The organism is Acinetobacter sp. LipI_23 (assembly GCF_058243045.1).
This window is the reverse complement of record NZ_JBZAYJ010000001.1, coordinates 2,765,238-2,822,908: the sequence shown is the minus strand read 5'-3', so window position 1 is coordinate 2,822,908 and position 57,671 is coordinate 2,765,238. Positions and strand designations below refer to the sequence as shown.

At 41.3% G+C, this 57,671-nt stretch carries 52 protein-coding genes and 3 pseudogenes (2 of these 55 cut by a window edge); 25 read left to right on the top strand and 30 right to left on the bottom strand.

Annotated elements, in window-relative coordinates; genetic code table 11:
• Nucleotides 1-303 carry the 5' portion of a ClpXP protease specificity-enhancing factor gene (locus AC4CVD_RS13885; RefSeq protein WP_125281751.1) on the bottom strand. The gene continues 129 nt to the left of window position 1, outside the view, so only the first 303 of its 432 coding nucleotides appear in the window; it begins with the start codon at nt 301-303; its stop codon lies beyond the left edge, outside the window.
• Nucleotides 304-311: 8 nt separating this feature from the next.
• Nucleotides 312-965 (bottom strand): glutathione S-transferase N-terminal domain-containing protein, encoded by a 654-nt coding sequence (locus AC4CVD_RS13880; protein WP_004695093.1) that lies wholly within the window; start codon nt 963-965, stop codon nt 312-314.
• A 171-nt stretch (nt 966-1,136) separates the two neighbouring features.
• On the opposite strand from AC4CVD_RS13880, the gene AC4CVD_RS13875 reads away from it, so the two are divergent.
• Nucleotides 1,137-1,418 (top strand): hypothetical protein, encoded by a 282-nt coding sequence (locus tag AC4CVD_RS13875; protein ID WP_155115823.1) that lies wholly within the window; start codon nt 1,137-1,139, stop codon nt 1,416-1,418.
• 126 nt (nt 1,419-1,544) lie between these two features.
• On the opposite strand, the gene rpsI is transcribed toward AC4CVD_RS13875, so the two are convergent.
• Together rpsI and rplM are read right to left on the bottom strand one after the other, a co-directional pair.
• Nucleotides 1,545-1,931 carry a 30S ribosomal protein S9 gene (gene rpsI / locus AC4CVD_RS13870; protein WP_004695095.1) on the bottom strand — a complete coding sequence of 129 codons (387 nt, stop codon included), beginning with the start codon at nt 1,929-1,931 and terminating at the stop codon, nt 1,545-1,547.
• 12 nt (nt 1,932-1,943) lie between these two features.
• On the bottom strand, nt 1,944-2,372 hold the full coding sequence (gene rplM / locus AC4CVD_RS13865; RefSeq protein ID WP_004695096.1) for a 50S ribosomal protein L13: 429 nt from the start codon (nt 2,370-2,372) through the stop codon (nt 1,944-1,946).
• A 490-nt stretch (nt 2,373-2,862) separates the two neighbouring features.
• On the opposite strand from rplM, the gene pdxA reads away from it, so the two are divergent.
• From pdxA to AC4CVD_RS13850, 3 genes are read left to right on the top strand one after another with little or no spacing between them, the layout of a single operon-like run.
• Nucleotides 2,863-3,831 (top strand): 4-hydroxythreonine-4-phosphate dehydrogenase PdxA, encoded by a 969-nt coding sequence (pdxA, locus tag AC4CVD_RS13860; protein ID WP_201706740.1) that lies wholly within the window; start codon nt 2,863-2,865, stop codon nt 3,829-3,831.
• Between the two features lie 32 nt (nt 3,832-3,863).
• On the top strand, nt 3,864-4,676 hold the full coding sequence (gene rsmA / locus AC4CVD_RS13855; protein ID WP_490753323.1) for a 16S rRNA (adenine(1518)-N(6)/adenine(1519)-N(6))-dimethyltransferase RsmA: 813 nt from the start codon (nt 3,864-3,866) through the stop codon (nt 4,674-4,676).
• A gap of 1 nt (nt 4,677) precedes the next feature.
• Nucleotides 4,678-5,526 carry a symmetrical bis(5'-nucleosyl)-tetraphosphatase gene (locus AC4CVD_RS13850; RefSeq protein WP_078389017.1) on the top strand — a complete coding sequence of 283 codons (849 nt, stop codon included), beginning with the start codon at nt 4,678-4,680 and terminating at the stop codon, nt 5,524-5,526.
• A 43-nt stretch (nt 5,527-5,569) separates the two neighbouring features.
• Here the strand turns inward: AC4CVD_RS13850 and AC4CVD_RS13845 are convergent.
• From AC4CVD_RS13845 to hflX, 5 genes and pseudogenes are all read right to left on the bottom strand, one after another.
• A pseudogene (locus AC4CVD_RS13845) lies at nt 5,570-6,019 on the bottom strand (DUF2147 domain-containing protein).
• A 271-nt stretch (nt 6,020-6,290) separates the two neighbouring features.
• Nucleotides 6,291-6,734: a DUF2147 domain-containing protein gene (locus AC4CVD_RS13840; RefSeq protein ID WP_058870235.1), complete on the bottom strand. Its 444-nt coding sequence runs from the start codon at nt 6,732-6,734 to the stop codon at nt 6,291-6,293.
• Between the two features lie 87 nt (nt 6,735-6,821).
• Entirely contained in the window at nt 6,822-7,496 is a 675-nt protein-coding gene (locus AC4CVD_RS13835; protein ID WP_201702537.1) for an LrgB family protein, read from the bottom strand.
• A 10-nt stretch (nt 7,497-7,506) separates the two neighbouring features.
• Nucleotides 7,507-7,878 carry a hypothetical protein gene (locus AC4CVD_RS13830; protein WP_004695106.1) on the bottom strand — a complete coding sequence of 124 codons (372 nt, stop codon included), beginning with the start codon at nt 7,876-7,878 and terminating at the stop codon, nt 7,507-7,509.
• Between the two features lie 43 nt (nt 7,879-7,921).
• Entirely contained in the window at nt 7,922-9,253 is a 1,332-nt protein-coding gene (gene hflX / locus AC4CVD_RS13825; RefSeq protein WP_490753528.1) for a ribosome rescue GTPase HflX, read from the bottom strand.
• Between the two features lie 387 nt (nt 9,254-9,640).
• Here hflX and AC4CVD_RS13820 point away from each other — a divergent pair, with 387 nt between their 5' ends.
• A complete protein-coding gene (locus AC4CVD_RS13820; protein ID WP_195729063.1) occupies nt 9,641-10,465 on the top strand; it encodes a lysophospholipid acyltransferase family protein in 825 nt (274 codons plus the stop codon).
• Nucleotides 10,466-10,469: 4 nt separating this feature from the next.
• Here AC4CVD_RS13820 and AC4CVD_RS13815 read toward each other — a convergent pair whose 3' ends face one another.
• Nucleotides 10,470-12,011, bottom strand: coding sequence for a phospholipase D family protein (locus AC4CVD_RS13815; RefSeq protein ID WP_490753527.1), 1,542 nt, complete (start codon nt 12,009-12,011; stop codon nt 10,470-10,472).
• 188 nt (nt 12,012-12,199) lie between these two features.
• Between AC4CVD_RS13815 and AC4CVD_RS13810 the strand changes: the two genes are divergently transcribed.
• On the top strand, nt 12,200-13,210 hold the full coding sequence (locus AC4CVD_RS13810; RefSeq protein WP_490753322.1) for a metallophosphoesterase: 1,011 nt from the start codon (nt 12,200-12,202) through the stop codon (nt 13,208-13,210).
• A 7-nt stretch (nt 13,211-13,217) separates the two neighbouring features.
• Here the strand turns inward: AC4CVD_RS13810 and AC4CVD_RS13805 are convergent, their stop codons facing one another.
• From AC4CVD_RS13805 to trhA, 3 genes are all read right to left on the bottom strand, one after another.
• Nucleotides 13,218-13,640 (bottom strand): hypothetical protein, encoded by a 423-nt coding sequence (locus tag AC4CVD_RS13805; protein WP_348959734.1) that lies wholly within the window; start codon nt 13,638-13,640, stop codon nt 13,218-13,220.
• 144 nt (nt 13,641-13,784) lie between these two features.
• Complete coding sequence (locus tag AC4CVD_RS13800; protein WP_078426767.1) at nt 13,785-15,098, bottom strand: MFS transporter; 1,314 nt, start codon at nt 15,096-15,098, stop codon at nt 13,785-13,787.
• A 143-nt stretch (nt 15,099-15,241) separates the two neighbouring features.
• Complete coding sequence (gene trhA, locus AC4CVD_RS13795; protein ID WP_004695126.1) at nt 15,242-15,883, bottom strand: PAQR family membrane homeostasis protein TrhA; 642 nt, start codon at nt 15,881-15,883, stop codon at nt 15,242-15,244.
• Nucleotides 15,884-15,989: 106 nt separating this feature from the next.
• Here trhA and AC4CVD_RS13790 point away from each other — a divergent pair, with 106 nt between their 5' ends.
• Both AC4CVD_RS13790 and AC4CVD_RS13785 read left to right on the top strand, forming a co-directional pair.
• Nucleotides 15,990-17,204 (top strand): class I SAM-dependent methyltransferase, encoded by a 1,215-nt coding sequence (locus AC4CVD_RS13790; protein WP_490753321.1) that lies wholly within the window; start codon nt 15,990-15,992, stop codon nt 17,202-17,204.
• Between the two features lie 57 nt (nt 17,205-17,261).
• The gene (locus AC4CVD_RS13785) at nt 17,262-17,690 is read left to right on the top strand and encodes a GNAT family N-acetyltransferase (RefSeq protein ID WP_490753320.1); all 429 of its coding nucleotides are present in this window, start codon (nt 17,262-17,264) and stop codon (nt 17,688-17,690) included.
• Between the two features lie 69 nt (nt 17,691-17,759).
• Here AC4CVD_RS13785 and AC4CVD_RS13780 read toward each other — a convergent pair whose 3' ends face one another.
• From AC4CVD_RS13780 to AC4CVD_RS13765, 4 genes are all read right to left on the bottom strand, one after another.
• Nucleotides 17,760-18,086, bottom strand: coding sequence for a hypothetical protein (locus tag AC4CVD_RS13780; protein WP_490753319.1), 327 nt, complete (start codon nt 18,084-18,086; stop codon nt 17,760-17,762).
• 292 nt (nt 18,087-18,378) lie between these two features.
• Nucleotides 18,379-20,514: a 3-hydroxyacyl-CoA dehydrogenase NAD-binding domain-containing protein gene (locus tag AC4CVD_RS13775; protein ID WP_490753318.1), complete on the bottom strand. Its 2,136-nt coding sequence runs from the start codon at nt 20,512-20,514 to the stop codon at nt 18,379-18,381.
• 11 nt (nt 20,515-20,525) lie between these two features.
• Nucleotides 20,526-21,731 (bottom strand): acetyl-CoA C-acetyltransferase, encoded by a 1,206-nt coding sequence (locus tag AC4CVD_RS13770; RefSeq protein ID WP_490753317.1) that lies wholly within the window; start codon nt 21,729-21,731, stop codon nt 20,526-20,528.
• A 190-nt stretch (nt 21,732-21,921) separates the two neighbouring features.
• A complete protein-coding gene (locus AC4CVD_RS13765; RefSeq protein ID WP_004695134.1) occupies nt 21,922-22,932 on the bottom strand; it encodes an AraC family transcriptional regulator in 1,011 nt (336 codons plus the stop codon).
• Nucleotides 22,933-23,141: 209 nt separating this feature from the next.
• Here AC4CVD_RS13765 and AC4CVD_RS13760 point away from each other — a divergent pair, with 209 nt between their 5' ends.
• From AC4CVD_RS13760 to AC4CVD_RS13735, 6 genes are all read left to right on the top strand, one after another.
• Nucleotides 23,142-24,260 carry a CaiB/BaiF CoA transferase family protein gene (locus AC4CVD_RS13760; protein ID WP_490753316.1) on the top strand — a complete coding sequence of 373 codons (1,119 nt, stop codon included), beginning with the start codon at nt 23,142-23,144 and terminating at the stop codon, nt 24,258-24,260.
• 119 nt (nt 24,261-24,379) lie between these two features.
• Nucleotides 24,380-25,657, top strand: coding sequence for a carbohydrate porin (locus AC4CVD_RS13755; protein ID WP_490753315.1), 1,278 nt, complete (start codon nt 24,380-24,382; stop codon nt 25,655-25,657).
• Between the two features lie 184 nt (nt 25,658-25,841).
• Nucleotides 25,842-28,244, top strand: a complete 2,403-nt coding sequence (locus tag AC4CVD_RS13750) for a glucose/quinate/shikimate family membrane-bound PQQ-dependent dehydrogenase (RefSeq protein ID WP_490753314.1) — start codon at nt 25,842-25,844, stop codon at nt 28,242-28,244.
• A gap of 380 nt (nt 28,245-28,624) precedes the next feature.
• Nucleotides 28,625-30,268 carry a nitrite/sulfite reductase gene (locus AC4CVD_RS13745; RefSeq protein WP_004695142.1) on the top strand — a complete coding sequence of 548 codons (1,644 nt, stop codon included), beginning with the start codon at nt 28,625-28,627 and terminating at the stop codon, nt 30,266-30,268.
• A complete protein-coding gene (locus AC4CVD_RS13740; RefSeq protein ID WP_078389032.1) occupies nt 30,261-30,746 on the top strand; it encodes a DUF934 domain-containing protein in 486 nt (161 codons plus the stop codon). Before AC4CVD_RS13745 ends, AC4CVD_RS13740 begins: the two co-directional genes overlap by 8 nt.
• 103 nt (nt 30,747-30,849) lie before the next feature.
• Nucleotides 30,850-31,203 (top strand): DMT family transporter, encoded by a 354-nt coding sequence (locus AC4CVD_RS13735; RefSeq protein WP_087528269.1) that lies wholly within the window; start codon nt 30,850-30,852, stop codon nt 31,201-31,203.
• A 13-nt stretch (nt 31,204-31,216) separates the two neighbouring features.
• On the opposite strand, the gene AC4CVD_RS13730 is transcribed toward AC4CVD_RS13735, so the two are convergent.
• From AC4CVD_RS13730 to AC4CVD_RS13720, 3 genes are all read right to left on the bottom strand, one after another.
• Complete coding sequence (locus AC4CVD_RS13730) at nt 31,217-31,669, bottom strand: VOC family protein (protein WP_490753313.1); 453 nt, start codon at nt 31,667-31,669, stop codon at nt 31,217-31,219.
• A gap of 183 nt (nt 31,670-31,852) precedes the next feature.
• Nucleotides 31,853-33,028 carry a thiolase family protein gene (locus AC4CVD_RS13725; protein ID WP_004983123.1) on the bottom strand — a complete coding sequence of 392 codons (1,176 nt, stop codon included), beginning with the start codon at nt 33,026-33,028 and terminating at the stop codon, nt 31,853-31,855.
• Nucleotides 33,029-33,128: 100 nt separating this feature from the next.
• Nucleotides 33,129-33,653, bottom strand: a complete 525-nt coding sequence (locus tag AC4CVD_RS13720) for a GspH/FimT family protein (RefSeq protein WP_490753312.1) — start codon at nt 33,651-33,653, stop codon at nt 33,129-33,131.
• Between the two features lie 374 nt (nt 33,654-34,027).
• Here AC4CVD_RS13720 and omp38 point away from each other — a divergent pair, with 374 nt between their 5' ends.
• Entirely contained in the window at nt 34,028-35,035 is a 1,008-nt protein-coding gene (gene omp38, locus AC4CVD_RS13715; RefSeq protein WP_126037838.1) for an outer membrane protein Omp38, read from the top strand.
• 647 nt (nt 35,036-35,682) lie between these two features.
• Here the strand turns inward: omp38 and AC4CVD_RS13710 are convergent.
• From AC4CVD_RS13710 to AC4CVD_RS13700, 3 genes are all read right to left on the bottom strand, one after another.
• Nucleotides 35,683-37,146 (bottom strand): amino acid permease, encoded by a 1,464-nt coding sequence (locus tag AC4CVD_RS13710; RefSeq protein WP_490753311.1) that lies wholly within the window; start codon nt 37,144-37,146, stop codon nt 35,683-35,685.
• A 9-nt stretch (nt 37,147-37,155) separates the two neighbouring features.
• Nucleotides 37,156-38,181 (bottom strand): methyltransferase, encoded by a 1,026-nt coding sequence (locus AC4CVD_RS13705; protein WP_490753310.1) that lies wholly within the window; start codon nt 38,179-38,181, stop codon nt 37,156-37,158.
• A 67-nt stretch (nt 38,182-38,248) separates the two neighbouring features.
• Nucleotides 38,249-39,619, bottom strand: a complete 1,371-nt coding sequence (locus tag AC4CVD_RS13700; RefSeq protein ID WP_490753309.1) for a uracil-xanthine permease family protein — start codon at nt 39,617-39,619, stop codon at nt 38,249-38,251.
• A gap of 171 nt (nt 39,620-39,790) precedes the next feature.
• Here AC4CVD_RS13700 and typA point away from each other — a divergent pair, with 171 nt between their 5' ends.
• The 3 genes from typA to AC4CVD_RS13685 all read left to right on the top strand — a co-directional run bounded on the left by typA (nt 39,791) and on the right by AC4CVD_RS13685 (nt 42,722).
• Nucleotides 39,791-41,629, top strand: coding sequence for a translational GTPase TypA (typA, locus tag AC4CVD_RS13695; RefSeq protein WP_004695169.1), 1,839 nt, complete (start codon nt 39,791-39,793; stop codon nt 41,627-41,629).
• A gap of 201 nt (nt 41,630-41,830) precedes the next feature.
• On the top strand, nt 41,831-42,265 hold the full coding sequence (gene mscL / locus AC4CVD_RS13690; RefSeq protein ID WP_058870213.1) for a large conductance mechanosensitive channel protein MscL: 435 nt from the start codon (nt 41,831-41,833) through the stop codon (nt 42,263-42,265).
• A 127-nt stretch (nt 42,266-42,392) separates the two neighbouring features.
• On the top strand, nt 42,393-42,722 hold the full coding sequence (locus tag AC4CVD_RS13685) for a gamma-glutamylcyclotransferase family protein (RefSeq protein WP_335998813.1): 330 nt from the start codon (nt 42,393-42,395) through the stop codon (nt 42,720-42,722).
• A 58-nt stretch (nt 42,723-42,780) separates the two neighbouring features.
• Here AC4CVD_RS13685 and AC4CVD_RS13680 read toward each other — a convergent pair whose 3' ends face one another.
• On the bottom strand, nt 42,781-43,065 hold the full coding sequence (locus AC4CVD_RS13680) for a peptidylprolyl isomerase (RefSeq protein ID WP_004695176.1): 285 nt from the start codon (nt 43,063-43,065) through the stop codon (nt 42,781-42,783).
• Entirely contained in the window at nt 43,062-43,916 is an 855-nt protein-coding gene (gene mutM / locus AC4CVD_RS13675) for a bifunctional DNA-formamidopyrimidine glycosylase/DNA-(apurinic or apyrimidinic site) lyase (RefSeq protein ID WP_490753308.1), read from the bottom strand. The genes AC4CVD_RS13680 and mutM overlap by 4 nt, the downstream gene beginning before the upstream one ends.
• Nucleotides 43,917-44,260: 344 nt before the next feature.
• On the opposite strand from mutM, the gene AC4CVD_RS13670 reads away from it, so the two are divergent.
• The 3 genes from AC4CVD_RS13670 to AC4CVD_RS13660 all read left to right on the top strand — a co-directional run bounded on the left by AC4CVD_RS13670 (nt 44,261) and on the right by AC4CVD_RS13660 (nt 47,789).
• A complete protein-coding gene (locus tag AC4CVD_RS13670) occupies nt 44,261-45,541 on the top strand; it encodes a carbohydrate porin (RefSeq protein WP_490753307.1) in 1,281 nt (426 codons plus the stop codon).
• Between the two features lie 108 nt (nt 45,542-45,649).
• Entirely contained in the window at nt 45,650-46,765 is a 1,116-nt protein-coding gene (locus tag AC4CVD_RS13665) for an NADH:flavin oxidoreductase/NADH oxidase (RefSeq protein ID WP_490753306.1), read from the top strand.
• 100 nt (nt 46,766-46,865) lie between these two features.
• A complete protein-coding gene (locus AC4CVD_RS13660) occupies nt 46,866-47,789 on the top strand; it encodes an AEC family transporter (RefSeq protein WP_490753305.1) in 924 nt (307 codons plus the stop codon).
• A gap of 41 nt (nt 47,790-47,830) precedes the next feature.
• Here the strand turns inward: AC4CVD_RS13660 and AC4CVD_RS13655 are convergent, their stop codons facing one another.
• Nucleotides 47,831-48,637, bottom strand: coding sequence for a tetratricopeptide repeat protein (locus tag AC4CVD_RS13655; protein WP_114837222.1), 807 nt, complete (start codon nt 48,635-48,637; stop codon nt 47,831-47,833).
• A 292-nt stretch (nt 48,638-48,929) separates the two neighbouring features.
• Here AC4CVD_RS13655 and AC4CVD_RS13650 point away from each other — a divergent pair, with 292 nt between their 5' ends.
• Both AC4CVD_RS13650 and AC4CVD_RS13645 read left to right on the top strand, forming a co-directional pair.
• The gene (locus AC4CVD_RS13650) at nt 48,930-49,175 is read left to right on the top strand and encodes a hypothetical protein (protein WP_004695190.1); all 246 of its coding nucleotides are present in this window, start codon (nt 48,930-48,932) and stop codon (nt 49,173-49,175) included.
• A gap of 340 nt (nt 49,176-49,515) precedes the next feature.
• Nucleotides 49,516-50,693, top strand: a pseudogene (locus tag AC4CVD_RS13645) (PQQ-dependent sugar dehydrogenase).
• Nucleotides 50,694-50,738: 45 nt separating this feature from the next.
• Here the strand turns inward: AC4CVD_RS13645 and AC4CVD_RS13640 are convergent.
• From AC4CVD_RS13640 to ygfZ, 4 genes and pseudogenes are all read right to left on the bottom strand, one after another.
• On the bottom strand, nt 50,739-52,553 hold the full coding sequence (locus tag AC4CVD_RS13640; protein ID WP_490753526.1) for an AAA family ATPase: 1,815 nt from the start codon (nt 52,551-52,553) through the stop codon (nt 50,739-50,741).
• Between the two features lies 1 nt (nt 52,554).
• Nucleotides 52,555-53,645 (bottom strand): IS4-like element ISAba1 family transposase gene (locus AC4CVD_RS13635; RefSeq protein WP_100607965.1). Its coding sequence is split into 2 segments (ribosomal slippage): nt 52,555-53,105 and nt 53,105-53,645, totalling 1,092 coding nucleotides; the frame shifts between segments, so codons are not numbered across the junction.
• Between the two features lie 70 nt (nt 53,646-53,715).
• Nucleotides 53,716-53,865, bottom strand: a pseudogene (locus AC4CVD_RS13630) (hypothetical protein); the annotation flags it as partial.
• 56 nt (nt 53,866-53,921) lie between these two features.
• Nucleotides 53,922-54,644: a CAF17-like 4Fe-4S cluster assembly/insertion protein YgfZ gene (ygfZ, locus tag AC4CVD_RS13625; protein WP_490753304.1), complete on the bottom strand. Its 723-nt coding sequence runs from the start codon at nt 54,642-54,644 to the stop codon at nt 53,922-53,924.
• Nucleotides 54,645-54,905: 261 nt separating this feature from the next.
• Between ygfZ and acnD the strand changes: the two genes are divergently transcribed.
• Nucleotides 54,906-57,509, top strand: a complete 2,604-nt coding sequence (gene acnD, locus AC4CVD_RS13620) for a Fe/S-dependent 2-methylisocitrate dehydratase AcnD (RefSeq protein WP_490753303.1) — start codon at nt 54,906-54,908, stop codon at nt 57,507-57,509.
• A gap of 107 nt (nt 57,510-57,616) precedes the next feature.
• Nucleotides 57,617-57,671 carry the beginning of an IS630 transposase-related protein gene (locus AC4CVD_RS13615; protein WP_000122230.1) on the top strand. Its footprint extends 251 nt past the window's final position, so the window shows 55 of its 306 coding nt (coding positions 1-55); the start codon lies at nt 57,617-57,619; the stop codon falls past the right edge of the window.

Here is a 57,671-nt window from a genome sequence, read left to right as displayed (position 1 = left end):
CCCATTTTCACGGGCATAAATGCCAATCACGGCATTAAGTGGGACATAAATATCACGAGATACGCCACCAAAACGTGCTGAGAAGGTAATCGCATCGTTGCTCATATGTAGCGCATGTACGGCATGAGGGACGATGTTTAAGACAATCTGCCCATCTTGAATAAACTGTTCAGGAACGAGGGTATTTGGTTGGGTTGCATCGACTAATAAATGCGGTGTTAGTTGGTTATCACAAATCCATTCATAAATGGCGCGAGCTAAATATGGACGAGTCGGCGTAAGGTTTAATTCTTGATCAGACATAATGTTCTCTACGGCTGTTTAAATTCAGATTGATAATGGTTTTTCTCCTGCAAAGTTAAAGACTTTAAAAATGCAGGACGACTAAAAATACGTTGGCAATATAAGTAGATTGGACGGCATTGTTGTTTGGGTAAATGCACGCCCATGCTGTTTAAGCGTAAAAAGATAGGCGCAAGCATGCAATCTAAAATACTAAAGCTTTCCGACATGAAATAGGGGAAATGCTGGAACAATGGTGTTAAGGAAATGAGTGTGTCTTTCAGTTTTTTTTGTGCTTTGAGTTTTGCTTGTTCATCAAGTGTATCTGGATGGCGCAGCATCATATCAGCAAGCTTTAACCAATCTTGTTCAAAGCGCCAAATATACTGACGCTGTTCCGCACGAGGCATAGGCGCGTCGGCATAGAGCTTGTTTTGACGATAACGATCGTCTAAATACTCGGAGATGATATTGGCATTAAATAGTTTTAAATCATTTTCAATCAACATCGGCAGCTGATTATAAGGGTTTAAGCTGGCGAGATCTTCATCATCGGCATCACTTAAAACCAAATGGTATTTGATTTGCTTCTCTGCAAGTACATAACGAATCCAATGGGAGCGAAAATCATCTGCATGGCTATACAGCGTAATTCCTTGAAGCGGAGTAGTTTCGACAGACATATTTCAAGAAACTAGGTGAAGTGAATCGGTTAGAATACTAAAAATAGCCAATAAAATCATCTTAACTTTAATATGCTTATACAATCGAACAACTTGGAAGAAATCAAAAATAAGGATAGAACCATGCTGCTTAGGCTCAGAATCACCCAATCGATCGCAGTTATTATATTAATGACTTCTATCTCAAGTAGTTATGCTCAAATTCAAGATGCAGCCGAACACGTAGATGTAGCGCAGCAGACTGCTGAATATGCAGCTTGTATTGCCGATGAAGCCTGTGATGTCGCTACTTCTGTATCTGAGGATGAGATGTATGGCGGCATTCAGCAAGAATATAGAGTAAAAGGCTGTAAGGTCACTGTTTATAATGATGGGCCTGTGAAAATGGTCGATGAGAAAACCGACGAGCCGTGTAATGCACCACTTCCCAAAGATCATCAATTTTCAAAATAAGCTGGAATATGTAACTAGAGGCATGTAGTACGAATAATGAAGAAAGCATAGGCTTAAAACTTGAAAATGACGCATAAAAAAAGCCTTGGATAAACCAAGGCTTTTTTGTCCGATTCGGTAAACGAATTAACGTTTAGAGAATTGAGGACGTTTACGAGCTTTACGTAAACCAAGTTTCTTACGTTCAACTTCACGAGCATCACGAGTAACGAAACCAGCTTGACGAAGAGCAGGTTTAAGTGTTTCGTCAGAAGCGATCAACGCACGAGTAATACCGTGACGGATAGCGCCAGCTTGACCACCGATACCACCACCAGCAACAGTGATGTAAAGGTCATACTTTTCAGTAACTTCAAGAAGCTCTAAAGGTTGACGAACAACCATACGAGCAGTTTCACGACCGAAGTATTGCTCAAGAGTACGGTTGTTAATTACGAGCTTGCCTGTACCAGCTGACAAGAAAACACGTGCAGTTGCGGTCTTACGGCGACCTGTACCATAATTAGTAGCCATGTGCTGTATCCCTTAGATGTCCAAAACTTGTGGCTGTTGAGCAGCATGTGGATGCTCTGTACCTGCATACACTTTCATTTTCTTGATCATTGCATAACCAAGAGGACCTTTTGGTAACATACCTTTAACAGCTTTTTCTAAAACTGCTTCAGGTTTGTGAGCGATTAACTTTTCAAAGTTAGTCTCACGGATACCACCAGGGAAGCCAGTGTGGCGATAGTATTTTTTATCAAGTGCTTTTTTACCAGTCACTTGAATTTCTTCAGCATTGATTACAACGATATAATCGCCAGTGTCAACGTGAGGAGTATAAGAAGTCTTGTGCTTACCACGTAGACGACGAGCGATTTCAGTCGCAAGGCGACCTAAAGTTTTGCCAGAAGCATCAACAACGTACCAGTCGTGTTGAACTTCAGCAGGCTTAGCGCTGAGAGTTTTCATTAAACCACTACCTATTATAGTTGGTTTGGACTATGGAATCTGTCCAAACAAAAGGAGACGCGATTCTAAACGAAGTTGCTCAGAATCACAAATGAAAATATAAAATTTCAAGAGCCGTATTTTAAGGTATTTCCCTACATAAAGGAAGAGATCAAAGTTTATTCTTTTTAAAAAACGACAAAAGAGTTCAAACTTTAAAAAATGAGGAAACAGCGATATTGAACTTTATGACTTCACTGAATGAAATGCGGGATCATCACCATACAACCATTTTAAAATAACGGATAATACAGGAGTTACGACTCGCAATTTCTTTGTCATGTTTTATATGTTTGAGGCTTTATTTTTTCTTTGAAAGTCGGTGGAATGTGAAAACAGGATAAGTGAGGATTTAAATATAAAAGAATAGGTTCAAGTTGAGTACGGTGAATGCGGAGATACTGGGTGAGACGTTGTATAATAGTCCAAACGCATTTTACTTGAGTTGATCATGCTGCCTTTATATGTCACCAGTGGTGAACCTGCTGGGATTGGTCCAGATATTTGTTTAAGCCTTGCTGCTCGTATAGATGAGCGTCCGATCGTGGTCCTTGGTGATATGAACTTGCTACGTACAAGTGCAGCATGTTTGGGGTTGGACATTGAACTGATTGAATATTCAGGACAAGAAGCATCATCAACTCAGGGACAACTTTATGTTGAGCATGTACCGTTAAGCGAAGCTGTTGTAATGGGTGAACTCAATCCTGAAAATGCGCCTTATGTCTTAGAGCAGCTACGACGTTCGGCCGATTATGCTATGTCCGGTAAAAGTGTAGGTGTTGCAACTGCACCTGTACAAAAGTCAGTTATCAATGATGCTGGGATTCACTTTAGTGGACATACCGAATACTACCAAGAGTTTGCTGGGGTTGAACGTGTGGTGATGATGCTCGCAACCAAGACCTTGCGTGTCGCGCTGGCTACTACACATTTGCCATTAAGAGCTGTACCCGATGCGATTACCAAAGAACGACTGCATCAAGTGATTGGTATTTTAATTCAGGACTTAAAAAGCAAATTTAAAAAAGAGCATCCCCACATTTTAGTGTGTGGCTTAAACCCACATGCAGGGGAGGATGGTTATTTGGGTATGGAAGAAATTGAGGTGATTAACCCTGTGCTGGAAAGCTACCGTGCTCAAGGCATAAATATGAGTCTGAGCCTACCTGCCGATACCTTATTCACCCCAGAAAACTTAAAAGATGCCGATGCTGTTTTGGCGATGTATCACGATCAGGGCTTACCTGTGTTAAAATCGCAAGGGTTTGGTGAAGCCATTAATATTACTTTGGGCTTACCGTTTATTCGTACCTCAGTCGATCATGGCACAGCTCTCTCCCTCGCAGGCACAGGTCTTGCGAAAAGCTCAAGCTTACAGGTCGCTGTTGATTTAGCGTTAGAATTAGCTCGTCACTAATGTTCAGTGATTAACTCACGTTGGAAAATTTTATGTATCAAATTAATGCCTTAAACCCTAAAGATGAAGGGCACCATACGCGGAAGCGTTTTGGGCAAAACTTCTTACATGACCAACGTGTGATTGCCAAGATTGTACGTTCAGTTGCACCACGTTCAGGTGATAACATTGTGGAAATCGGCCCGGGTTTGGCAGCATTAACATCACCGTTGATTGGAGAGTGTGACGCACTCACGGTGGTCGAATTAGACCGTGATTTGGCGACCGGTTTGCCGGGGCGTGTGCCACATCCTGAACGTTTAACCATTATTGAAACCGATGCACTCAAATACGACTTCACTAATTTATTTGAAGATGGTCGTCCTTTACGTGTTGTGGGGAATTTGCCGTATAACATTTCGACGCCACTTTTGTTTCATCTCTTGGAGTTTGGTGACAAAGTTAAAGACATGCATTTTATGCTACAAAAAGAAGTGGTTGACCGTATTACGGCTTCTCCAAATAGCAAAGAATATGGTCGTTTGTCGGTGATGATTCAGTATTTCTGCAAACCTACGTTCTTGTTTGAAGTACCACCGGGTTCATTTAACCCGCCACCAAAAGTGACTTCTGCGGTGTTTCGTCTAGAGCCGTATGCGGTTAAGCCGATTGTGGCAAAAAATGAAAAAGCCTTAGCACGTTTGGTCTCGCATGTCTTTACTCAGCGCCGTAAAACTTTGCGTAATAGCTTAAAAGGCATGTTGGCTGAAGATGGTTTTGAGCAAGCGGGTGTTGATCCGATGGCGCGTCCAGAGACTTTAACACTGGCTCAATTTGTGGCATTAGCAGATCAAATGGTGGCTTAAGGTGGCAGGCGCAGAGATTCGATACAATTATGTCATTGGTGATGTGCAGGGTTGTTTTGAAGCACTAAAAGCCTTGCTAAAGACCATTCAGTTTGATCCTGACCAAGATTTTATTTGGTTTGCAGGGGATTTGGTTGCCCGTGGTGAAAACTCATTGGGTGCTTTACGCTTTATTAAAAAATTAGTAGAGCGTAATGCGGCTGCAACAGTTTTAGGCAATCATGATTTAACTTTGCTGGCGGCTGCACGTGGCATTAAAGCAATTAAAGACAAAGATAACATTCGTGATGTGATTGATGCGATTGATAGTGATGATTTGATTGATTGGCTACGTAAACAACCCTTGTGTGTGTTTCCAAACGCAACCACGGTTCTGACGCATGCGGGCATTCCAACCAATTGGACAGCAGAACAAACTGCTGCTTTAGCCGCAGAAGTTGAGGCGGTCATTGCAGCGGATGATTTTGATGTTGTCGACGCCTTTTTAAAAGAAATGTATGGCAAAGAGCCCACCTTATGGTCTGATGAACTGACGGGGCATGCGCGTTTACGTTGTATCGTAAATTATTTGACTCGTATGCGTTTAACCGATAGTGCTGGGCGTTTGGAGTTTAGTTTTAAAGACTCACTCAGTGACCCAATGCCAGAAGGGTTCAAACCATGGTTTGAATTCGCTTCACAAGCGGCACAAACCCATAAAGTTGTGTTTGGTCACTGGGCCGCTTTACAAGGTAAAACCATTTCAGACTCGATTCAAAATGTAGATGGCGGTTGTGTTTGGGGGCATCAATTAATGGCTTACCGTCTAGAAGATGAGACTTTATTTGCCGTTGATAATCCAGTTCAATAGCACATGCATTAAAAAAGCCACGAAGTTCGTGGCTTTTTTATTCTTAGTCGATTCTTAACCAAGTTTGGTTACGACCTAAAGCAGAAACACCGATGTATGCACGTAGAGAAAGACGCTTTCCTGTGGCATTCAGTTTCATTTTTGCATCATAAAGTTTGCCAGACAAAGGATCAATCACACGACCTTTTTCATAGTTATTGGTGCCGTCGACATGCTTTAAGCCTTTAATAATGTCCATACCTAAAATTGGTTTGTTGGTATATGGCGTAGGGCAATTCACACAAGTTTCTTTTGGGGTATAACCTGGGCGCGGTGTAATTTTTACAATTTTTCCAGTGTAAGTATTATTCGATTCTTTACGAATTTCGATAATGGCTTTTGGCGAGCCTGACTTATCATCAATTTGTTGTCATGTCCCTGTTAAGTCCTGTGCAAATGCTCCCCCGCAAAGCATGGACAATGTTAATCCCGCGATAAAAAACTTACTTTTCATATAAGGTTCTCTATAGTTTCACAAAAAGATATCCAAGACACAGAAAAATAAACAGTTTGCACAAGGCAAACTGTTTTGTGTTTAGATATGAGTTAGGCAGTTGCCTTTAAAAATTGAAAAATCATACATGCTTAGCTGAAACTCTTTTATTCATTGAATTTGAAACAATCAGACTAAGTTTGATGCAATGTATGAGTGACTCAGTGGTGGTCTACAAAATCTTGATCAAGTGATTGCGTAGACCAAGCCTGTTCAGTAATAAGAACCTAGATTATTCTCGAATCCACGTTTGACTACGACCTAGAGCAGATATGCCCACGTATCCTCGCAAGGTTAAGCGTTTACCATTCGAACTGAGTTTTGCTTTACAGCTATAAATATTACCAGACAGTGGATCAATGATTTTTCCACCCGTGTAATTGGTATCACCGCTGTGTTTCAAACCTTTCATCACATCCATGCCTAAAATAGGCTTATTGGTATACGGCGCAGGGCAATTAATACACGTTTCTTTTGGTGTATAACCCGGACGAGGCGTCACTTTAACGATCTTAGCGGTATATGTCCCATTTGATTCTTGGCGAATCTCAAGGATGGCTTTTGACGACCCAGTTTTGTCATCAATATTTTTCCAAGTGCCGCTAATATCTTCAGCGAAAGCTGTACTACCTATAACGGTTGTAGCGAATGCGATTGCAAGTGTCAATTTGCTCATGAACAAAATCCTTTTATCATTTAATCAACGACAAACTCATCTTAAGTCGATTTTTTAAACAATACAATTGTTTATGTGAGGAACATATCACATTTTTTGCAAGTATAGAATAAACAACGGTAACCAGATTGCTGTAAATACCGCATTGACAGCCATTCCAAAGGCTGCGTAACGTCCAGCAATACTTCCCCGTTGCCATGCTTGAGCTGTACCGATGGCATGAGCTGCAAGACCTAGCGCTAAGCCCGATGCTCGTTCGTCATTAATGTGTTTGAGGATCAGTGGTGAAAATGCAGCACCAATCACACCGGACAAAATAACGATTAAAATTGCCAGACTCACAGGGGCTTGCAGCAGTGTTGCAATGTTAATCGCAATTGGTGTTGTGACTGCGCGCGTGGCAAATGCCATAATGGTAGGGTCAGACAAATGTAATAGATAAGCCAGTCCCATCGGCAGTCCGACCGCACTGATACTGGCAAAGACTAAGATGCCCACCACTGCTTTGAGGGGGAGGTCATCATAGCGCATAGCAGCCAATGGAATAGCTAATGCGACCGTCACATAACCGAGCAGATGGTTAAACACTGGATTTACCTGTGCCATATATTGCTCATACGGAATGTTTAAAAACAACAGCAGGGCAATCACAAAGCACATGCCAAAAACAATCACGGGAATTTGTGGCAGTTTTTTGTTGAGTGGCTTTGCCAGTAAGTAGGCAACGAGGGTTAGGAAAAAACCGAAAATAATGGGAATCATGTGCACACTCCTAAAGCCATTTCTTAGACATTTTTGCGTAAACCCACAGTGGAATTAGTGTGCTGACAAATAGCACCACCAAAAACATTGGGATTTCACTGCCTAAATGGGTCATCATCAGCAGGGAGCCTGCACTGATAGGTAGAAAAGCAAAGGCACTTTCTTTCATGATTTTATTGTTGGTATCCACCAAACGTGCTGGAATTTTATGAAATTTTCTCCAACCCAAAAGGACGATTAATAAACTAATCAGTCCAATTAAATTGCCCAGTTCAGGATGTCCAAAACGTCCAGTGATCCACACAGCCGCTTCACGAAAGATGATGATCAGGGCAACCGTGCCGATCCATGCTTTCCAATCAACAGTTTTTATCCATTCCATTTTGTTCTGTCATTAACATTTTACTTATCACGTTTTAACCGATTTAGCTTTTGATTTCAAATTCTTCGAGTTCACGATGAAATTGTTTTGCTTTCAAACCTAAAATTTCATTAATCGGTAAATGTGCTTGTTTAATCAATTGTTCAAGTTTATGTGGTGCAATATACACTTGTAGGTGTAGGTTGCCCTCATCATCATAATTTTCAGATTGAATCACATTTAGGGCGTACAGTTGATTACGTAATTTGCCATAGGCAGGTTTGAGTAAGACGTCAAAGTTTTGAATTTGACCCATCAAACACTCTTGTACCGCTTGGCGTAGTAGATCAAATCCTTCGCCTGTATGTGCTGAGACATAGACACGCTCAGGTACATTTGGTTCAGCGTAAATGATTTTGGCTTGTTCGCCACTTTGATCGATCTTGTTATACACCCGTAGAATTGGAATATCTGCGCCAATTTCTTTGAGCACTTTTTCAACAGCTTCAATTTGTTCCATATGGTCAGGACTGCTCGAGTCAATCACATGCAACAGCAAACTGGCTTCTAATGTTTCCTCTAGCGTCGCTTTAAACGATTCCACTAAAGCATGCGCAAGATTACGCACAAAACCAACCGTGTCGGCTAGAACCAGCGGACCAATACCATCCCATTCCAAACGTCTTAAGGTTGGATCTAAGGTTGCAAATAGCTGATCTGCGGCATAAACATCAGATTTGGCAAGGGTGTTAAACAGGGTTGATTTACCCGCATTGGTATAACCAACCAAAGAAACGGTTGGAATGGCAGCTTTTTGACGTGCGGCACGCCCTTGGATACGGGTCTGACGGACTTTTTCTAATTTATCTTTAAGTTGTCCAACCCGGACACGGAGTAAACGGCGGTCAGTTTCGAGTTGCGTTTCACCTGGACCACGGAGTCCAATCCCGCCTTTTTGGCTATCGAGGCTAATGCCTGTACCGACCAGTCGAGAAGACAAGTGATCCAATTGAGCCAATTCGACTTGAAGTTTCCCTTCATGGGTACGGGCACGTTGTGCAAAGATATCTAGAATAAGGCGTGTACGGTCAATAACGCGGCACTTGATAATGCGACTCAGATTACGTTCCTGACTGGGTGTCAGGGCATGGTCAATAATCACCAGCGTGGCTTCAAGTTCCTCAACACGAGCAGCAATTTCTTCTGCTTTGCCTGAACCAATGAAATATTTAGCATCGGGTTTGAATCTTTGAGCGTGAATATGCTCCAGAATTTCTGCACCTGCCGACTTAGCAAGCAAACGAAATTCTTCTGCATCAAGGTCTTCCAGAATATGGATGGCAACACTGACTAAAATGGTTTTTTCGCCACCTTGCTTCTGCTCAAAATATTCCACTAAATTCGATCTCACATTGAAAACTCTAGTGTAGATGAATTTGCTGAGATTGAGCGAAATAGTTATGCTGTTGCCTTACATTGAGCGAAATAAGTGAACCAAAAGCAGCAAGGTGCCAAAGTATAAAATACTGAGCCCTATAATAAATTTCAGTGCCTGAACAGGATTTAACGGCGGAGCTGGAGGATTCATTTGATCGCTCATGTGCGCACCATGTTTTGTTATTTCGATTGATTTATTTTAATTAATTTGTTTAAACGATTAAAATTGAAAATAATCATCTGGTCCTTCGGTTTTTATGATCAATGCAAGTTAGTTAAGATCAGTATAGAATGAGCCGAAATCAATGATTAAATGTTGAATGAAGCTGTGCCAAGTGAACCGTCTATGCAATCGAATACTGAAATAAAAACAACATCAATAAAAGGTGTCTCTAAGCTTTTTCTGTATGGTAAAAAGCTGGCTTCAGGGCTTGGCGCCGTGTCCGAAGGGTTTTATTTGGTCTATCGACATGGCTTGTATAAAGACATTAACAATCCACAAAATACCCGTTACGTGCAGTATTTCTGTCGTCGACTGTGCAAGGTTTTTAACATTGATGTGCATGTCCACGGGGATATTCCACGTAAGCCTGCACTTTGGGTCAGCAATCATATTTCATGGTTAGATGTCGCGGTTTTAGGCTCAGGCGCACGAGTTTTCTTTTTGGCCAAGGCTGAAATTGAAAAATGGCCTGTGTTTGGCAAATTGGCAAAAAGTGGTGGAACCTTGTTTATTCAACGTGGTTCAGGCGATTCCATCAAAATTCGAGAGCAAATTACAGCGTTTTTAAAACAAGATATTCCTGTGTTGTTTTTCCCAGAAGCGACCACGACCGATGGTTCTAAAGTGAAAAAGGTTCATGGACGTATATTAGGCGCAGCAATTGAGGCCCAGCGTGATGTGCAAATTTGTTTGATTTGCTATGTGAATCAACAGGGCGGACTTGACCAAGTCTCTCCGTTTATCGGTAACATTAGTTTTGCCGAGCATGTTAAAAAAGTACTAGAGATGCCACAAGTGACGGCACATTTAGTTGCGCTCCCAGCCATTTGTACCGCAGGACATACGGTTGAGAGTTTAACGGCACTGGTCCAACAAAAAATGGTGCAAGGTTTGGCTGATTTACATCATAAAGTTTTGAAGTCCCAACTAAACATAGAACAAGCTTGAAGGCTTACATAAAGCCTTCAATCGGTAGCCAAGAAACGACTTTGAGACCAGCACGTTTGAACCAATTCATTTTTGGTTCAGTGGTATAGGTTTTAGTAGAGCCATCAGCTTGTTTGATTTGCCAGTTAATGTTTTTGTTTGCATCTAGGACCAGCTTATAGGCATATTTACTGAGGTTTTGGTCCATGGTGTAGTGTACCGCTTTGGCCAGCGGTGGACTGTTCAGTAAAACCCCAATTTCTGTATTTAAGTTGGCAGAGCGGGGATCAAAATTAAATGAACCAATAAAAACCTGTTTCTCATCAATGGCCATGAGTTTGGCATGCAGACTCGAGCGGCTTAATCCTTTGATGCTGACTTTGGCTTTTTTCGAAATTTCTTCATTGTTTTCGTTTAGGGCTTCGGCCGCAGGCGTGGCTAAAAACTCATAGAGCTGAACACCACTTTCCAGCAAGTCTTCACGATATTTTCCATAGAAAGCATGTACCAATGGTACATCATTGGCTTTAAATGAGTTGGTCAGTACGCGAACTTGAATGTCACTTTGAGCTAGATTTGCCAACTGTTTTTTGCCTTTACGTTCAGGCACAAAATAGGCCGAAATAATGTCGATGCTTTCCATTGGCTTTTCTAAATGGGTTTGCAACTGGAAGTTTAAATGTTCTTCTTTTTTCGCACGAGACTTGGTTTTGCTTGGCGAGTCTTTCACCACTTCGGCTTTGACCCAATCGAACTGGATACTATCATTTAGCCAGTGTTCAAAGGCCTGAGAACGATTGGCTAGATCCAAATAATTTTGTACGGTCACTTCCTGATAGTACTGCTCTAACTGGGTTTTTAAACCTTCATAACGCAAGCTGTAATGGTTGGCGTTGACAATTTGACGCACTGGAAAGGCATAATCGTCATTCCAGTATTCATCGAAGGAATGCACAATTTCATCTGAGGCAGAGCCGACCAACATCACATCAACATCGGAAAACTGATAACTGTCGCTGACGTTATAATATTGATTGCTCATGTTGCGCCCACCAATCAACGAAATTTGATTATCGGCAATGAAGCTTTTGTTGTGCATACGACGGTTGATGCGTTTTAGATTTAAGACCATATCCATCGCACGATAGTGACGGAAGCGGTAGGGGTTATACAGTTTGATGTCGATATTAGTGTGTTGATCGAGCGCCAAATAAATGCCTTCCATTTTCTTGGCATTGTTATCATCGATTAGTAATCGAACCTTCACCCCGCGATCAGCGGCTTTCAAAATAGAATAAAGCGCTAAAGAACCAATACGATCGTTGTCCCAAATATAGTATTGTAGATCTAAGGTCTTTTCTGCCTTATCAATAAGATGGATACGCGCGGCCAATGCTTCGAGTGGATTATAGAGAACATGGAAACCTGTAAGGCCCGGATTTTGTTCACGTAAAGGCAGTACGATTTTGCCTAAACTGGTTTTATCTGTTGGCAAATCAAAGGCATAGACGGGCGTCTGTGGGATCTGTTTGGGTAAGGTGTTACACGCTGGGACAGTCAAAACCATACAGCTCAGCAACAACAGTTTGGCACCTTGCTGAGTCGAAGATGAGCGGAATAAAGTTTGTTTCGCTAAGCCGTGAGGTTTTTCCATCGTCATAAAGTCTATAAATTTGGTTTGAGTATAATTCTGAGCTGTGAAAAGATAAACAGAAGATTATGTGTTCTTGATGAACAATTTGTGAGTAAAAGTCTATGATGAATATACACTCCGTCGTGTTCTATTTTTATATTGCGATGGCCTTGCTTGCGGGGTGGGCGGTGTATCAGGCATGGATCAGTCAAACCAATACGGAGACTATTCATCCGTTTAAGGCCTTTGTGCATTTGTTGGCTTTTTATCTCTCTTATTTACTCATTCCTTTGTTTTTCTTTAGCTTATATGCAGGTTTTCAGGGTTATTATTCATGGCATGAAGCTATTTTTGTGTTTTTGGTCAGTGGTGTGCTGTGTTATGCACGTTTCATTGAACCGCATTTTGTACATGTCAAAACCACTCAATATCAAATCCAAGAAGATTATAAATTACTTAAACCCGTTCGGATTGCGTTAATTGCCGATCTACACATTGGTCTATTTTCAGGGCATGAGCGACAACTGAAAACCATCGTCAAACGACTGAATGAACAAAAACCTGATTTGGTGGTGGTTGCAGGGGACTGGACTTATGAACCTGAAAATACATTGGCAGAAGAATTAGAGGTGTTGCAAGAAATTAATGCCCCAGTCTATTCGGTCAATGGTAATCATGATGAGCAATATCCTGGTCCGCCGATTCAAAATTTGTTAAGACATGCTTTGAAGGTGAATAATGTGATTGATATTGAAGGTCAGATTGTGGAATTTGAAGAGTTTCGTCTGATTGGAGTCGGGGATTTGTGGGCAGGCAAGGCAGATATGCGTTTTATGCCGCATTTACCGCAGGACAAACCGTGGGTCATCCTATCGCACAACCCAGATACGGTCGATATGGTACCCGCTTTACCCAGCCGTCCTTTAATGCTTTCAGGTCATACGCATGGTGGTCAGGTTGAGCTGCCATGGCTTACAGATTATGTGATGAAGAAGGTGTCTATATTAGGACACAAAAAAGGCTTGTACCGACATGAATATGCCGATGTGTTTGTCACGGTTGGAACAGGCATGGTGGGTGTGCCGTTTCGTTTTCGTGTACCACCGACCATCGATATTATTGAACTAATTTAAGTTGGGTTTAGAACCAATAAAAAATAAAGCTTAAAACCAAAATGACCACAGCCAAGACGATCCAAAGGTTGTGGTTTTTTGTATGAAGCGCTTGTAGGTCTTGTATTGCATCGAGGTTATTCACTGCTGGGCTATGCGGGCTTTGTGGCTGTTGTTGTGTAAAGCTCCGTCCTTCAGACACAAGGGAGCTGTGGTGTCTTAATTCAGCAGTTGATATGCGTTGTTGTTGGTGTCGTTTATGGCGATACATGCTTTTTAGTGCAGCATCATGCCGCTTCGTGAGTTCAGTCACGATCTCTTGAGCATCATCGTATTGAAAAGCGGTATGTGTGGCGATGTATTGAATGGCTTGAATAATTTTATTTTCTTCAACTAATACGATGACATCAAGGAGTTGTTCATTGGTGAGTTGTTGTATTTTTTCATCCATTTTTCGATTCTATTCATCTGTATCTCTCTCTCTATTTATGAAGTAAAACGACAGATTTTAAATATGGTTTTTGTAGCGTTTGTTAAAGCATTGGTATAAAAAAACCAGCATCACTGTGCTGGTTTTTAGACATCAAATTCAGGTTTAAATTTGATTATTTACATCATCATTTTTGGTTTCACGGATCATTAAGAACGCACATAAAGACAGAAGCGATGCCGCCGTGAGGTAATAACCCACTGCATGTAAACCATAGGTGGTTGCAAGCTTGGTGGCAATGAGAGGTGCAAATGATGCCCCAAAGATCCCCGCAAGGTTAAAAGTCAGCGCTGAACCTGTATAACGAACGGATATTGGAAAAATCTCAGAGAGCACGGTACCAATCGGTCCATAGGTTAAACCCATGATGGATAAACCAATACACAGGAACAAGAACACAATAAGGGTACTGCCTGATTCCAACATGCTTGAGAATACTAAACCAAATAACGCCGCAGCAATACAGACTGCAATAGACGTGGTTTTACGACCAAATTTTTCCGCAAAAACTGCAGACAAGGGGATGAATGCAGCAAAGCACAGGGTTGCGACCAGTTGAAGTTGTAAGAACTGTTCGCGGGTGTAACCCAGCTGTTTGGTACCCCATTGTAAAGCAAATACCGTCGTGAGGTAGAACACTACAAAGGTGCAGATGGCTGCAATGGTACCTAAAATCAACATGCCCCAGTGCTTGGTCATCACTTCTTTAAACGGAATGTTAACTTCTTTTTGCTTGTCTAAAACTTTCTGGAACGCGGGGGTTTCATGGAGTTGTAAACGAATCCACAGACCTACAATCACCAGTAAAGCACTTGAGATAAAGGGAATACGCCAGCCCCAAGTCATGAACGCTTCTTCAGTCATAAAATGACCCAGCGTTAAGAATGAACCAGTTGCTAAGATAAAGCCAATCGGCGCGCCCAGTTGGGGAAACATACCATACCAAGCACGCTTACCTTCAGGTGCATTTTCTGTGGCAAGCAATACCGCACCCGACCATTCACCACCTAAGCCGAGTCCTTGACCTAAACGACACAGTGCAAGTAGTAATGGCGCGGCAATTCCAATTTGTGCATAGGTGGGTAATAAGCCGATACACACGGTTGAAAGTCCCATGGTCAGCAAAGCTGCAACCAAGGTCGCCTTTCGGCCGATACGATCACCTAAATGTCCAAAGAGTGCGGCGCCAATCGGGCGTGCAATAAAGGCAATCGCGAAGGTCGCCAAAGACTGAATGGTTGCAGTCATTGGATCGGTACTTGCTGGAAAGAACAGGTACGGAAAAATAATGACAGCTGCAGTGGCATAAATATAAAAATCGAAGAATTCGATAGTTGTACCTACCAGACTGGCTGTAAGTACGCGGAATTTTGAGTTTACAGGCTGCTGTTCAGCAACAGCAGTATTTAATGACGCCATGGTAGACCTTACACTTAAAAAATAGTCGAACTGAGTTTTAAAAGCGTCATCTTTTTAAAAAAGGCGTAATTTTTTAAAAAAATACGAATGTTCCTCGGGCAGACTGCGGAATTAGGGTTACTAAAAAATGTAGTGTGCGCGGGTTATATCACGTAAAGATAGATGGACAGGAAATGTGATCCTGCACCAATCAATACAAAAATATGCCAGATAGCGTGCGTATATCTTACCTTTTTTAGCGCATAAAACAATGCACCGATGGTATAGGAAAGTCCACCAATGATTAAAAAAGTCAAAGCAGGTTTAGATAAAAAGCGTTGCATATCATCCATTACCAGCACAGCCAGCCATCCCATGAGCAGATAAGCAATCAGTGAAATTTTTTCAAAGCGATGAATGAAAACTAACTTGAATAGTGTACCAATGATTGCAATCACCCAAAGTGCAATGAGTAGGTAATGGGCTTTTTGTGTGGGCAGTGCAATAGACAAAAATGGAGTGTAGGTGCCCGCAATCAGATAATAAATGGCAGTGTGATCTAATTTTTTATACCAGCCGCGACGCTCTGGAGATTCGGCAAAATGATACAAGCTTGATGCGGCAAATAATAAAAATAGGCTCAAAGCATAGACCCACAGCCCGATCCACTGCGCTGTTTCTAAGTAAGATCCTTTGATAATCAATAAAATACCCGCTATGAGTGCAAGACCTGCACCAATAGCATGGCTAATAAAGTTGATTTTTTCTTCAACTGGATCGTAGTTTACAACAGGGCGAGCGCTCATAAGTCATGTGCATTTTTATAAAATATACAACTGTATCGTAATTCAAATTTGCATTTAGCGTAAGACGCTTTAAAATTTAATCGCAATTCTTTTTTTGGTTTCTATTATGACCGTTTCGGTATCGTCCTCTGCACAAGAGCAGCAATTCCTTCAAGCCTTTCAGCAAGCGCTTGAATCTCAAAGTTTTGATCGGATGATTCTGAGTCAATATCAGGGTGAACTTGAGCAACTCGAGAAGATGACTTTTCGAGTCGTCATGTTACAAGGACAGCCTGTATTGAGCTGTTTATATCGCCATAAAACCCAAGATGTCACCAAAAATTATTCATTAGACACAGCACTTGATACGGTAACTGCACTTTTGGCGCAGTGTAAACAAGCCAATCTGCTGACAACTGAACAAGAGTTGCAACTGAAGAAGAACAAGAAGAAAGCTATGCTGACGCAAAGTAAAAATAAAACGGTAACCAAAGCTGTTGAGCAGCAAGGTCATGACCGTGTCAAACAGCGTTTTGTAGATCAAGACAGTTATTTCTTACAGCCGCTTGGTATTACCGATGCAAAAGCGCACATCATTCCCAGTATGGCGCGTAAGTGGAAGCAGATTAATAAGTTTGTCGAAATTTTCTCAGGGGCATTAAGTCATATTCAACTGCCTGAACAACTGCGCGTGGTCGATTTTGGCTCAGGAAAGGGCTACTTAACCTTCGCTTTGTATGATTATTTGCTGAAGCAAGATATCAATCCTTTTGTGACTGGGGTTGAGCTAAACAGCAAGATGGTACAATTCTGTCAGGAGGTTGCGAACAAGTCAGATTTTCAGCAACTTGATTTTTTTCAGGGTGATGTTCGGACGTACCAACCTGAACGTCTCGATGTGATGATTGCGCTGCATGCATGTGATGTCGCGACTGACTTTGCGATTCATACCGGCATTCGTTTAAATGCCGAAATGATCATGTGCGCGCCGTGTTGTCATAAAGAATTACGCCCGCAACTGAAAGCTCCACTCGTGTTGCAACCGATGTTGCAGTTTGGTATTCATGCGGGACAGCAAGCTGAAATGCTGACCGATACTATTCGTGCCTTGTTACTCAAAGCCTATGGCTATGAAACCAAAGTGTTTGAGTTTGTAGCACTTGAGCATACCAGCAAGAATAAAATGATTTTGGCAACCAAGCGTAAGGATTATCAAGCGCCCGATGTTGCTGTCTTGGCACAAATTCAAGCCTTGAAAGAGATGTATGGTATTCAAAAGCATTCACTGGAATTGCTGTTGAATAATCAATGGGATCAGCAGGATATTGGCTGTAAATGCTAATTTGAAATTGATCAAGCAGTCGAGAGGCTGCTTTTGTTTTTAGGAAGATGATTTTTAATGACACAACTGACCCTACGTTCAAGCAGCTGGGATGTGCTGCAACATGATGCCAAACTGATTCGTGAGCAGGTGTTTATTCAGGAACAGCAGATTGCGGCTGAAGATGAATGGGATGCGGAAGATGCGGTTTCATTGCATTTTGTGGTTTATGATCAAGATCAGCCAATTGCGACAGCACGGTTATTGCAAAATAACAGCGTTGGGCGTGTGGCTGTTTTGAAATCGCATCGTGGTTTAGGGATTGGCAAAGTGCTGATGCTACAGATCATTCAACAAGCCAAACTTGAACAGCGAAAATTCCTGAAACTGTCTTCACAGGTGCATGCTATTCAGTTTTATGCGAGTTTGGGTTTTAACGTTGAAGGTGAGGAATATCTGGACTGTGCTATTCCACATATTGATATGCGACTGGCATTTAGCGATTAAAGAATTTTAAGTTTTGATAACATAAAAAAGCCACTCAAAGTGGCTTTTTTGTTTTCATAAATCTAGGTATCAATGACCAGACTGATGTTCAGCTGATGTTTCAGCTTCTGTCATGGCTGCATGTTCTTCTGCAGACATGTGATGATCTTCAGCAGTAGCTGGGGCTGTACCCATTTCTTTCTGTTTTTTAGCTTCTGCCAATGCTTCTTCAGACATTGCAGGGGCATTTTTAAATGCATGCTGCTGGGTATTCTTTTGCTGTTGGCTTGGCATGTAATCTGGTTCATTGGTTACTGCAAGATAGAAAAAGCCAAGGAAAAAAGCACTTAAAATAAAGGCAATAATCAGCGCTTTCCAGCCCCAAGGGGATTTTTCAGGAGAAGAATTATCAGTCATGAGAAAATACCAAAATGGATAAAAATAAATCAGAATCTGTGTAACTTTATAACACAGAATCGAAGCAAAGCCGACTGATAAGTGACTAAACTATTCATTTAAATAAGGGATTGAAATAAGTTCTAAGGCGTTAATCTTTATTTCAGTTAGGTCAAGCTTTATATCGATAGGCATGACTCCAGTTTAATAGCTGAGTATTTATTTTCTAAAGATAAAAAAGAATACTTAAAGACATTAACGCCCTTATCTTCGATAAAAGAAAGGGCATTAATGCTTTATAGCTTAAGTCGTGTTATGAAATTTTCTCGCCAGTGTGCACTTTATCTTTCAGCAATTGTGGCGCTTTAAAACGCTCGCCGTATTTCGCTTCAAGTGTATTGGCACGGATCAAGGCTTTTTCCAGACCATACTGGTTCAGATACTGGATGGCTCCACCTGTCCACGGCGCAAAACCAATCCCAAAGATCGAACCGATATTGGCGTCAATTACAGATTCAAGAACATTTTCTTCATAACAACGTAAAGTATCTAGTGATTGTACAAACAGGAAGCGGTCTATCATTTCTTGTTCAGAAATATCTACATCTTTCTTCCAATGGCTCAAACCTTCCCAAAGATGCTTTTTGCCACCTTCTGGATAATCATAGAAACCTGCACCAGCAGCTTTGCCTTTACGGTCAAAAGTATGAATCATGGTTTGAATCACATCATCTGCACCTGAACGAGGTAAATCTTTACCTTCAGCCTGAAGCGCCTTACGGGTTTCATTGGCAACATGCTCAGAAAGTGTTAATGCAACTTCATCTTGAATGGCTAATGGGCCAACTGGCATGCCTGCTTTGAGTGCTGCCATTTCAATACGAGCTGGATGAACACCTTCATGCAGTAAACGCAGACCTTCCTGAACAAAAGTACCAAATACACGACTGGTGAAAAAGCCACGGCTGTCATTGACAACAATCGGGGTTTTACCAATTTGCTGTACATAGTCATACGCCTTCGCCAAAGTTTCAGCAGAAGTGTTTTTACCTTTAATGATTTCAACCAATTGCATTTTATCGACTGGACTAAAGAAATGCAGACCAATAAAGTTCGCTTGATCTTTCGATGCATTTGCCAAACCAGTAATTGGTAATGTCGAAGTATTTGAAGCCATCACACCACTTTCTACAAGGAATGCTTCGGCTTCTTGAGTGACTTTCGCTTTGAGTTCTTGATTTTCAAATACAGCTTCGATAATTAAATCACAGCCTTTTAAATCTTCCGCAGATGCTGTAGCTGTAATTAAACTTAAAACCTGATCACGTTTTTCAGCCGTCATACGACCTTGGGAGACCTTTTTATCCAGTAATTTTTGGCTATAGGCTTTACCTTTTTCTGCATTTTCTGCAGAAACATCTTTCAGTACAACGGGAACCCCTTTGATTGCTGTAGAGTAAGCAATACCTGCCCCCATCATACCTGCACCAAGTACACCAACTTTGCTTGCTTGCCATTTTGCAACGTCTTTAGGACGACTCGCACCTGCCTTAATTGCATTCATTCCATGCCAAAAAGTACCGATCATGTTTTTTGAAACTTGACCTGTGGCAAGATAAGTAAAGTAACGTGATTCAATAGTCAGCGCTGTATCTACATCGACTTGCGCACCTTCAACCGCAGCCGCCATGATTGCTTCAGGTGCAGGATAGCAACCTTTGGTTTTATCACGTAGCATCGCTGGAGCAATCGCCAGCATTTGCGCAACCGCAGGTGTTTTTGGATCACCACCCGGAATTTTATAACCTTTTACATCAAACGGTTGTTGTGATTTTGGATGTTCTTTTACCCAAGCGATGGCTTTATCCATCAACTCTTCAGGTGTTTCTGCAATGTCTTGAATTAAACCGAGAGATTTTGCTTTATCCACACCAAACTGCTTACCTTCCATTAAGAATGGAAAAGCATTTTGTAGACCTAAAAGGCGTACCATACGCACGATACCACCACCACCCGGCAGTAGACCTAAAGTCACTTCAGGCAAACCAAACTTCGTTTTAGGATCATTCAATGCAATACGTGCATGACAACCTAAAGCGATTTCCCAACCACCACCTAAAGCTGTACCATTCAATGCTGCAACGACAGGAACACCTAGAGTTTCGATATAGCGAAACTCTGCTTTCATTTTCTGAATCATTTCAAAAAAAGGTGTGGCATCTTCCAAGCGCGCTTGGATTAGCTCATCCAAATCACCGCCTGCAAAAAAGGTTTTTTTCGCTGAACGGAAAATAATTCCAGTAATTGACGTTTCAGATTTTAGTTTAGAAACAATATTTTCCAAAGCCATACGGAAATCTGCATTCATAGTATTTGCAGATTGGTTTGGAGAATCTAAAGTTAGAATAATAATGCCATCGTCATTTTTTAAATATTGAATTGCGCTCATTATTATTCTCCTTATACCAACTCAATAATGGTCGCAATACCCATGCCACCACCCACACATAATGTTGCCAAGCCACGCTTTTTGCCTTGACGTTCTAATTCATCCAATAAAGTTCCGAGAATCATTGCACCCGTCGCACCCAGTGGATGTCCCATCGCAATTGCACCACCATTCACATTGACTTTCTCAGCAGGCACTTTTAATTCCGTCATAAAGCGCATGACTACAGATGCAAAGGCTTCATTCACTTCAAATAGATCAATATCGTCAATCGTTAAACCAGCTTTTGTCAACGCTTTACGCGCAGCAGGCGCAGGCCCAGTCAGCATAATGGTTGGATCTGAACCCACCAATGCGGTCGCCAATACTTTGGCACGTGGTTTTAAACCTTGTTCTTTGACTGCTTTTTCAGAAGCAAGTAATACAAGCGCTGCACCATCCACAATACCCGATGAATTGCCTGCATGATGCACATGATTAATTTTTTGCGCTTCTGGATATTGTTGTAATGCAATCGCATCAAAACCCATGGCACCCATCATTTCAAAACTTGGATTGAGTTTTGCTAAACCTTCTGCTGTTGTTGACGGTTTAATAAATTCATCTTGATCTAAAATGGTCACGCCTGCTTTGTCTTTAATAGCAACCACTGATCGATTGAAATAACCCGCAGCTTGTGCTGCTGCCGCTTTGCGCTGCGAATTTGCTGCAAAGGCATCGACATCTGAACGTGTATATCCATCCAATGTTGCAATTAAATCTGCGCCAATGCCTTGCGGAACAAAGTGTGATTTTAAATTGGTTTCAGGGTCTAATGCCCACGGCCCACCGTCTGAACCCATTGCAATACGTGACATCGACTCAACACCACCTGCGACAACCACATCTTCCCAACCTGAACGTACTTTTTGCGCAGCCATATTGACCGCTTCTAAGCCTGATGCACAGAAACGGTTGATTTGCACACCAGCAACATCATTGTCCCAACCTGCCGCAATTGCCGCAGTTTTAGCAATATCACCACCTTGGTCTGCAATAGGCGTGACACACCCTAAGACAATATCGTCTACTTTAGAAGTATCTAAGTGATGGCGGTCTTTGAGTTCATTCAGTAATGTTGTCAGTAAAGTAATCGGCTTCACTTCATGCAATGAACCATCTTTCTTTCCTTTTCCGCGTGGTGTGCGAATGGCGTCAATGATATAAGCCTCGCTCATAGCTGTTCCTTTTTATGACTTTTAAGTTGTTATGCATTTGAGTGTACAAATTAATGGCCGTGATGCAATGACTAGAACGGGTCAGGTCAGATGAATCTTTTTGCCAATAAACTGAAGATTTGGGCATAAAAAAACCCAAGATCGAAATCTTGGGTTTAGCAATGTGCCGAACCGTCGTCAAACTAAAAATTTAGTGATAACCGTGTAGTTGGCGATATAAACCGGGCGTAACTCCAGTCCATTTTTTAAAGGCACGGTGGAAGGTACTGGTTTCACTAAAGCCCACTTGCTGTGCCACATCTTCTAAAGTCAAACCTGGGTTCAATAGTAGGTGGATCGCGGCATCACGACGTAATGCATCTTTCACACCTTGGTAACTTTTACCTTCAGCAGCTAAGCGGCGACGCAACGTTTGTGGAGATAAATACAGCATAGAAGCCACATCATTCAGAGTTGGCATTTCCTCACCAATTTGACTCTTCAATACATCACGAATACGTGAAGTGAGTGAGTTTGTATTTTTAAATTTCACCAACAACTGTGCAGGAGCGGCTTTTAAAAACTCTTCTAATGTTTCTTCATTTTGACGAATTGGTAAGTCCAAATAATCTGCCGCAAAAGTGATTTCAGTACGCGGCATGTCGAACTGCATCACAGGTGCGAAGAACAGGGCATCGTACTCATCTGCATGAGTCGGACGTTCATAACCAAAGTGTACACGTTCTAGTGGTAAACGACGTTCAATCAACCAAGACGCGAGACCGTGCCAAATCATCAGCATACTTTCGGTAATGAAGTGATCTGGATCCATCGATTTTGGAATCTGAGGAACAAGACGAGCTTCGTGCTTGTCGCGTTCTAAGGTCACCGACCACTCATCACCAAACAATTTATAAAACTGTGAAGACAGTTCTAAAGCATCACCTAAGGTTTTGGCATGAATAATCAACTGACACATGATGGCAAACGTACCTAAACGACGTGGTTGCTTATCGAAGCCAACATGTTCGTCTTGGGTCACCATCCATAACATTTTAACGAAGCGAGTATATTGTTCTGGAGAAATACGGGCTTTAGGTTGACGCAGCAGTTCTGCCTCAATCCCTACGTGAGAAAGTAATGTTTCGACATCCATGCCGAGACGTTTTACGCCAGTTAAAGCCGCATTGACGAAATGGATACTAATGGTATCGCGGCTCATATTTAATCCTTCAGTCTCTTTTATATTCACTTGCGTTTGACCTAAATGACGCTAAAAAAAGTATTTTAGGCAATTTACACTAAAGTTTTTTGCCTTTTTACATGTTAAATTGCCGAAATGATCAAGGTAAATGGCTGAACATGACATTGTTTTGTTGCTTTTATATTTCTAAAATAGCTAAAAAATCAACATAAAAAGAGAAAATAAACATGGATATGGCATTGAAAGGATTGAAAGTTCTCGATTTTTCTACACTTTTACCTGGACCTTTTGCAACAATGTACTTAGCAGACCTAGGTGCAGAAGTGATCCATATCGAGTCTCCAACCCGCCCAGATCTGATCCGTTTAATGCCACCTTATGCCAATGGACAGGCCACTGCACATAGTTATCTCAACAGAAATAAACATGCTGTCGCTCTTGATTTGAAAGATCCTGCCAATATTGAACTGATCAAATCGAAAATTTCAGACTATGACATTGTAATTGAACAATTCCGTCCAGGCGTGATGCAAAGATTGGGACTCGACTATCAGACCTTATCTGAAATTAATCCGCGCTTGATCTATTGTTCCATTACGGGTTATGGGCAAACAGGAGGGTATCAAAATAAAGCAGGACACGATATCAACTATGTGGCTTTGTCAGGTATCGCGGGACATAGTGGCCGACAGCACAGTGGACCACCACCAATGGGGATTCAAATTGCGGATATTGCAGGCGGCTCTTTGCATAGTGTGATTGGAATTTTAGCGGCAGTAGTTGAAAGGCAGCGTAGTGGTTTGGGGCAGTATATTGATATTTCTATGACCGACTGTGTGGTAGGGCTCAGTAGCATGGCCGCAGCTGCGAGCTTAGCAGGACAGGAAAAACAAGAGCCTGAACAAAGCTACCTCAATGGTGCGACTTTTTATGACTATTATGAAACGCAAGATGGACGTTATTTATCGATTGGGAGTTTAGAGCCGCAGTTTTTACATGGGCTGGCCCAGATTTTAGAGTTGCCGATTGTGGCTGAAAAAGGGGCCTCTCTGGCAACTGATGACCGTCAGGTGGTGAAACAAGCAATAAAAGACAAAATTAAAACTCAAGATTTTGCCACGTGGAACGCAATTTTTCAGCAGCAAGATGTCTGCGTTGAGCCTGTATTAAAGTTGGATGAAGCACTCAATTCGCAGTTAGCCAAAGATCGTGCATGGGTGGTTTCTGTACCTTTACAAGAGGGGAGTACAAAAAGCGAACAACAATTAGCTTGTCCAATTAAGTTTTCACGTTCAAAAATAAGATATGAATTTATAGGCAAACCGCTCGGTTTTGATTCTTTATAAATATCATATAACGATAATTTGGATAGATTTAAAACAAAAAAACGTCATAAAATGGGTTTTTATACAAATAAAGCGTATCATATCGATTAGTTGTAATTTTGTAAGAAAGGTCACCAATTATGAATAAATGTAAAAGAAGTTGGTGTTTTAACCTCAGTCTCTTAGCGCTCAGTTGCTGCTTTCAAAGTGTGTATGCTGCAAATGCCTTTGAGGCAGAAAGCCCTTGGATGCTGGGTGACTGGAATGGTCAGCGCAGCGTATTGCAGCAAAAAGGCTACGACTTTAGCTTTGGCTATACGGGTGAAATGGCAACGTTGCTCGATGCCTCACATTCTTCAAGTCATGGTACCGAATATGCAGACCAGTTTGCATTCGGTACGCACTTCGATTTAGACAAGATTTTGGGCTGGCAGGATACTGAGGCTCAAATCACCATTACCGAACGCAATGGGCGTTCACTTTCTCAAACATCCGATGCTTTAGATGGGCATTTAAGTTCCACTCAAGAAGTGTGGGGACGTGGACAGACGTGGCGTTTAACCGATTTGTGGATTAAGAAAAAGTTCATGAATCAAAAGTTAGACATCAAAGTCGGTCGTTTTGGTGAGGGTGAAGACTTCAACAGTTTCGACTGTGATTTCCAAAACCTTGCGCTCTGTGGCTCTCAAGTTGGTAACTGGGTCGATGACCAGTGGTACAACTGGCCTGTCAGCCAATGGGCTGCGCGAGTCAAATATAACCTTCGGCCAGACCTGTATGCACAAGTTGGGGTGTATGAATATAACCCTGAAAACTTAGAACGTGGCAAAGGCTGGAACTTAAGTACCGACGGTTCGCAGGGTGCCATTATTCCTGCTGAAGTGGTGTGGCAACCTGCTGTAGGTATAAATAAGTTACCCGGCGAATATCGTGCGGGTTATTACTACAGTTCTGCAGATGCCACAGACATTCAAAACCCACAGCAAACCTCACATAAGCAAGGGGGGTGGGTGGTTGCTAAGCAGCAACTCACAGCACATCACGGTGATGCTGCACGTGGTTTAACAGGTTTTGTGAATCTCACACTACATGATTCAGATACCAATACGGTTCGCGACATGCAGAATATTGGTTTGGTCTATAAAGGCGCTTTTGATGCTCGCCCTCAAGACGAAATCGCGATTGGCTTAGCCCGTATTAATATCAATGATGATGTCAATGACGTGAATATTACCAATAACAGCGTCGATGCTCGTGGCTTACAAAGTGAAGAATATGATGCCGAGATTTACTACGGTATACATGCAGCTAACTGGTTAACCATTCGTCCCAATATCCAATATATCCGCCATGTAGGCGCGTATAAAAATGGTGAAAATGCATGGGTCGGCGGAATTAAATTCCAGACCGCATTTTAGTTTCTAGATCGATAAGTATTTGTCCAACAAGGTTGATAAATACTTTTTACGGTTGTTCAAAGCATAAAACTGTTCGAAATAAGTCGTTTGGACAGATACTTAAAATCTAAAAACTGTCTAGGTGCTCATATCGATATTGAAACGATATGAGCTTTTAACAGAATCTAAGAAAAAGGTGGTCAATATGAGTACTCCGTCTTCAGGTTCAGGACTTAAAACTTTTACAGCTGTGATTGCTGTGATCTTTGGTTTAGTCCTGCTGATAGGAGGGATTTATCTTGCAGTGCTTGGTGGGTCTTGGTACTACATCATTGCAGGTTTACTCTTCATCGCGACTGCAGTTCTACTGCAAAAATTAAAAAGTACGGCATTAATCGTTTATGCGCTGTTGGTCTTGGGTACAGTGGTTTGGGGCTTATGGGAAGTGGGTTCAGACTTCTTTGCCTTGGCGCCACGCTTAGATATCCTTGGTTTATTTGGTTTATGGCTACTCATTCCAGCGGTCACACGCGGTTTTGACAACGCTAAAAGTGCAAAACTGGTTTTAACAGGTTCATTGGCAATTACCATTGCAGTGATGATCTATGCTGTGTTTAATGACCCTCAAGAAATTCGAGGTGAACTGAGCAGCAAGCAACCTGCAACCGCACAGTCCATTCCGGGTGTTGCTGATGGCGACTGGCCTGCTTATGGTCGTACTCAGTCTGGTTTGCGTTATTCTCCTTTAACGCAAATTAATTCTGAGAATGTTAAAGATTTAAAAGTGGCTTGGACCTATAACACAGGTGACTTTAAAACAGAAAATGACTCTGGTGAAACCACCAATCAGGTCACCCCAATTAAAGTTGGGGACAATATGTATATCTGTACCACGCACCAAAAACTTGTTGCACTTGACCCTGCTACAGGTAAGGCGAAATGGACTTTTGATCCGAAACTCAAAGCGGACAATACTTTTCAGCATTTAACCTGTCGTGGCGTGTCTTATTATGATGCGAACAATACGGCTGGTTTTGAAGCCAGCTTGCAGAATAAAAAGTCATCGTCTGCGCTATGTCCACGTAAAGTAATTTTACCTGTGAATGATGGCCGCTTGGTTGCCATCAACGCTGATACTGGTGAGCGTTGTACTGACTTTGGTAAAAATGGTGAAGTCGATTTACAAAAAGATATGCCATTCCCTTATCCGGGCGGTTATATCCCAACTTCGCCACCGGTGGTCACAGGCACGACGATTATTATTGCGGGTTCAACCACAGATAACTATTCAACTGAAGAACCTTCAGGTGTGATCCGTGGTTATGATGTGAATACAGGCGCATTGTTGTGGGTGTTTGACACAGGTGCAGAAGATCCAAATGCGATTCCAGCTCCAGGTCAAAAGTATGTTCAAAACTCACCGAATGCATGGGCACCATTAGCCTATGATGCAGCCTTGGATATGGTTTACATTCCAACGGGTGTGGGTACGCCAGATATTTGGGGCGGTAACCGTACTGAGTTGCATGAGCGTTATGCCAACTCAATACTGGCACTGAATGCCTCAACAGGTAAGTTGGTGTGGAACTTCCAAACCACGCATCATGATTTGTGGGATATGGATGTACCATCACAACCGACATTGACGGACATTAAAGACAAGTCGGGCAAAATGGTTCCTGCCATTTACGTGTTAACGAAAACAGGCAATGCCTTTGTTCTAGACCGTCGTACTGGTGCAGCCATTGTTCCGATTACGGAAAAACCTGTACCACAAACAGTGAAACGTGGGCCACAAACCAAAGGTGAGCGTTACTCTGCGACACAACCTTTCTCTGACTTTGACCTTGCGCCAAAAGAGAAACTGACAGATAAGCAAATGTGGGGCGCAACCATGTTTGACCAGTTGATGTGCCGTGTGTCTTTCCACAAACTGAACTATGACGGTATTTATACCCCACCTTCAGAAAATGGAACTTTGGTTTTCCCAGGCAACTTGGGTGTATTTGAATGGGGCGGTATGTCCGTTAACCCTGATCGTCAAATCGCGGTGATGAACCCAATCGGTTTACCGTTTGTATCTAAGCTTATTCCAGCCGATCCAAACCGTCCGAAAACAGCCAAAGGTGCAGGCACCGAAGCGGGTGTACAACCGATGTATGGCGTGCCTTACGGTGTAGAAATCAGTGCGTTCTTGTCTCCATTTGGTTTGCCATGTAAACAGCCAGCTTGGGGCTTTGTGGCGGGTGTAGATTTAAATACCCACGAAGTTGCATGGAAACGTCGTATTGGTACGATCCGTGACAGCTTACCAGGAATTCAATTACCACCATTTAAAATGGGGGTGCCTATGCTTGGTGGTTCAATCTCAACTGCGGGGAATGTAATGTTTGTCGGTGGTACGCAGGATAATTATATCCGTGCCATCAACGTGACCAATGGTGATGAACTTTGGAAAGGTCGTCTACCAGCGGGCGGTCAAGCAACACCAATGACCTATGAAGCCAATGGCAAACAGTATGTGGTCATTATGGCGGGTGGTCATGGTTCATTTGGCACCAAGATGGGAGATGCTTTGGTGGCGTATGCCTTGCCCGATGCAAAATAATCTTCTGTAGTCATTTAAACTTTCAAATAGCCTGATTCGTCAGGCTATTTTTATGTGAAGTCGGTTTAAAAGGGCAAAGTGAGAACGAGGAAGCAATAGAAAAATTGAGATCTGCCCAGAAAGCCGGGTTTAAAATTTATGCGGTAGCAATGCATTGGTTAGTGTGTATGTGATCGGCTGAACGGAGTTAGCTGAATAATGTATAAGTATCTAATAAAAAATACTTTAATCAGAAAAAACCTTTAGGATTAGGGACAAACAGTACATCTACTTATCCTTATCAATAAAACAGCTATGAAATATGTAAAAAACGCATTTTGTTGATAGTTTAAATCTCGTTATGCTGTCAGCCGTTATAATGAAACTACTAGCTGTACGCCATGTATTTATATACTGATTTCGATCAGCAACTGATCAATGAACGTGTTGCACAGTTCCGTGACCAAACGGAACGTTATTTAGCTGGAAAACTCACTGAAGATGAGTACCGCCCATTACGTCTTCAAAACGGTCTCTATGTACAACGCTATGCGCCAATGTTACGTATTGCTGTGCCTTATGGCTTAATGAACTCAACGCAATTGCGCAAAGTTGCAGAACTTGCAACTGAGTTTGACCGTGGTTATGCACACGTTTCAACGCGTCAGAATATTCAGTTTAACTGGCCTGCGCTAGAAAATGTTCCAGACATGCTTCAAGAGCTAGCTTCTGTACAAATGCATGCAATCCAAACTTCGGGTAACTGTATTCGTAACACCACCACAGACCAATATGCAGGTGTGGTTGCAGGTGAAGTGGCTGACCCACGTCCAACGTGTGAATTGATCCGTCAATGGTCAACCTTCCACCCAGAATTTGCTTTCTTGCCACGTAAGTTCAAGATTGCGGTATCGGCACTTGAAGAAACTGATCGTGCAGCGACCTCATTCCATGATATTGGGGTGTATATCGTTAAAAATGAAGCAGGCGAGATCGGCTATAAAATTAAAGTCGGTGGTGGCTTAGGTCGTACCCCTGTGATTGGTAGTTTCATTCGTGACTTCTTGCCACGTGAAGACCTGATTGCTTACTTAGAAGCAGTACTGCGTGTTTATAACTTACACGGTCGCCGTGATAATAAATACAAAGCACGTATTAAGATTTTGGTGAAAGCGTTGACGCCTCAAGTTTTTGCTGAAAAAGTCGAAGCTGAGTTTGCGCACACCATTAAAACTTTAAAAATTCAGCCTGAAATTTTGCAGAAATTAGACGAAGAATTTATACCGTTTGATTATCAAGATTATGCAGATGAAGATTTTTCTGAACAGTTTGCTGCACATCCGAAATTTAAACAGTGGTTCAATATCAATACCAATGCGCATAAAGTGAAGGGCTATCGTATTGTAACGATTTCGTTGAAGCGTACGGGTATTGCACCAGGTGACGTGACCACGGAAGAGATGAATTTGATTGCAGACCTTGCAGACAAATACACCTTTGGTGAACTGCGGACCACGCATGAGCAAAATATTTCTTTGGTGGATGTTCCGCAAAAAGATTTGTTTGAACTGTGGACTATTCTTGAGAAAAACAATCTAGCACGTGCGCACATCGGTTTCTTAACCGACATTATTTGCTGCCCAGGCGGTGACTTCTGTTCACTGGCAAATGCGAAATCGATTCCTATTTCAGAAGCGATTTCACGCCGTTTTGATGATTTAGATACCATTTATAACCTTGGCAAACTGGATCTGAATATCTCAGGTTGTATGAATGCCTGTGGTCATCACCATGTGGGCAACATTGGTATTTTAGGTGTGGACAAAAAAGGCGCTGAATTCTACCAAATCACTTTGGGTGGTAATGCCGATCATGATGCTTCAATTGGTGACATCTTAGGCCCATCATTTGCAGCTGAAGTTGTGCCAGATATCGTTGAAGAAATTTTAAATACCTATCTTGACCTTCGTGCTGAGGGTGAAGAATTCATCGACACTTATCGCCGTGTGGGCATTCAACCCTTTAAGGAGCGTGCATATGCTTAATACAGCACTACAAGTCCTCTCTAAAGATGGCTCGATTGCAGACAATACTTATCAGGTGATTGGTGAAGATGGTGTTTTACCGCAAGGTGATGTGGTTTTAACGGTTGAGCAGTTAGATCAATTGGCTCAAGTTTCAGGTAAAAAAGCACTCCTTGTTACAGTCGATGCTTCTCCTGAAACGCATGAGTTCCCTTTAGATCAGTTAGATGCCATCTTTATTGATTTTGCGGGTTTTAACGATGGCCGTGGCTATTCATTTGCAGCGCTATTACGTCGCCAAGGTTTCCAAGGTGAACTACGCGCAACAGGTGATGTGTTTAAAGATGTCTTGAATTACATGAAACGTTCAGGCTTTGATACCTTTGTTATTAAAGAAGGTAAAGACATTCTTGAAGCTGCTGCGGGTTTAAATGATTTTAGAAATCCGTATCAAGCATCAACAGCCGTTGCTCAAGCCAGTTATCAAACAGGCGCTTAAATTTTCAAGTGAATAAAAAGCTGGACTTCGGTTCAGCTTTTTTGTATTTATACGCAGCATTTTTGATGCACAAATTGAAGAAAAAGAAGCAGGTAGATTGGACATGATGGCACTTTTTGCAAAAATTAATCCTGGTGTCATTTGGCTACTCATTGCTATTGCTACAGATGTGCTTTCGACTTTTTATTCCGCAAAAGGTAATGGCTTGGTCAATAAATTGGATCAAGGTATTGCACTGGTGCTTTACATGATTTCTTTTGCGTGTGCCGCCTATGCCTTAAAATTTATGCAAGCGGGAATTTTATATGTGCTGTGGTCTGGCATTGGTGTCATTGCCACAGCACTCCTTGCTAAAACATTCTTAGGACAGAATATTGATTTGGCTGGATGGCTCGGTATCGGTTTTATTACTGTGGGGCTTACCATTATTGCGCAATTTTCAAATATTGATGTTTAAAAAGAAGACGCTTTTATCCTTCTTCTAATTGGCAATTCACCATCCATTTAATTCCAAACTGATCGGTAAATGCACCATAGAGTGCGCCCCAGAAGGTTTTCTCCAGAGGCATCTCTATTTTTCCATTGGCTGAAATTGCATCAAATAAGCGTTTTGCATCGGCTTGTTCATGGGCATCTAAGTTAATGGAAATATAGTGGTTGTTGCCTACAGTAAAAACAGTATTGGTTTGGGCACAAAACTGATCATTGGTATCCGAAGCCATCAGAATCGTGCTGGCATTGATGGGAAGCGAAACATGCATGATTTTTTGTTGGTCAGCGTCGGAAAGGGTAACTGAACTTTCATCTGAAGGTAAGTCTCCATAACGCATGAACGTTGCAAACTCTCCACCAAAGACAGACTTGTAAAAATTAAAAGCGGCTTCAGTTTGACCATCAAAGTTGAGGTAGTGATTCAGTTGCATTGTCTTATCCTTGTTGTTTTTTTCGTCGTTATTTTAACAAGTCGTTAAGATCGACCCTAATTCAATCTTGTAATAAAAAATCCCTCGCAGTCGAGGGATTTTCATAAATGTCGCTTTTATATCAGCTAATCAGCCATTCTTTCATTGTATAAAATATGTCAATAAAAGAAAGTTGCTTGAATCTTAAAGTAATTCAATCGCTACAGCAGTTGCTTCACCACCACCGATGCAGAGTGCTGCAATCCCTTTTTTACCACCTGTGCGTTTAAGCGCATGAATCAAAGTCAGGATAATACGTGAACCGGTTGAACCGACAGGGTGACCCAATGCGCAAGCTCCACCATTGATGTTTACTTTTGCAGGATCAAGTTTGAAGTCATCGATTGGACACATGGTCACCATCGCAAAAGCTTCATTGATTTCCCAAAGGTCTACGTCCTGTGCATTCCAACCTGTTTTCTTAAGCACTTTTTCAATTGCACCGACTGGTGCAATGGTGAACTCTGATGGATGCTGTGAATTGGATGCATAAGCCACAATTTTCGCTAATGGTGCTAAACCTTTGTTCGATGCATTTTCTGCTGACGTTAAAACTAGTGCGGATGCGCCATCTGAGATTGAGCTTGCATTTGCTGCAGTGATGGTACCATCTTTAGCAAAAGCAGGGCGAAGGCTTGGAATTTTTGCAATATTGGCATTGAACGGTTGCTCATCTTTATCAACGACAACATCACCTTTGCGAGATGAAACTGTCACAGGCACGATTTCATCTGCAAAGTAACCTTCATTGACCGCTGTTTGTGCGCGCTCTAAAGAGCGAATCGCGAATGCATCCATTTGCTCACGCGTATAGCCACGGGTATTGGCCATATCTTGTGCAAAAGAACCCATTAATCGACCTGTTTCAGCATCTTCTAAGCCATCAAGGAACATGTGGTCTTTAACATCGCCATGCCCCATACGGTAGCCTGCGCGTGCTTTGGTTAAAATATAAGGAGCATTGGTCATCGACTCCATGCCACCTGCAACCACGATATTTGCTGAACCTGCTTTGATCATATCCGCAGCTTGCATTACTGCTTTCATGCCAGAACCACATAATTTATTGATGGTCACGGCACCTGTTGAATCAGGTAAACCTGCTTGGCGCATAGCTTGACGTGCTGGACCTTGCTTTAATCCAGCAGGTAGAACACAGCCCATGATTACTTCTTCTACATCGTTTGCGTGTAGGCCAGCACGAGCAATCGCTTCTTTAATCGTCACAGCACCGAGTTCAGGAGCGGTCACACTGGCTAAACTGCCTTGAAAACCGCCCATTGCTGTACGAGCACCATTCACAATTACGATGTCTGTCATTTTCTTCTCCGAATCACTTATACGTTTTGTTGGAAACTTAAGCAGTATATGCAAATTTGCTAGCGAGAAAAGCTGAAAACGTGATTATGGACTCATGGGTCTAGTTACAGGTATTGAGTGGTTCGGGGCGGACCTGTCCCATTTTGCTCATGACCAGTTTAAAGTGATCCTGACTTTGTGTAGAACAGTAATAGAAGGTTCCATTTGAGCCAAGGGGTAAGCCATTTTCAGCTTTAAAGCTTAATGATGGAAGACTGAGTGCGCCACGCCAATCAAGATTGCCATATTTGAGCTGCTGTTGTTCTGTCCGAATAATCGTTTCGCTGGTATCTACTTGTCGGTTTTTATTATTATCGATAAATACAATAAAACCTGTGTTCCATTGGTGATTCTGACATTGAACGAGGTCTTGACTTGGACAAATGGTGATATTTTGACGTTGCAGGTTGGCCATATTTTTGGCTGCCTGAATACTATTTCGTAATGTATTCAGTGTTTTGCTTCGCTCTTGTGAGGCCATATACTGATGAAAGTGAGGAAGCGCGATTGTACAAATGATCATAATAATGCTAATAGTGATCATGAGTTTAAATAAAGTGAACCCTTTTTTATTGATAAAAAACATATGGTTATCCAGTTTTATTGTTATGGGCTATTTTTTATTTATTAAAGCTTTGTTTATCAAACAAATTTTATACATAATTAGTAGTACTCAACTTGTTTAAAAAGCTGTTAAAATGTAAGACAAGTGAAAATAAGCTATTCGCAAGTAAAAATTGAGTAAAAAATTACCGAATTACAACGGAAATTGTAAGTAATTTTGTCAATAATTTACTTGATTAAAGTTATCAAGCACTTGGAAAAAAAATAAAGTGTTTGTATGATTCATTGCGAATAGCTTAAAAATAAAACTGGGGTATAAAAAAGCCTATCTCAGAATGGTTAAATAATTTTAAGCTTAAGCTTGAAAAACAATTGTTATCTCTGGAGGATAAATCCATGAAAATGAGTCGTATTGCATTAGCAATGCTCGTAGCTGCTCCTTTAGCTGCTGCAAACGCGGGCGTAACTGTTACTCCATTAATGCTTGGTTACACTTGGCAAGATAGTCAACACAACAACGGTGTTGACCATTTAACTTCTGCTCCTGAAATTCAAGACGATTTATTCGTTGGCGCTGCACTTGGTGTTGAATTGACTCCTTGGTTAGGTTTCGAAGCTGAATACAACCAAGTTAAAGGTGATGTAGACGGTCTTGCTGCTGGTGCTGAATATAAGCAAACTCAAATCAACGGTAACTTCTATGCTACTTCTGATTTGATCACTAAAAACTACGACAGCAAAATCAAGCCATACGTACTTTTAGGTGCTGGTCACTACAAATATGACATCGATGGTATTGCTAAAGACGAAGAAGGTACTTTAGGTAATGCTGGTTTCGGTGCTTTCTGGCGCTTGAACGATGCTTTGTCTCTACGTACTGAAGCTCGTGCTACTTACAACATCGATGAAGATTTCTGGAACTACACAGCACTTGCTGGTCTTAACGTAGTTCTTGGTGGTCACTTGAAACCTGCTGCTCCAGTAGTAGAAGTTGCTCCAGTTGAGCCAGTTGCTCCAGTTCAACCACAAGAGTTAACTGAAGACCTTAACATGGAACTTCGTGTGTTCTTTGATACAAACAAATCAAACATCAAAGACCAATACAAGCCAGAAATCGCTAAAGTTGCTGAGAAGTTAGTTGAATATCCAAACGCTACTGCTCGCATCGAAGGTCACACAGACAACACTGGTCCACGTGCATTGAACGAACGTTTATCTTTAGCTCGTGCTAACTCTGTTAAATCGTCTCTAGTAAACGAATACAACGTTGACCCAGCTCGTTTGTCTACTCAAGGTTTCGCTTGGGACCAACCGATTGCTGACAACAACACTAAAGAAGGCCGTGCTATGAACCGTCGTGTATTCGCGACAATTTCTGGCAGCCGTACAGTTCAAGCTCAATAATCTGAGTTTTAACTAAAAAACGACTCTTCGGAGTCGTTTTTTTATGTCTAAACCAATGAAATTTATGTTAACTCGTGTCGTTGAAAATAAACTTGAGCTCAATGCAAGAGCCTTTAAGGTTTACGGTGGTCATGGTTAGTTACGTATAGGATATTAAATACAGTTAGAAGTATTTAATTTTAGAGGATGAATATAAGAAGAATGAAAAGGGGGATTTCTATTACTCATGCTTCACGACATCGATAATAATTTTGTCTTTAGAATGAATGGATATTTATATTTATTTTTATAAAGATTTGTTTGCCAGCGAGATAATATTTCTGGCTTGATATTTAGGGGGCTAGGAATTTGATAGAGATCAGTACTCAATGAACCGTAACATTTAGTTATTGCTGTGCGAATTGAGAGGCTAAATTTTTACAACCTAGATATGTAAATTGTTAATCGTATAAGTGAGCGGATGCTGGTTGCAGAATATTAACTAAGTTTAGGCTAGATCCGAGTCATAACTATCGATTCTATGTAACTTCAATAATTAAACTGTCTTATTGAAAATTGCGTTATTAATTTATGCTTTACGGCTTTAGCAAATGGATAAATGATAATAAAAAAACAGCCCGAAGGCTGTCTTTTATTATGAAAGGATTTTATTCGCGATCAGGACTCATTGGATTGACATCCATTTCTTGGTAAGAAACCAGTTTGGTTTTGTATTTCCATTTATAGCCTAGCCAAATCGCCAAGAATAAGAAAATACCGATATAGGTCGATAAAACAGAGAGCCATTCGCCATCAAGTACTGCTTGGTAGTTTTGACCTAAAACAACAATTGCACACAGGATAAAGGCAAACCACGGTGCAAAGGGAAAGAATTTCGCACGATAAGCTAAGTCTTCAACCTTATGACCTTGGGCAACATAGCCTTTACGGAAACGATAATGTGAAACAGCAATCCCTAACCAAACGATAAAGCCACACATCCCAGACATGTTGAGCAGCCAGTTGAAGACTTGTTCTTCACCAATGAAGGTGGTTAAGAAGCAAAGTGCCGCAATTGCTGTTGTCGCATAAAGTGCATTCATGGGTACGCCGCGTGGGTCTAATTTGGCAAACACTTTAGGTGCACTACCATTTTGAGCCATATTGAACAGCATGCGCGTCGATGAATACATCCCCGAGTTACCTGCCGATAGAATCGCGGTTAAAATCACGGCATTCATCACGCTGGCAGCAAAGGCAAAACCTGCTTTTTCATAGAGGAGGGTAAATGGAGAGAGTGCAATATTCTCTGATGAAGCCGCTTGTAACAAAAGTGGATCATCATATGAAATGAGTGTACCGATAATGAAAATACACACCACATAAAACAGTAGGATGCGCCAAAAAATCTGTTTGATGGCAATCGGAATCGTCTTTTGTGGATCTTTCGATTCACCTGCAGCAACACCGACCATCTCAGTACCTTGGAACGAGAATCCTGCAATCATCGCGACACCAATCAGTGCCGATAAGCCACCAACGAAGGGCGCTTCACCTTTGGTCCAGTTGGCAAAAGTTGCAACACCAGGCGTCATCATGATTTTACCAATCATGAAAATACCAATGATGATAAACACAATGATGGCAAGGACTTTAACCAAGGAGAAGAAGAACTCACTTTCACCAAAGCCTTTGACTGTCAGTGCATTGATGCCAAAGACAACAGCTAAGAATAGAGCACTCCAATAGAAACCGGGCAGGTCGGGAAACCAGAATTTCATGATGAATTGAACTGCAACCAATTCAAATGCAACCGTAATGGCCCAGTTATACCAATAGTTCCAGCCAAGGGCGAAACCAAAACCGCCCTCAACATACTTGGTGCCATAGGTGAAAAATGCACCTGATGTTGGGTTATGTGTTGCCAACTCACCAAGACTGGTCATGAGAAAGTAAATCATCACACCAATTAAGCAGTAGGCCAATAACGCCCCGCCAGGGCCAGCATTTGCAATGGTTGCACCTGAGGCAAGGAATAAACCTGTACCAATTGAACCACCAATGGCGATCATATTCAGATGGCGAGCTCCAAGCTTCCGCTTGAGTTGAGCTGGTTGAGTCGTTTCGCTCATCATTGTTCCTTAAGATTTCTTTTGTGTGCTAGCAAACAGCACTTTAAAGCCTTGTTGATCGGCTTTGGTTGTACATTGGCCAAAACTTTGCTCAATGAGTAATGGATAATTCAGAAAGCGGTTGGCAACAATCCACAACTCGCCATCCGATTTAAGATGGCGACGGGATGTTTTGCATAAATTTTCGCTGGCATTGTAATCTGTATGAATGCCTTGATGGAATGGGGGATTACTGACGATTGCGTGTAAAAACAGAGGAGCATCCTCAATTCCGTGTACCGCCTTAATCTCAAGTTGTTCTGGTAAAAGGTTATTTTTATCAAAAGTCATTTTTGTTGAAGCTAATGCAAAGGCATCGACATCCAGTGAAAAAATGCGATTTTTCGGATTTAACTTGGCTAAATAAGCACTGATCACGCCTGCACCACAGCCAAAGTCTGCAATTTTTCCAGAAGTGACCTGTGAAAGGTGAGGCAATAACACAGCTGTGCCCACGTCTAGACGATTTTGACTAAACACACCCGGTAATGCGCAAATCTGTAATTCACCTTTTGGGGTTGGCACTGTATAGAGTTGTGCCCAATCAGCCAAAGGTTTTGCCGTTACGGTTTTTTCGGTGACTAACTGCCACATTTGACAATGTCGAGCGCTGTCTAATTTGAGGGTTTTACCAAAAGGTTGCAGCTGTTTAGACGCGCGTTCTACACCGCCTTTCTTTTCACCGACTAAAAAGATCGATGTGCCTACGGCCAAACGACTCACCAGTTGGTGTAGGACATAATTGAGTAGTTCTTTTGACTTTGGAACAAACACGATGGCTTGATCAAAAGCGACATCAGGCAAATCTGTACCAAAATGCACATCACTTTGTTGGTTTTGGAAATATTGTAATTCGTTAAAATTCCATGTCCAAAAATGTGGTTCTACAGTACCAATTAGCTGTGTGTTTAATTCGTCACACGGTGCATTGACCAGTAAAACTGAACCAGAGAGAAATTCCTGCTGGCGAAGAACAACTTCACTTCGTGGATCCATTTTATATACTCCATTGTAAAAACGATGCCCAGACAGTGCTGGGCAAAGTGCATACTGAAATGAACAATTATTTCTTCGTTTCAGGAAGAATAATATTTAATAACAAGGCTGCAATACCACCTGTCGCAACACCTGAACTGAAGATGTTACGGAATAATTCAGGTAAATGTTCCAAAATTTGTGGAACTTGTGCAACACCCAAGCCGAGTGCCAATGAAATAGCAATAATCAGTAGTGCGCGGCGGTCAAGATGAATACCTGACAGAATGTTAATTCCAGAAGCTGCTACAGCTCCAAACATCACCATTACAGCGCCGCCTAAAACAGCTTGAGGGACCGCCTGAATCACACCTGCAACAGCAGGGAGTAAACCTAGAATCACCAATAATGCGGCAATCCAGATGCCGACATAACGGCTCGCAACGCCAGTAAGCTGAATCACGCCATTATTTTGTGCAAAGACCGAACTAGGAAAGGTATTGAAAATACCAGCAAGGAAAGAGTTTGCACCATTCACCAAGACACCACCTTTAATACGCTCCATCCATGTTGCACCATCCACAGGCTGGTTGGAAAGTTTTGAAGTCGCGGTGATATCACCAATTGCCTCTAAAGAGGTCACAAGGTAAATAAAGGCCATTGGAATAAACAAACTCCAAGAGAAGTCTAAACCAAAGTGCATTGGGGTTGGAATTTGAACCAAAGGTGCATCCTGAAGACCTGAAAAGTCGAGATGCCCCATAAACCCTGCCAACACATAACCGACAATCAGTGCGATTAAAATAGCCGAGCTTTTCACCCAAGTAATACGAATGCGGTTCAATATAATGATCAGTGCCAATACTGTACACGACATGATTAGGTTGTCTGCATTGGCAAAGGTATTGTTTGACATGGCTTGATAGCCACCACCCATGCTGATCAGACCTTCTTTAATGAGGGTCAAACCAATCAATAACACCACAATGCCTGTGACCAATGGGGTAATGAGCATTTTCACCCAAGGCAGAATACGTGACACGCCCATTTCAATAAATGAACCTGCGATTACCACACCAAAAATTGCAGCCATGACGGATTCTACTGGAGTACCTGCAGCAACCATGCCAGAGCCGATTCCAATAATCGGGCCGATAAAGTTAAAACTGGTGCCCTGAACAATTAATAAGCCTGCACCAAAAGGTCCAACTTTTTTACATTGTAAGAAGGTTGCAATCCCTGAAATGACCAAAGACATGGATAAAATCATGTTGGTGTCTTCTTTCGATACACCAAGCGCTAGGCAGATGAGTAAGCCTGGAGTAACAATTGGGACAATAATTGCAAGGAGATGTTGAAAGGCAGCAAGAAAAGCAATGATTGGTCTAGGGCGGTCGTTTAAACCATAGACCAAATCGAGTTGATCTGTTTGATTGGGAGAGAGATTTTGATCAGACATATGTCAAAGGGTGTTAGCAAGGTGGCGCTATTCTAATCGCTTTACACAGCTTTACAAAATTAATTACACACCACTTATCAAAAAAAATGAGTCTGTCAATAAACTGTCACTACTAAATTCTATTATTTTTCTGTATAATTTGCCCTCAAACTTTAGGCGTATCGAATTTACATGTCAGATATCAAAACTCTCCGCAACATTGCCATCATTGCGCACGTTGACCACGGTAAAACCACTCTAGTAGACAAACTTTTACAGCAATCAGGTGCACTTGGCGATCGTGCAGGCGAGATTGAGCGTGTCATGGATTCAGGCGCGATTGAAAGTGAACGTGGTATTACCATTCTTGCAAAAAACACTGCAATCAAATGGTTAGATGCACGTACGAATACAGAATACCGTATTAACATCGTCGACACCCCAGGACACGCGGACTTCGGTGGTGAAGTTGAACGTGTAATGTCGATGGTTGACTGTGTACTTCTTCTTGTTGACTCTCAAGAAGGCCCAATGCCACAAACTCGTTTCGTAACGCAAAAAGCGTTCGCACGTGGTTTGAAGCCAATCGTAATTATCAACAAAGTCGACAAGCCAAGCGCGCGTCCAGATTGGGTTATTGACCAAGTATTTGATTTGTTTGATAACCTTGGTGGTTCTGACGAACAGTTAGACTTCCCAGTTGTTTACGCTTCAGGTCTTCGTGGTGTTGCTGGTCCATCTCCAGAAGAACTTGCTGAAGATATGACTCCATTGTTCCAAACCATCGTAGACATTGTTGAGCCACCAGCAGTTGATGTTGATGGTCCATTCCAAATGCAGATTTCTTCACTTGACTATAACAGCTTCGTAGGTGTTATCGGTGTTGGTCGTATTCAACGTGGTTCAGTTGGTCTGAACACTCAAGTTACTGTAATTGATAAAGAAGGTAAGACTCGTAACGGTCGTATCTTAAAAATCATGGGTTACCACGGTTTAGAGCGTGTTGATGTTGATTCTGCTCAAGCAGGCGATATCGTATGTATCACAGGTATTGATGAGCTTCATATCTCTGACACAATCTGTGATCCGAAAAATGTTGAAGCTTTACCACCATTGTCTGTAGATGAACCTACAGTAACGATGACTTTCCAAGTAAACAACTCACCGTTTGCTGGTAAAGAAGGTAAATTCGTAACTTCACGTAACATTCGTGAGCGTTTAGACCGCGAATTGATTCATAACGTAGCGTTACGTGTTGAAGATACTGACAGTCCAGACCGTTTCAAAGTATCTGGTCGTGGTGAACTTCACCTTTCAGTTCTGATTGAAAACATGCGTCGTGAAGGCTTCGAGATGGGCGTATCTCGTCCACAAGTAATCTTGAAAGAAGTTGATGGCGAAAAGCAAGAGCCATACGAAAACGTAACATTTGACGTTGAAGAACAGCACCAAGGTTCTGTAATGGAACAAATGGGTCATCGTAAAGGCGAAATGACGAATATGGAAGTTGACGGTAAAGGCCGTATCCGTATTGAAGCAACTGTTCCTTCACGTGGCTTAATTGGTTTCCGTTCAGAATTCTTGACCATGACTTCTGGTACAGGAATCATGACTTCAAGCTTCTCACACTACGGTCCAATGAAACAAGGTACTGTTGCGAAACGTCAAAACGGTGTGTTGATTTCTATGGTTCAAGGTACTTGCCTTGGCTATGCATTGTTCACATTGCAAGACCGTGGTCGTCTATTTGCTAAACCTCAGTTAGAAGTTTACGAAGGTATGATCATTGGTATTAACTCTCGTTCAGATGACATGACAGTTAACCCAACTAAAGCAAAACAGTTAACAAACGTACGTGCTTCTGGTACTGATGATGCGTTGACTCTTGTTCCTGCTGTTGAATATACGCTTGAACAAGCGCTTGAATTCATTGAAGATGATGAATTAGTTGAAGTAACACCTAAGTCAATCCGTATCCGTAAGCGTTACTTGACTGAAAACGAACGTAAACGTAACCGTTCTGGTAAATAAGTTTTAAAAATGATGTTGTCCTCATGCGGGGCAGCAAAATTTAAAAATGCCATCAATTTATTGATGGCATTTTTTTGTTTAAAATTAGCAAACCAATATATAAAAGCAGATGATTTCCGAGTAAATTACGTGGAAATGAAGCTATAAAATTAATGTATACTTCGTCACATAAATTAAAGTCAAAAAAAACTGGAGATTTAAATGAGTATTATTCAAGAATTCCGCGAATTTGCGGTAAAAGGCAACATGATCGACTTGGCTGTCGGTGTGATTATTGGTGGGGCATTTGGTAAAATTGTTGACTCATTAGTGAAAGATATCATCATGCCATTGATTACTGTGATCACTGGCGGTGGTGTGGATTTCACACAAAAGTTCTTTGTTTTGGGCGATAACCCAAACAATTTACAGTCTTTAGATGAGTTAACCAAAGCAGGTGTAAATGTCCTGACTTATGGTAACTTCCTTACGATTTTAATTAATTTCATCATTTTGGCATGGGTGGTGTTCTTAATGGTGAAAATGATTAATCGTATGCGCCGTAAACAAGAAGAAGTAGCGCCAGAACCAGCAGCAACGCCAGAAGATATCGCGTTGTTACGTGAAATTCGTGATGAATTGAAAAAACGTCAGTAATCGAACGGTTAAAATAAAACGGCACATCAAGTGCCGTTTTTTTATGTCTGAGACTGATCGAAAGACTGGTTTTTGTACAACTTTGACTTTATGATGCGCGCTGATTGAATAGCTATGGGGATGCCGAATGAACCAATTATTTGTCTATGGGACACTTCGTCCAAATCATGAAAATGCCCATCTTTTAGAGTGCATAGGTGGAACATGGCAAAAAGGTTATGTGCATGGCGTGGTGCATATTTTGGATTGGGGACCCGACAAAGGCTTATTCGCCATTGTTTTAGATCCGCAAGCAGCAGCGGTTGAAGGATATTTTTTTAGCAGTGAGAAATTAACCGAACATTGGGATGCGTTGGATGAGTTTGAAGGGATACAGTATCAACGGGTGAGGGTACAAGGGACGTTGGAATCTGGCGAACGTGTTGATGCTTGGACATATGAGATGAAAGAGGCTTAATCAAATACCGTGTTTGTGATGTGCTTAGACTTAAACACATCACACACTGGGTAACTTTTTAAAAATCCATACGGAATTTAATTTCTAGTAAATGAAAACCAAATTGGCTCTTGATGGGACCATGTAGTACTTTTTCAGCAGCACTAAAGACCAATTTATCAATCACAGGCACCAGTTGGCCTTTTTTGACTTCACCCAGTTCACCACCGCGTTTAGCTGAATTACAGGTGGAATATTGCTTGGCAATTTTGGCGAAATCGGCGCCATCGTGGATTTTCTTTTTCAGTTGTTCAGCGAGGTCTTTGTCTTTGACCAAAATATGACGAACAATAGCAGTTTTCATTTGGTTTTTCCTCGAACTGTGGCTTTGGGCTTAGGTTGCACTTTTTTCAGCGGTTGGCATTCGGGACAAAACACAGAAGCACGCTGTCCCAGTTTGATGTTTTCAAGCGTGGTTTCGCAGTTCACACACATTTCACCTGCTCGACCATAAGCCAACAAGGTTTGTTGGAAATAGCCATTTTCTCCCATGGCGTTTGAATAGTCTCTTAAGGTCGAGCCCCCCAAGTTAATGGCCTGCTGCAAAATACGTTTAATTTCGACCACCAATTTTTCAATTTGGCTGGGCGTTAAACTAGACGCCACTTGCGCAGGGTGTATGCCCAAATTAAACAAACTCTCTGTGGCATAGATATTTCCAACACCAACCACCACATGGTTATCCATGATTGCAACTTTTATGCCGACCTGTTTGTTTTTTAACTTTTGGCTTAAATATTCAGCGTTAAAATCAGCACTCAGTGGTTCAGGCCCAAGGGTATCAATTAACTTGGTTTGCGAATATTCATCCAGCCATAAAATACAGCCGAAGCGGCGTGGGTCATGATAGCGTAGCTCGACATCTTCAAAACGAATAATCAAATGATCGTGTTTACGTAGGGTTTCACCCACCTCACAAATACGGAAACTCCCTGACATGCCCAAATGCCAAAGCATCGTGTCTTGTTCAAAAACGGCCAAAATGTATTTAGAACGGCGTTTGAGTTGAATTAAACGCTGTCCCACCAGTCTGCTGAGATCGGTGGGAATCGGCCAGCGCAGGCTCGACTGGCGAACTTCAATACTGAGTACTTGTTGATCTAATAACGGCGCTAAACTGGCTTTGGTGGTTTCAACTTCGGGTAATTCTGGCATGGCAACATGAGATGATAAAACTTGAGGTTAATATTGCGGTGTACACGCAAGATTGCAAGTGATTTCAACGAGAGGCTTGGCTTTAGCACATTTGTACGGAGCTAGAGTGCAAGTGTGATCAGGAATCATCCTCCTTAAATTACACTCTTGAATTGAGTGAAAACTGCTATGAATCACCCAAACCCAATCTTCTATTTATAGTTGTGGATGATATTGATAACTTTTTTTTGACTTAATGATAAAAATTTTGCTGAGATCTTTGTTTAAAAATTATGTACTTTTCATTAAATTTTTCATTTAAATGAAATGGATTGTTCTTCATTTTAGTTTGGGGCTTAGGTTTTATGCGACAGTTTTCTTTCTCTTTATTTGCAACAGCAATGTGTGCTTGGGCGACAGTGAGTCATGCGGAGCAGATGTTAGATGTACAGGGTCAGTATTTGTTTGGTGACTGGCAGGGAAAACGAACTGAATTGGCGCAAAAAGGCATTAAGTTTGAAGCCAATGCTTTAACAGATACCAACTATTTGGCGGATGGCGGCCGCAATGCAGGTGCAAGCCCAAGTACCGCTTCGCAGTTTTGGTTAGGTACACAATTTGATTTAGAAAAGCTAGCGGGCTGGGAAGGGGTCACCATTCGTTTTGTTGCGACTGCGCGTCAAGGACAAAGTACCTCAATTCGAGATTTGCAAGATCTTTCTGCACCGCAATTAGCCAATGTGCAAGCCACCTATGGCCGTGGAAACCAAGACAGCCGTTTATCTGAGCTTTCGATTGAAAAGCGATTTAAAGAACAAGGGCTCAGTGTCAAAGTTGGGCGACTGGGTTTGGGTTCTGATTTTGATGTGATGGCCTGTGATTTTGTCAGTAATGCCTTTTGTGCCGCACAAATGGGGAAATGGCAGGGCAATATCTGGATGAATACGCCGGTTTCACAATGGGGGGGTCGCATTAAATATCAAGTGACTCCTGAAGTGGCAACGCAAATTGGGGTGTACGAATTTAATCCAGATAATGGCAATGGCAAAGCCGAGGGACAGGGTTGGAGTCTAGACACAGAACATGCCGATGGTGTGACTATTCCAGTAGAAGTGATTTGGGCACCGAAAGCACTGTTCAATGGTTTGGCGGGGAGCTATCGGGTCGGTGGAATATATAACACCGCAGATGACCCAAACAACCAATATGACGTGGCTTATGGCAAAGGTGTGGTGGGCGAAGACCGGACATTTGCAGGATGGATTGCCATCGAACAGCAACTGACTTCAACGGGTGCAGGGCGCCAAGGTTTGCATAGTTTTGCCAACTTTACATGGCATGACCGCATCACCAATAAAGTAGACAACTCGCAACAAGTGGGGCTGAAATACATTGGGGTATTTGAACAGCATCCGACGGATATTGTAGGTTTGGGGGTGAATCGTGTACATCTGAATGAGCGATTCACTGCGGGGAAAGCACAGTATGATGCGAGCGCGGAATACAATATTGAACTGAACTATAGCTATAACGCTACGCCGTGGTTAATGTTACGTCCCAACATTCAGTATGTGGTCAACTCAGGTTCAAGCCATTTAGCGGATAATGCATTGGTCTTAGGGCTTGGAAGCCGCATTATTTTCTAAATAGATAGCCATAAAAGTGCAAAGGTTTGACAGCAGATTTGCACTTTTAGCGTTGAATACAAGGTACTTTATTTGTTATAGATCATAGTGAGTACAGGGAGAGCTGTGATGCCATTATTATTTCAACCCATTCAATTTGGGGATCTAAACTTAACAAATAAAATCGTGATTGCGCCGATGTGCCAATATTCAGCCAATGATGCGGGTGAGTTGAGCTATTGGCATGAGCAACAATGGGCTAATTATGCATTGTCAGGTGCGGGCTTATGTATTGTTGAAGCGACAGCCGTACAAGCGGTAGGACGGATCAGTTTTGCGGATTTAGGACTGTGGAATGATTTGCAACGTGCACAAATGAAAGCTTTACTTCAAAAAGTCAAAACACTCTCTCCAATGCCTTTTGCCATTCAACTGGCACATGCGGGACGTAAAGCATCGACCGATCGTCCTTGGTCGGGAAAAGGTCAGATCAAACCGAATGAACCGCATGGTTGGCAAACGGTGTCTGCCAGTGATGTCCCCTTTAAGCCTGAAGAGCACGCACCACATGCTTTGAGTGTGCCGGAGATGCAAGACATCATTGATGACTTTGCTAGCGCCGCTGTACGTGCAGTAGATGCAGGTTTTGAGCTGATTGAGCTACATGCAGCCCATGGTTATTTGTTGCATCAGTTCATGTCACCCCTTTCGAACCGACGTACCGATGAATATGGTGGAAGTTTTGAAAATCGTATTCGATTTACCTTAGAAGTATTTCAAGCCATTAAACAAGCTGTTCCTGAAAAATATCCCGTAGGTATACGTTTATCTGCGACCGACTGGATGGAGTCGACCGCAACAGAAAGTTGGGATATTGATTCAACAGTAGGGCTATCGAAAGCGTTGGAGCAACTCGGTGCGGCTTATATTCATGTTTCAAGTGGTGGCTTGCATGTGGAACAAGACATTCAGATTAAGGCCAAGTATCAAGTGCCTTTTGCCCATGCAGTGAAACAAGCGGTGAAAATTCCAGTCATTGCGGTGGGCTTGATTACAGAAGCTAAGCAGGCTGAACATATTTTAGAAGCGCAAGAAGCCGATGCAATTGGTCTGGCGCGCGCCATGTTGTATGACCCACGATGGCCGTGGCATGCCGCTGCAGAACTGGGTGGGAAAGTCTCTATCGCACCGCAGTATTTACGGTGTCAGCCACATGGGATCAAAGATTTGTTTTCTGCGTTTTAATCACATATTCGCCAATTGGTCTTTTAAAATATTTCAACTGAGTAAAGGTGTATCCTAGGATAGGTCTTTACTTACATCATCTGGAAAAGGAACAGCTTGAATGATTTTTTCGGTAATTTTTCCAGTATTTTTCCTGCTCTTCCTTGGTTTTGCCTCTGTCAAAATCCAATTACTCGCTAAAGAGCAAATGACTGCAATCAGTGCTTTTGTCATCAAAATTGCGTTACCTGCTTTATTGTTGCATGCCTTAGCTTCAAAAGATTTGCATGAAATTTGGTATCCGTCATATTTTTATGTTTATGCCGCTGTGACCTTTGGCTTATTTCTTACGGCTTTTATTTTAGGTCAAAAGTTGTTTAAGAATCACTTTACCCACGCTGCAGTGTTTTCACTGGGTGCATCCATGTCCAATACGGGGTTATTGGGAGCAGCAATTTTGACGCTGCTGATGGGAAGTGAAGCGATGATTTATATTTCATTGGTGGTGATCATTGAAAGTGTATTTCTTGTACCGCTGATGCTCACTCTGGCGGAAATAGGGCGACAAAGACAAGCCAATTTAGCCTCCATTTTAAAAACCACATTTCTCACTTTACTTAAAAATCCACTGTTTTTGTCGGTGATGATTGGTATGAGTTGTGCGATTTTCGAAATTCAAATTCCACATTTAATCGACCAAGTGTTTGCGATGTTAGGCCAGACCGCTGCACCTTTAGCGCTCTTTATTATTGGTGGGGGAATGGTCGGGCTAACCATTCAATCGTTTAACTTACAAACGGTTTATCTGGTGGTATCTAAAAACATTTGTATGCCGCTATTGGTTTATTTAGGGCTGACCTATTTGACTGAATTAGACCCAAAGATGATTTATGCAGGGACCTTGATTGCGGCTTTACCGATGCCGTCTCTATTTGGAATTTTTGGGCAAGTGTATGGCTTAAATGAAAAAGCACTCACTCCACTGATGATCAGCACGCTATTGAGTTTTGTGGTGGTCAGTGTCTTGATTGGTCTTTGGTGGTAAAAAAATACTCTCCGAGGAGAGTATTTTTTTGAAGAAGCGATTTATTTTTTGACTGCTGCTGTTGCAGGGGACTTAGCTTGATTCGCCATCATGGTTTCAACCTGCGCTAATGATTCTTTCGCTTGTGGCACATTTTCTTTAGCTAAAGCGGTAAAAATTTTCTTCGCTTCAGGTAAGTTCTGCGGAATGATATTGCCATTAGCAAACATATTGCCTACGGCCATCAGGGCAGGAATGTAACCTTTTTTGGCTAAGTCTTGAATGCTGTTGAGGCCTTTTTGAATGGGTGCTTCTTGTTTATTTTTAAAGCCTGTGCTGATGTCGTACAGGGCTTGTGCATGAATGGCTTGATAGTTACCTTTTTTCACCAAAGGCTCAAGTTTCTTAAGGGCTAACTTTTCAGACTCTGGCTTATTTTCAGAAAATAACAGTACGGCATATTCAACGGTTGCATCATCAAAGCCTAGTTTAGATGCGGCTTCAAAGTGTTGTTTGGCTTTGTTAATGTCTTGAGGCAAGCCTAAAGTACCCGTGACATAGTTTTTCGCAAGCACATAATGCGCAACAGGGTAGCCTTTGTTTGCAGCATCTTGATAGAGCTGAATGGCTTTCTTCTCATTCTTCGCTGCGCCTTGGCCAGTCTGAGTCAAATAAGCCAAGTTGTACATGGCCTGTGGGTTGCCAGACTTCGCCAGTTTTTCTAAAGCTTGATACGCCCCCGTCATATTGTTGGCTTTGACCATTTCCTCAATCTTGGCAAATTCGGGGTTGATGGTATCTTGGGTGGTGGCTGCAAGTGTAAGCTGGCTAGTGAGTGCAATTAAGCTTGCAAGTACGATTTTCTTCATGTTTTATAAACCTTTTTCTTACACATAAGTCCATCTATGTGTGTATTTGTTTTTAGTCATTTCACATCATAAGTTGAATTGTGTGAATGTAAATATCTGAATTGTGTCTTGGTCTTACAAATTTCCGTTGATTGTGTTGATCGGTATATATTTTTCCAATACAAACCGCGTGCTGTGCAGTGGAAAAGTCTGAAACGTGTTATTGGTATTTGCAGCTGATGGCTTCGGGTTTTATTAGGATTCTGGCTTAGATTCTGTTTAAATAGCGCTGAAAATGAGTAGTGAGTTCAGCATGTTTATTAAGTCAATTAAGCGAAATTATTTAAAAGTTTTGGCCGATGAGTCGATTCCAGATGGTGAAAAAATTGATGCCTTATTGATGAAATTGGGTGGTGAGTTTTTAGTGAGCAAAGATGACCGTGTATATATCTTTGAAAAAGACGGTGTGACTGCAAAATTTGATGCTAAACATGCACGAGACTTTTCATTTAAAGACTATCTCTGCAAAGACATGAATAAGCTGTTTCATGATTTTTGATGTTTAATCTTCATTGAAGATGAGTGAACTATTAAATAAGGCTCTAAAAGGGTTTACGTCCTTGGATGAGCCTTTTATCCAAGTACTGATGGTTGCTGTAGACTTCTAAAGCAATACTTTTTTATGTTCTGTTTATAGCCACAGAACGAGTGTGAATGGCTTAACCCACTGTAAAGACACTTGCAGTGGTTAGGCTAAAAGATAATATAAAATAATATTTTGTATATGAAGAGCCTATACGATTTTCTAGCAAAAGCGTTTGACTATGTGCTCATCATTCAAGTTATATCATATAAAAAAGAAGGTTACTTTTCATAAGATGAATCGAGACGTCTCTAAAATGATAAAAATATTCTCAATCTTATTCATATGTTTAGTTGGTTCAATGGCAGTTTTAGCAGGGCAGCCAAATCTTGTGCCTCATCAAATCAGCTTGAAAAATGGGAAGCGTTTTTCTCTCAATCTGCCAGCAAATTACGACATCATTCCTGCGGCTGAGGGTTTAAAACGTGTTCGTTTTTTTAGCAAAGCACCTGACGGTAGAATGTTTGTCACAGATATGCAGGATTTGACCGACAATAAAAAGGCATCGTTTATATTTTGGATGAATGGAATGCTGAAACTGGTAAATTCGGCAAAATTATTCCTTATATGACAGGTCTGAAAAATCCAAATTCAGTTCAATTTTATACCGATTCTTCAGGGCAAGACTGGTTATATTTGGCTGAAACTCATCAGCTCACCCGACGAAAATTCACCCAAGGTGAAATAAAACCCACGGCTAAAGCTGAAGTTTTAGCGACTTTTCCTGATTATGGTTTAAGTTATAAATATGGTGGCTGGCATTTAACACGAACCATTGCAGTAGGTGGGAACGGTAAAATTTATGTTTCAGTCGGCTCAAGTTGTAATGCTTGTGCCGAGAAAGAAAAAGTTCGAGCAACAGTTTTAGAAATGAATCCCGATGGTTCGGAACAAAAGATTTTCGCCAAAGGCTTACGCAATGCCGTCGGTTTGAAATGGGTGGGTAAATTTTTATTTGCCACCAATCAAGGTGCAGACCATTTGGGTAAACATAAACCTGATGAAACTTTTTATGCACTTAAGCCTGATGCAGATTATGGTTGGGCTTCTTGCTATTCGTCGAATGGTAAAATTTTTGCAGACCCAAAATTTAAACGTCCAACTGGATGTAAAAATGTACCATCTCCTTACGCTTATTTTCCTGCGCATTCATCTGCACTAGGATTTGACTATTTTGATGATCCAAATACGGACGACACGATTAAAAATTCTTTTTTAGTGGCTTTACATGGTTCTACGGATGCCACGATTGGTCATGGTTATAAAATTGTGATTATGCGAAAAGGGCAAAAATTACAGAACTTTATGGATGGTTTTTTAGTGGATAAAAATGTGTATGGTCGACCTGCGGATATTTACCGTATAGATTCAAATTCGTTTTATTTTTCTGATGATAAGAGTGGTGTGGTTTATTATGTGAAGAGGAAAGAATAGTTATAAAAAAAGCCAAAGTGTTTTAAACTTTGGCTAAGTGAGTGGCTATAGTTTTGCGTTATTACTTTCATCAATATGTTCAAAAATGGTCTTACAAAGCTCTTTAGCTGAATCTGTAAGTGTCCATTCGACATGATCCATTAGTGTTAAAATTAGACGACAGAATTTTAGCTTATCTTTAATTGTTCCTGAAGCATCTGCAAAACATTTTTTAGGCTTGTCATCTGATGTTCTTGGATTTCCAATTTTAATTTTAGAATCTATAATTTTTCCGATTCCGTCTTTCGCATGGAAGTAATTTTGATCACTTAATAACTGTGTTATGTCAAAGCCATCTTTGGTATTAGTTTGCATACCATCCATTGATAAATAATTTTTTAGAATTTTACTTAACTCAAGATTGCTACTTAATGCAATTTCTAAGCCTGAAAATTTAATATTACATGCGTAATGAATAATATTAGCAGGCAGAGTATTTTCAGTTTCTTTACAAGGCAGAAGATAAAATTGCTTACCTAATGATTCAGTTAATTGCTCGACACGATTGCCTTTCCTTTGAATGTCACCATCTGCAATGAGAAGTACACTGCTTGTAGTGAGTAAAGCATTCATACCTTGATCATTTAAGTGATCAGTAAATTCATCACTAAAGTCCCAATGAACTAGGTTACTTCCTGCATATTCAACAAATGTATAGTGATAATTAGGCATAAAACGGCGGTATTTTTTATAAAGCTCTTCATCTGAATTTTTTAATTCAACTAAATATTTTTCCATATATTTAGTGATATATAAACGATCTGTAATACCTTCGACCCAAATGGTGCAGTTAGCTAAATAAACCGAAGATGGTTTTACACCAAGAGAGGCCAGTAGATCACGGTCTCGGTCACAACGATAAATTTTAAAATCAAAGCCATCTTTAGGATTCTCTTTTGGTTGTTTTACGAATTTTTGGATGATGACTTGATCTGATTCATCTGCCATATCTAAAAGATGGTTGGAATGTGTGGTAAAAAAATAATAATGATTGGTTTCGTTTAGATAGAAATTCATGAGCTGACGAACCATGCCCGCATGCATATGCAGTTCAGGCTCTTCTATAAAGAAAGCATGGGTTTCATCTTTTTTGATAAAAGCTTCATAAGTTAAAATAATGACTTGTTGTAAGCCATCGCCGAGTTCTGAAATAGGGAATTGTTTGTCGCTTCCAATTTTAATATTTACAACATCTTGGTCATGTTTTGGAATTAAGGATACAGTTTCATTATCAAAAAAATATTGGCTGAGTTTTTCTTCATAATTTTTAATGATTTCACGTTGCTCTGGTTCACCAAGTAAGTGCGTTTTTAGTTCATGATATAAACATTCACCTGTAATGATGTTTTTTGAATTAAATTTTTGGCTATTAGAAAAGTAGTCTTTTTGAGCTCTTTCTATATACGGTTGTTTATTTTCTATTTCAGTGACAGGGCGCATACCTCTTAGAATTGGAATATAAAATTTTTCTAGATCAAAGTTTACAGTAGAGGTGTTTGTAATCTGATTTGTAAAAAGTTCTTTCGCTTGAGGCGCATTATTGTTGCTAACAAGTAAGTTTAAGACACCTAAATTGGAAAGATATTGTAGAATATGACTGAATTGCTGAACAGCCTGATTTCTTCTACTGATAGTGAGGTTATTTTTTAAGTCATTGAAAGTATTTGAAAAATACTCATAATTTGGGTTTTTTCTAGTTTGGTTGTAAATATCATCATTTAATTTTTTATCTATTTTACATAATTTTAAGAACAGTTCAGATTGATAAAAAGTTTGCGAATTAAGTGATTTAAATAAATTTCTCCTCTGTACACGACAAATTTCACAGAACCCTTATCCTATCAGGATTCTGCCTTCTTAAAATTGCCAAAATTTCCTTAAACTCTTCTTTTTTCCCAAAACCAATTAAACGCTGAATCGCCATTTGAACATAGTCTAAACCATAGCGAAATAAACTCATTGAGAGTCGTCCATGCTTCTTTATTTTTATCGCTTTTTTTTGATCATGTTGCCATTCACCCGTTAAGTAACACCAACAGAAGCTTATAGCTAACACCGCAATCAATTTTTTCACTCGTCTAGGGTCTGTCAAGCGCGTATTTTCAAGATTAAACCCGCGTCCTTTGAGACAACTGAATAAGGTTTCAATTTCCCAGCGTAATGCATAATCCTGAATAGCATTGGCATTAAACTGAGGAGAAACGACGAGTAAAAGCTCTCCATTTTCTAACTGTAGTGCACTTATATATAGTTTCACCCGACCAACCAAAATCCGTCGTTTACGACATTCAATTTGACCAACTTTAAGATGGCGAAATAAATCACTAATTTTATGATTCTTTCCTAAATGATTGGTGACAATGAAGTTTTTTTAACACGAATGCAGAAGTTGATGTCTTGTTCAATTAACCATGTAAACCACTGCTCACCGATAAACTCTCTGTCTGCGAACACATTCACAATACGGTCTTTACCAAAAATGGCTATAAAGCGTTGAATCAAAGCAATGCGCTCTTTCGTATCTGAATTTCCACGTTTATTAAGCAATGTCCAAAGGATAGGTATCGCTATTCCACGATAAACGATTGCGAGCATCAGGATATTAATATTTCGTTTTCCCCATTTCCAATTGGTTCTATCTAAAGTCAGTTGCACTTGGTCGAATGAAAACATATTGAAAATCAACTGAGAAATTTGACGATAATCAAAATACTGACCTGCAAAGAAGCGCTGCATACGTCGATAAAATGATTGTGGTAAGCACTTGATGGGCAAGGCTTTAGATGCAGAAGAAAGATTACATGTTTGCTTTAAAATAATCACAAGCATGATGAGCGCAAAGCACTTTAAATGTGACTTGTTCCATTTTAGAGATTTGTTTAAGATAAGATATAACTCATTGAGATGTATCATAGTATTCGTCGTTAGAAAACAATTATTGTGACATTATTTCAATGAGTTATCTATTTTTGTCGTGTACAGAGAAATTTCTCAAAAAACGACTTTTTCCCGCATTATTTTTACCAATAAAAAAGTTTAGCCGTTTTATTTCTATAACTTGATCATAGTCCTGTTCATTGTCTGAACTATAGTTTTCTAAATTTTCAGCCCAATAGTATAATTTTTCAGTCATTAAAAAGCCCCTAAATCTAGGAGCTAATTTATCACAACATTTTAAAAAATATAAACTTACTGCGGTCTTGCCACATCACCATTTAAGCGTTCTGGTAAGTCTAAAACTGTCACATCCAGTTCGGTCAAAGACTCAGGACGTGCCACCACCAACGCGATATAACCGTCATCAAGCGCAGCGCTATTCACCACTTGAATACCTTTATTCAACTGTTCAGCTTGCGCAGGTGCACTGCCTGTACCCTGAATTAAATGCAACCATGCTTTGGGTTTGGCTTTAAACCATAAACGTGCAATCACTTCCTGACCCAAGTAACAACCTTTGTCATAGTGCACGCCTTCACGTTGGTGTAAACGCAGCTCTTGAGGTTGAAACACATGCTCAATGGCTTGGTCGATAAACGCCTCGCCATGCTTGATGGCATCGACTTGCCACGCTGCAATATCAGTTGCTTCAGCAGAGAAGGTAGTACGGTCATCTTGAATGCTTGGAAAAACTGAACCCACGGGTTCAAGTTTCATTTTCGAGAATGCACCAAACTTTTTAATGTGCTTGGCAAACTCTTCAGACTGGTCTTGAGTGGTGACAATTTCAAAATGTTCAGGGTTGCGTTTGGTCAGCCACAAACCAAAGTGAATACGACCTTTTAAGTCACAAATGGCGGTGTATTGCGTTGTATTTTCAGCTAAAGCTTCAACGTTGACCGTCACTTGGCCTTGTAAAAATTTGAGTGCATCTACACCAATTAAAGTGAAAGAGGAGAAAGCTAGATCGCTCATGAATTGCTCGCCTACCTTAAAATCTAATACTAAAGAATTAGGGCTATTTTCCGCTATTTTTCAGAAAAAATCATATTTAGAGTAAATATTTAAAAGTTAATGTAACTAAATATTTCAAAAACCCCTATTTTTATATCTAAGTTTATGAAATATAAACGATTTGGGAAATGGGTTTTCGACAGTGTAGTATGCCTAGCAGACAAAGATGAATGGTCTAGTAAAGACAGTGAAGAAAAATGAAACACCAAAGGCAGGAACGCTATGAACAATAATCACCGCAAACCACTGCAAGGCACCCAGCTAGAATACTTTGATGTGCGAGAAGCCGTTGAACAGATTCAGCCAGGCGCTTATGCAAAACTTCCATACACCTCAAAAGTATTGGCCGAACAGTTAGTGCGTCGTTGTGATCCTGCCATTTTGGAGCAGTCACTAAAAGAACTGATTTTCTCAAAACAAGATCACGATTTCCCTTGGTATCCTGCGCGTGTCGTCTGCCATGACATCCTTGGACAAACGGCATTGGTTGACCTTGCTGGTTTACGTGATGCGATTGCAGACCAAGGGGGTGACCCATCGAAAGTGAATCCTGTGGTGCCGACTCAGTTGATTGTCGATCACTCTCTTGCTGTGGAATACGGTGGTTTTGATCCAGAGGCGTTTGAAAAAAACCGTGCCATTGAAGACCGCCGTAACGAAGACCGTTTCCACTTCATCGAATGGACCAAGACCGCTTTTGAAAATGTCGATGTGATTCCTGCGGGGAATGGCATCATGCACCAAATCAACTTGGAGAAAATGTCTCCAGTAGTGCAAAATCGTGAAGGCGTGGCATTCCCAGATACGTGTGTCGGTACAGATTCACACACACCGCATACCGATGCACTTGGTGTGATTTCGATTGGTGTCGGTGGTTTAGAAGCTGAAAATGTGATGCTTGGTCGTGCATCATGGATGCGTCTACCTGACATTATTGGTGTAGAACTTGTCGGACAACGTCAAGCAGGGATTACTGCAACCGATATCGTATTGGCACTCACAGAATTTTTGCGTAAAGAACGTGTGGTCGGTGCGTACCTTGAGTTCTTTGGTGAAGGTGCGGATAGTATGTCTGTAGGTGATCGTGCCACGATTTCCAATATGACCCCTGAATATGGCGCAACTGCGGCCATGTTCTATATTGACCAAAACACGATTGATTACTTAACCTTAACAGGTCGTGAAGCTGAGCAAGTTGCACTTGTTGAAAACTATGCCAAAGAAATCGGTCTTTGGGCATCGGATATGAAACAAGCTGAATACCCACGTGTCCTTCGTTTCGATCTTTCAACAGTAACACGTAATATTGCAGGCCCATCAAACCCACATGCACGTGTTTCTACGGCTGATTTAAAAGAAAAAGGCATTGCTGGTGTGGTTGAAAACCGTACCGATGGCTTAATGCCTGATGGTGCTGTGATTATTGCTGCCATTACTTCTTGTACCAATACATCAAACCCACGTAATACGGTTGCAGCAGGTCTATTGGCACGTAAAGCCAATGAATTGGGATTAACTCGTAAACCTTGGGTGAAATCTTCTTTTGCACCGGGTTCTAAAGCAGCGGCTTTATATCTTGAAGAAGCAGGCGTATTGGATGACTTAGAAAAACTCGGTTTTGGTATCGTGGCGTATGCATGTACCACTTGTAACGGTATGTCTGGTGCTTTAGACCCTAAACTACAACAAGAAATCATTGATCGTGACTTGTATGCAACAGCGGTACTTTCGGGTAACCGTAACTTCGATGGTCGTATCCATCCATATGCAAAACAAGCATTCTTGGCGTCACCTCCGCTGGTTGTAGCTTATGCGATTGCAGGAACGATCCGCTTTGATATTGAAAAAGATGCATTAGGAAACGACAAAGACGGTCATCCAATTTACCTGAAAGACATTTGGCCTTCTGATGAAGAAATTGATGCATTGGTCAAAGAAGTGGTAAAACCTGAGCAATTCCGTAAAGTGTATATTCCAATGTTTGACTTGGGTGTTACTGAAAAAGCGGCAAGTCCTTTATATGACTGGCGTCCACAAAGTACCTATATCCGTCGTCCGCCGTATTGGGAAGGGGCTTTGGCTGCACCTCGTACACTGGCAAATATGCGTCCGCTAGCAATCTTGCCTGATAACATCACTACAGATCATTTATCACCATCGAATGCAATTATGATGGATTCGGCAGCAGGTGAGTACCTACATAAAATGGGCGTACCTGAAGAAGACTTTAACTCGTATGCAACGCACCGTGGCGACCATTTGACGGCACAACGTGCGACTTTTGCCAATCCGAAATTGTTTAATGAAATGGTGGTTCGTGCGGACGGTACGATCAAGCAAGGTTCGAAAGCACGTGTTGAGCCTGAAGGTGAAGTGATGCGTATGTGGGAAGCGATTGAAACCTATATGAATCGTAAGCAACCTCTTATCATCATTGCTGGTAAGGACTATGGTCAGGGTTCTAGCCGTGACTGGGCTGCTAAGGGTGTTCGTCTTGCTGGTGTTGAAGCGATTGTGGCGGAAGGTTTTGAGCGTATTCACCGTACTAACTTAGTCGGTATGGGCGTGTTACCGCTTGAGTTTAAAGCAGGAACTGACCGTAAAACTTTAGGTTTAGATGGTACTGAACTTTATAGCGTGATTGGTAATATCGCGCCACGTTCGACTTTAACTTTAGTGATTGAGCGTGCGACGGAAGATGGTAAGAGTGAAATTGTTGAAGTACCTGTCACTTGTCGCCTAGATACTGAAGAAGAAGTGTCTGTTTATGAAGCGGGTGGTGTATTGCAACGCTTTGCACAGGATTTCTTGGAAGGAAATGTTTGATTTTTAATTAAAAATCTTTGATTTTTTTAAAAAAAAGCCCTACATTGCATTGGGCTTTTTTTAATGATGATATAGTCAAATCATTATAAAACCAATACAATGGTGCAATGAGTTATTCAGAACATTTTAGACGTAAAATTTTAGCTAAGCTTGAGGAAGGTT

What these genes read in the sequence shown, in the direction of transcription:
- AC4CVD_RS13880 (WP_004695093.1), bottom strand. Translation starts at nt 965, where the DNA reads ATGTCTGTCGAAACTACTCCGCTTCAAGGAATTACGCTGTATAGCCAT.
- AC4CVD_RS13875 (WP_155115823.1), top strand. Translation starts at nt 1,137, where the DNA reads ATGACTTCTATCTCAAGTAGTTATGCTCAAATTCAAGATGCAGCCGAA.
- rpsI (WP_004695095.1), bottom strand. Translation starts at nt 1,931, where the DNA reads ATGGCTACTAATTATGGTACAGGTCGCCGTAAGACCGCAACTGCACGT.
- rplM (WP_004695096.1), bottom strand. Translation starts at nt 2,372, where the DNA reads ATGAAAACTCTCAGCGCTAAGCCTGCTGAAGTTCAACACGACTGGTAC.
- pdxA (WP_201706740.1), top strand. Translation starts at nt 2,863, where the DNA reads ATGCTGCCTTTATATGTCACCAGTGGTGAACCTGCTGGGATTGGTCCA.
- rsmA (WP_490753323.1), top strand. Translation starts at nt 3,864, where the DNA reads ATGTATCAAATTAATGCCTTAAACCCTAAAGATGAAGGGCACCATACG.
- AC4CVD_RS13840 (WP_058870235.1), bottom strand. Translation starts at nt 6,734, where the DNA reads ATGAGCAAATTGACACTTGCAATCGCATTCGCTACAACCGTTATAGGT.
- AC4CVD_RS13835 (WP_201702537.1), bottom strand. Translation starts at nt 7,496, where the DNA reads ATGATTCCCATTATTTTCGGTTTTTTCCTAACCCTCGTTGCCTACTTA.
- AC4CVD_RS13830 (WP_004695106.1), bottom strand. Translation starts at nt 7,878, where the DNA reads ATGGAATGGATAAAAACTGTTGATTGGAAAGCATGGATCGGCACGGTT.
- AC4CVD_RS13820 (WP_195729063.1), top strand. Translation starts at nt 9,641, where the DNA reads ATGCAATCGAATACTGAAATAAAAACAACATCAATAAAAGGTGTCTCT.
- AC4CVD_RS13815 (WP_490753527.1), bottom strand. Translation starts at nt 12,011, where the DNA reads ATGGTTTTGACTGTCCCAGCGTGTAACACCTTACCCAAACAGATCCCA.
- AC4CVD_RS13810 (WP_490753322.1), top strand. Translation starts at nt 12,200, where the DNA reads ATGATGAATATACACTCCGTCGTGTTCTATTTTTATATTGCGATGGCC.
- AC4CVD_RS13805 (WP_348959734.1), bottom strand. Translation starts at nt 13,640, where the DNA reads ATGGATGAAAAAATACAACAACTCACCAATGAACAACTCCTTGATGTC.
- AC4CVD_RS13800 (WP_078426767.1), bottom strand. Translation starts at nt 15,098, where the DNA reads ATGGCGTCATTAAATACTGCTGTTGCTGAACAGCAGCCTGTAAACTCA.
- trhA (WP_004695126.1), bottom strand. Translation starts at nt 15,883, where the DNA reads ATGAGCGCTCGCCCTGTTGTAAACTACGATCCAGTTGAAGAAAAAATC.
- AC4CVD_RS13790 (WP_490753321.1), top strand. Translation starts at nt 15,990, where the DNA reads ATGACCGTTTCGGTATCGTCCTCTGCACAAGAGCAGCAATTCCTTCAA.
- AC4CVD_RS13785 (WP_490753320.1), top strand. Translation starts at nt 17,262, where the DNA reads ATGACACAACTGACCCTACGTTCAAGCAGCTGGGATGTGCTGCAACAT.
- AC4CVD_RS13780 (WP_490753319.1), bottom strand. Translation starts at nt 18,086, where the DNA reads ATGACTGATAATTCTTCTCCTGAAAAATCCCCTTGGGGCTGGAAAGCG.
- AC4CVD_RS13775 (WP_490753318.1), bottom strand. Translation starts at nt 20,514, where the DNA reads ATGAGCGCAATTCAATATTTAAAAAATGACGATGGCATTATTATTCTA.
- AC4CVD_RS13770 (WP_490753317.1), bottom strand. Translation starts at nt 21,731, where the DNA reads ATGAGCGAGGCTTATATCATTGACGCCATTCGCACACCACGCGGAAAA.
- AC4CVD_RS13765 (WP_004695134.1), bottom strand. Translation starts at nt 22,932, where the DNA reads ATGAGCCGCGATACCATTAGTATCCATTTCGTCAATGCGGCTTTAACT.
- AC4CVD_RS13760 (WP_490753316.1), top strand. Translation starts at nt 23,142, where the DNA reads ATGGATATGGCATTGAAAGGATTGAAAGTTCTCGATTTTTCTACACTT.
- AC4CVD_RS13755 (WP_490753315.1), top strand. Translation starts at nt 24,380, where the DNA reads ATGAATAAATGTAAAAGAAGTTGGTGTTTTAACCTCAGTCTCTTAGCG.
- AC4CVD_RS13750 (WP_490753314.1), top strand. Translation starts at nt 25,842, where the DNA reads ATGAGTACTCCGTCTTCAGGTTCAGGACTTAAAACTTTTACAGCTGTG.
- AC4CVD_RS13745 (WP_004695142.1), top strand. Translation starts at nt 28,625, where the DNA reads ATGTATTTATATACTGATTTCGATCAGCAACTGATCAATGAACGTGTT.
- AC4CVD_RS13740 (WP_078389032.1), top strand. Translation starts at nt 30,261, where the DNA reads ATGCTTAATACAGCACTACAAGTCCTCTCTAAAGATGGCTCGATTGCA.
- AC4CVD_RS13735 (WP_087528269.1), top strand. Translation starts at nt 30,850, where the DNA reads ATGATGGCACTTTTTGCAAAAATTAATCCTGGTGTCATTTGGCTACTC.
- AC4CVD_RS13730 (WP_490753313.1), bottom strand. Translation starts at nt 31,669, where the DNA reads ATGCAACTGAATCACTACCTCAACTTTGATGGTCAAACTGAAGCCGCT.
- AC4CVD_RS13725 (WP_004983123.1), bottom strand. Translation starts at nt 33,028, where the DNA reads ATGACAGACATCGTAATTGTGAATGGTGCTCGTACAGCAATGGGCGGT.
- AC4CVD_RS13720 (WP_490753312.1), bottom strand. Translation starts at nt 33,653, where the DNA reads ATGTTTTTTATCAATAAAAAAGGGTTCACTTTATTTAAACTCATGATC.
- omp38 (WP_126037838.1), top strand. Translation starts at nt 34,028, where the DNA reads ATGAAAATGAGTCGTATTGCATTAGCAATGCTCGTAGCTGCTCCTTTA.
- AC4CVD_RS13710 (WP_490753311.1), bottom strand. Translation starts at nt 37,146, where the DNA reads ATGAGCGAAACGACTCAACCAGCTCAACTCAAGCGGAAGCTTGGAGCT.
- AC4CVD_RS13705 (WP_490753310.1), bottom strand. Translation starts at nt 38,181, where the DNA reads ATGGATCCACGAAGTGAAGTTGTTCTTCGCCAGCAGGAATTTCTCTCT.
- AC4CVD_RS13700 (WP_490753309.1), bottom strand. Translation starts at nt 39,619, where the DNA reads ATGTCTGATCAAAATCTCTCTCCCAATCAAACAGATCAACTCGATTTG.
- typA (WP_004695169.1), top strand. Translation starts at nt 39,791, where the DNA reads ATGTCAGATATCAAAACTCTCCGCAACATTGCCATCATTGCGCACGTT.
- mscL (WP_058870213.1), top strand. Translation starts at nt 41,831, where the DNA reads ATGAGTATTATTCAAGAATTCCGCGAATTTGCGGTAAAAGGCAACATG.
- AC4CVD_RS13685 (WP_335998813.1), top strand. Translation starts at nt 42,393, where the DNA reads ATGAACCAATTATTTGTCTATGGGACACTTCGTCCAAATCATGAAAAT.
- AC4CVD_RS13680 (WP_004695176.1), bottom strand. Translation starts at nt 43,065, where the DNA reads ATGAAAACTGCTATTGTTCGTCATATTTTGGTCAAAGACAAAGACCTC.
- mutM (WP_490753308.1), bottom strand. Translation starts at nt 43,916, where the DNA reads ATGCCAGAATTACCCGAAGTTGAAACCACCAAAGCCAGTTTAGCGCCG.
- AC4CVD_RS13670 (WP_490753307.1), top strand. Translation starts at nt 44,261, where the DNA reads ATGCGACAGTTTTCTTTCTCTTTATTTGCAACAGCAATGTGTGCTTGG.
- AC4CVD_RS13665 (WP_490753306.1), top strand. Translation starts at nt 45,650, where the DNA reads ATGCCATTATTATTTCAACCCATTCAATTTGGGGATCTAAACTTAACA.
- AC4CVD_RS13660 (WP_490753305.1), top strand. Translation starts at nt 46,866, where the DNA reads ATGATTTTTTCGGTAATTTTTCCAGTATTTTTCCTGCTCTTCCTTGGT.
- AC4CVD_RS13655 (WP_114837222.1), bottom strand. Translation starts at nt 48,637, where the DNA reads ATGAAGAAAATCGTACTTGCAAGCTTAATTGCACTCACTAGCCAGCTT.
- AC4CVD_RS13650 (WP_004695190.1), top strand. Translation starts at nt 48,930, where the DNA reads ATGTTTATTAAGTCAATTAAGCGAAATTATTTAAAAGTTTTGGCCGAT.
- ygfZ (WP_490753304.1), bottom strand. Translation starts at nt 54,644, where the DNA reads ATGAGCGATCTAGCTTTCTCCTCTTTCACTTTAATTGGTGTAGATGCA.
- acnD (WP_490753303.1), top strand. Translation starts at nt 54,906, where the DNA reads ATGAACAATAATCACCGCAAACCACTGCAAGGCACCCAGCTAGAATAC.